Origin of the sequence: Streptomyces sp. KL109B (assembly GCF_030766935.1) — a bacterium.
Classification (GTDB): Bacteria; Actinomycetota; Actinomycetes; order Streptomycetales; family Streptomycetaceae; genus Streptomyces.
In genome coordinates, this window is record NZ_JASERL010000017.1 from 166872 (window position 1) to 222628 (window position 55757).

The window sequence follows — 55757 nt, forward strand, 5'->3', positions numbered from 1 at the left end:
TCAGGCCTGAACCACCCACCAAGGAGCACCGCCATGACAGTCAAGATCGTGATCGGACACCGGCTCGGCAAGGGGCAGGCCGTCGCCGACGGCGTACGCGCCGCGGGCGGCGAGCCCGTCCTCATCGCGGGGCCCGGCGCCGACATGAAGGTAGGCGACGTGATGGCCGCGGAGGGCGCCGCGCTCGGCATCTCCTTCTGCGGCAGCGGCGGCGCGGGCGCGGTCACCGCCAAGGCCAAGTACGGCCACGAGATCGAGTTCGGCATGCGCTCGGCGCAGGCCGGGGTGACCGCCGTCGAACAGGGCCGCACCGTCCTCGGCTTCGGCTTCCTCGACAGCGAGGAACTGGGCTTCAAGGTCACCGAGGCCCTCCTCAAGAAGCTGGGGGAGGCCGCCTCGTGAAGCAGACCCGGCACACCCTGCGGCTCACCGGCTCCGGGCCCACCAGGGACAAGGCGCTCGCCACCGCCATCGGACAGGTGCAGGCCACCGTCGACAAGCTGACCGACGGCGTGTGCTTCCGCGTCGAACCCCTCGAACTCGAGGTGGTCTCCGCCGTGGAGCACCGCTGGACGGAACGCTTCCTCGGGCTCCTCTTCCCGCGCACCCGCAAGCGCTTCGAACTCGCCCTGCGCGTCGAGGTCCAGGTGGCCTCCCTCGACCTGGAATCCGTCGACTTCACGGTGCGCGAGGAGCGGCTGACGCCGCTCCAGCACGCCCTCCACATGAGGTGACCCGATGAACGAGACCCTCACCGTCCTCCTGGAGTCCCTCGTCATCGGCGGGCTCATCGGATTCGGCGCGAGCGCGGGCGTGGCCCGCATGTTCCACGCGCCGAAGGTCCAGGGCATGGGCGCCTTCCGTACGCTCGGAGAGCTGAACGCCTGTCAGAACGACCCGGTCGCCCACTTCTCGTTCGGCCTCGGCTTCCTCTTCAACGCCTGGTCGAGCGCGGTCGGCACCGGCGCGCTCACCTCCGACGTGGACCACCGCATCGTGCCGCACTGGACGGCATCGGTCGCGATGATCAAGAACCGTCGGCTCGCCGAGACCCTGCACAACCCCCGCCGGATGGCCATCACCGGCACCGCCGTCGGCATGGTCCTGGTCACCCTCCTCAACACCACCGCCGCGTCCATCCCGCACTCCCTCCAGGAGGTCGCGGCGCAGGTGCTCGGCCCGGCGTCGGAGTGGCTGATCAACCCCGTGATGCCGATCATCTTCTGGATGGCGGCCGTCGACGCGGGCAAGCGAACGGGCGCCTGGGGCACGGTACTCGGCGGCCTCGGCCACCTCGTCATGGGCAACGCCGTGCCCGGCATCGTGCTCGGCATCGTCATCGGCAAGGGCGTCGACGACCTGGGCTGGACGAAGGTCACCAAGTCCCTCGCGGGCGTGGTCCTCGCGCTGTTCGCGGCCAGCACCGTGCTGCGCGGCGCCGACATCACGCTGCTTGAGCAGATGAAGGTGCACATCCCGGACTGGCTCACGCAGTTCCACGACGCGACCGGCACCAAGCCCGAGGCCCAGTGAGGCAGGCAGTGACATGACCGACACATCAGCGTCCGCCACGGGCGGCATACCCGCACAGAGCTCGAACTCCGGCTCGGACGAGCGGCCCGCCAAGGGCGGCTTCCTCAGCAAGGTCCCCGGCGAGGGCAGCTTCTGGCTCTCCGAGTGGGCGTTCCCCGTCTTCGTCGCCTGCCTCGCGGCGGGCATCTTCACCGGTACGCACCTCTATTACGCCTACCAGACCGGCGTCTTCAGTGACGTGGCGGTCGCCTCCATGCTCAAGGCCGGTATGGAGAACGGGAGTTACGGCGCCGCGGCCGCCTTCGGCGCGGGCTTCCTCTTCGCCCGTGTCATCGAGGGACCCATGGTCGGCATCCTCGACATCGGCGGCTCCCTCCAGACCGGCGTCGGCATCGGCATCCCCGCCATGCTGCTCGGCGCCGGATTCACCGCCCCCCTCGAACACTTCTGGCTCGCCATCCCGGTGGGCGCCCTCCTCGGCGCGCTGATCGGCGTCGCCATCCTCGCCATCCGCCGCGCCACCGTGAACTCCACGGGAGGCACCTCCACCTTCGGCGCCGACGTGATGATGGGCGCGGGCAACTCCGCCGGACGGTACCTCGGCCCGCTCGTCATCATCTCCGCCGCCACCGCGTCCCTGCCCGTCGGCATCGGTTCGACGATCGGCGCCGCCCTCTTCTACAAGTGGCAGAAGCCGCTGACCGGCGGGGCCATCATCGGCGCGATGCTCGCGGGCCTCGCGTTCCCGATCCCCGGCAAGTGATCCACCCTTCTTGCCTCCAGTGACCCACCGTTCTTGGCTCTTGGGAGTAGCGTGCAATCCCTCCACCACGACCTCGGCGTGCCGCCCGCCATCAACGCCAGCGGAAAGATGACCGCACTCGGCGGCAGCGTCCTCAGCGACGGTGTCGTCACCGCGATGAGCGAGGCCGCCCGCCACCACGTCGTCATGGACGACCTGATGGCAGCCGTCGGCCGCGAGATCGGCCGCTCCACCGGCACCGAGGACGGCTGCCCCACCACCGGCGCCGCCTCCGGCATCGCCATCGCGATCGCCGCCGTCGTCGCCGGCACCGACCTGTCCCGCATCGAAGCCCTCCCCGACCCGGGCGACGCCCCGTGCGAGGTGATCCTGCCGCGCGGCCACTCCGTCCACTTCGGCGCGCCCGTACGGCAGATGGTCGCGCTCGGCGGCGGCCGACCTGTCGAGGTCGGCTCCGCGAACAAGGTGACCGCCGACCACCTGGCGGGCGCGATCACACCACGCACCGCGGCCCTGCTCTACGTACAGTCCCACCACGCAGTACAGAAGGGCATGGTGTCCCTCGCGCAGACCGTCGAGGTGGCCCACGCGCACGACCTCCCGGTCATCGTCGACGCCGCCGCCGAGGAGGACCTGCGGCACTGGCCCGGCACCGGCGCCGACCTCGTGATCTACAGCGGAGGCAAGGCCGTCGGCGGACCCACCTCCGGGCTGATCTGCGGAAGCGCCGCGCACATGGCGGCGTGCCGGGCCCAGTACGGCGGCATCGCACGGCCCATGAAGGTCGGCAAGGAGACCCTGTTCGGCCTCGTGCAGGCGCTACGTGAATACGGCAGCGCCCAGGGCGGCGGCCACCGGCCCCGCATGGAGAAGCTCGCCGCACGCCTCGCGGGCCTGCCGGGCCTCACCACCCGCGTCGTGAGCGACGAGGCGGGCCGAGACATCCACCGCACCGAACTCACCGTCGACGCGCAGGCGGCGGGCCGGGACGCGGCCACCCTCGCCACCGAACTCGCCGCGCTGGGCGTCCACTTGAGGGCCCATCACACCGCCACCGGCCGCCTCGCGATCGACCCACGCCCCATGAACCCCGACGAGGAGGACCAGCTGGTGCACCGGCTGACCGCACTCCTCGACGGGGAGAACAAGAACAAGAACAAGAACAAGGACGGAGACACCCACCGATGACCGTCGTCGAACGCCGCCTGGTGGTCACCGAGGAGGCGGGCCTGCACGCCCGCCCCGCCGCCGCCTTCGCCCAGACCGCCGCCCGCGCCACCGCCGACGTGACGGTCGCGCGCGAGGACGGCCACGAGGTCCCCGCCCGCAGCGTCCTGTCCCTCATGACGCTCAACATCCGCTGCGGCGACGCCATCGTGCTGCGCGCCCGTGGCGCCGACGCCGAGTCGACGCTCGACGCCCTCGCCGAGATCGCGGCCCCGGCATGACCACCGCTCGTACCCGACCGGAGCCCACCTTGAAGAACGACATGCACGCCGATGTCATCGACGCCCTGCGCGCCGCCCGCGTCACCCCGACCGTGCGCGAAGCGGACGCCGAGACCGCCGACGCGGTCGCCCGCACCCTCGTCGAAGGCGGCCTCACCGCCTTCGAGTTCACCGCCACCACGCCCGGCTGGGAAGACCTGGTGGCGGCCTGGGCGAAGGAGTTCCCCGAGGTGACACTCGGCCTCGGCACCGTCACCTCGCCCGAGACCGCCGAACGCGCCCTGGCGGCCGGCGCGCGCTTCCTCGTCAGCCCGTTCCAGGTGCCCGAGGTACGTCCCGTCGCCGACGCCGCGGGCCGGCTCCTGGTCGAGGGCGGCCTCACACCGAGTGAGCTGCGGGTGGCCGCCGACCGGGGCGTGGCGAAGCTCTTCCCCGCCCACGTCGGCGGCATCGCCTACCTGAAGTCGGTGCTCTCCGTGCTCCCCGGAGCCCGCGTCATGGCGACCGGTGGTGTGAGCGTGGACGACGCCGACACATGGCTCGCCGCGGGCGCCTTCACCGTGAGCATCGGCAGCGACCTCACGCGGGGCGATGTGGCCGCCAACGTGGCTCGGCTGAAGGAACGCGTCGGTTCCGGAAGTTGACGACAGGTCACGGAATCAGACGTCACGTCACGTCACGGGCGTTGAAGGCACGTAACGGAGCGATCTCGGCGCTGGAAACCGTGCGAGTACATCGGTTCTAGTGGCTCCATGACATCCGAGCCGGCCGCACCCGAACCCGCGCACGGCGGCCCGCGGTGGCGGCGACGAGGCATGGCCCTCCTCGCCACCGCGCTGCTCCTGGGCACCGCCACGGGCGCCCGCCACGACGAGGGCTATCCGCCGGTCCAGGACAGCGCCTGCGCGGCGTCGACCGCAACCGCGAAGGCCTCCGGCACACCCGCCCCCGACCTCGACGGCGACGGCCACCCCGACCTGGCACTCGGCGTGCCCGCCAGCAACGGGGACGTCTTCCAGACCGGTCGCATCGCCCTGCTGCACGGCTCCTCGCACGGCCCACGGTCCGAGGACCGCACCGTATTCACCCCCACGGACTTCGGCCTGCCCGAACACGACCGCATGAACTACTGGTTGAGGGGCCCGGTCGTCGCCGACCTGGACGGCGACGGCCACCTCGATCTCGTGGCGGGCGGCAGCGCCCACGTGCAGTGGGGCGGCGTGCACGGCCCGGCCCCCGCCCACCGGGCCGCACGCATCCCGCTGCCGCACATGGGCAAGGGCCAGCCGGTGCGGATCAGCAAGGACAGCGACGTCTACCGGGATCCGCCGGTGGCCGGGGACTTCGACGGCGACGGCCACACCGACCTCGCCACCTACCGCACCGGCATGCACGAGCGTCATCTCATGGTGCTGAACGGCCCGTTCACCCGCACCGGAAAGCCCGCCCGGATCACCGAACGCACCGACGCCTACCAGGACGACCACGACGCCGTCACCGGCATGCGGCTGCAAGCGGTCGAGATGACCGGCGACCGGGCCACGGATCTGCTGGCGTACAAGGACGGCGAGCCGACGACGCCCCTTCTGCTGACCGGGGGAGCGGACACCGCGAGCGGCCTCGCCACAAAGCCCGTACGCCTGCCGAAGGGCGAGAGCGCCGCCGTGGGGGACTTCGACGGCGACGGACGTCCCGACGTCGCCCTCGGCGACAGCGGCGTCCCCATGAGCGACGAGTTCGAACCACTCGACCGCAAGGGCAAGGTGACGATCCGTTACGGCAAGGCGCCCGACGCCCCGGTCGTCATCGACGGCGGCGTACGCAAGGGCGGCTTCGGCATCGACCTGATGACGGCGGACGTCAACGGCGACGGCTGCGACGACCTCGTGGTCCGCAGTGACAGCGACCGCGTGCGCGGGCACGACCGGGTCGACATCCTGCGCGGCGGCTCCTCGCCCGGCCTCGGTTCGGAGCCGTGGCGCGGTCCGTGGTCGGGCGCCCTGGTGCGGGCGACGGATGTCGACGGAGACGGGAGCGACGAACTCGTCCTGGCCACGGGCGACACCTGGCGAGTGCTCGACGGCACCGGGAAGGCGCTGGAGACGTTCGACGTCAGGAAGGCGGCACGGCCCTCGGCGGAGCCGTCCCGGTGACCACGGGCGGAGCCGTCACGAGAACCCTAGGCGGCCGGAGTGCACCCGTGCCGCTGCGGACGCGCGCCCGTCCTCGCGCTCCACTCCCGCCGCGTCGGATACAGGCTGTACGCCGCCAGCGGCCGCACCTCCACCGAACACACCACGTCCGCGCCACCCGCGCCCACCCGCTCGACCAGCAGCGCCAGGATCCGCTGCGAGAGGCGGTTCATGGTCCGCTCGCTGCGCCCCGGCAGCAGCGCCACCTCGACGTGCACCACCGGCACGTCCTCGTGTTCGCCGCCCATCACGTACGTCTCCGTGGCGGCGCGGAAGAACGTCTTGCAGGTGCCGCGCGAGCCGGAGCCCTCCACGACGAGGGCGTGCAGCTCGGTGGCGAGGGCGGCCCGGTCCAGGGTGTCGCCGAGGCGGGGTGAGTAGTCGACGGTGATCTGGGGCAAGGCGTCTCCGCGGCGGGCAAGGTCAGTGGTCTTTACATCTATATGTACCGCCACTTTATCCCCCGCGTGAATCGCACATGACCGCGCCCCGCACGCGAGGTGCGGGGCGCGGTCATGCGTGGGGCGGTCGGCCGGGGTCGCGGCCGACCGCCCCGAAGAGGTCACGCCTCGCTGGCGTCGAGCATCTCCTCGCGCTCCACGATCTTGATGCGCTCACGGCCGTGCGGCTCGCCGAGCGCCCTCTCGGCGGCGTCGAGCTTGTACCAGCCCTCCCACGTCGTGAACCGGACGCCGCGCTCGCCGAGGAACTCGTCGACGGACTCCGGGGTGGGCGAGACCGGCGTCTGCAGGCGGCCCTCCGCGTGGTCGGCGAGCAGGTTCGAGATCGCCTCGTTGGCGTCGCCCTTGGTGTGGCCGATGAGGCCGACCGGGCCGCGCCGGATCCAGCCCGTCACGTACGTGGACTGGAGGTGCTCGCCGCTCTCCTGGATGACCCGGCCGCCCTCGTCCGGGACGGTGCCGGACTTGATGTCCCAGGGCAGCTTGGGCAGTTCGTCGGAGAGGTAGCCGACCGCGCGGTAGACGGCGCCGAGGTCCCAGTCGGTGAAGTCGCCGGTGCCCTTGACGTTGCCGGTGCCGTCCAGCTCGGTGCGCTCCGTGCGCAGGCCGACGACCTTGCCGTCCTCGCCGAGGATCTCGGTCGGCGACTCGAAGAAGTGCAGGAACAGCTTGTGCGGGCGGTCGCCCTCGTCGCGGATCGCCCAGTTCTCCAGCGTCTTGGCGACCATGTCGGTCTGCTTCTCGCTGCGGCGGGCGGCGATCGAACCCTCGTCGTAGTCGATGTCCTCGGGGTTGACGATGACCTCGATGTTGGGGGAGTGGTCCAGCTCGCGCAGCTCCATGGGGCTGAACTTCGCCTGGGCCGGGCCGCGGCGGCCGAAGACGTGGATCTCCTTGGCCTTGTTCGCCTTCAGGCCCTCGTGGACATTGGCCGGGATCTCGGTCGGCAGCAGCTCGTCCGCCGTCTTCGCGAGCACGCGCGCGACGTCGAGCGCGACATTGCCGACGCCGAGGACGGCGACCTTCTCCGCCTCCAGCGGCCAGGTCCGGGGGAAGTCGGGGTGGCCGTCGTACCAGGCGACGAACTCCGCGGCGCCGTGGGAGCCGTCGAGCTCGATGCCCGGGATGTCGAGGGCGCGGTCCGCCGTGGCGCCCGTGGAGAAGACGATCGCGTCGTAGAAGGCGCGCAGGTCGTCGAGGTCGATGTCGCGCGGGTAGTCGACGTTGCCGAACAGGCGGATCTGCGGCTTGTCGAGCACCTGGTGCAGGGCCTTCACGATGCCCTTGATGCGCGGGTGGTCGGGCGCGACGCCGTAGCGGATCAGGCCGAAGGGGGCCGGCATGCGCTCGAAGAGGTCGATGGACACCCCCGGCTCGGCGGCCGTTTCGGACTTGAGCAGGGCGTCGGCGGCGTAGATGCCGGCGGGGCCGGCTCCGACGATGGCGACCCTCAGGGGGCGAGACATGGTTCAGGTATCCCTTCGAGGTGGTTCCCGTGGACCGTAGGCGCTGGTCGGGCCACGAGTGCTTGAAGGGAAGCCTAAAGTAAGGCAAGCCTTAGCAGGTAGGCGGGTCCCGTCTATGGGCACATAAGGCTGCCTTATGGGGTGCGATAGCTTTGCTTTAGGGGTTCGGCTTAGGCTGGAAGATCCGTGGTCCGTAGGATTTCGCTCGTCGTGTCGGACGGCGCGGGCAGTTTTCAGGCAGTTCAGGCAGTTCAGGGAGTGGCGTATGTCGGAGACAACCGAGAAGGCAGTGCTGGCCGGTGGCTGCTTCTGGGGCATGCAGGACCTGATCCGCAAGCGGCCCGGCGTACTGTCGACGCGCGTGGGCTACTCCGGCGGTGACACGCCGAACGCCACGTACCGCAACCACGGCGACCACGCCGAGGCCATCGAGGTCGTCTATGACCCCTCGGTGATCACGTACCGGGACCTGCTGGAGTTCTTCTTCCAGGTCCACGACCCGACCACGAAGGACCGCCAGGGCAACGACCTGGGCCGTAGCTACCGCTCCGCGATCTACTACGCGGACGAGGCGCAGCGCGAGGTCGCCGTCGACACCATCGCCGACGTCGAGGCGAGCGGACTGTGGCCCGGGAAGGTCGTGACCGAGGTCGAGCCGGTCGGCGACTTCTGGGAGGCCGAGCCGGAGCACCAGGACTACCTGGAGCGCTACCCCGAGGGCTACACCTGCCACTTCCCGCGGCCGAACTGGAAGCTGCCGAAGCGCGCCGCCTGAGCGGTCGGGCGGAGGGGGTCGGGGCGTCGTCCGTGGAGGGCGGCGTCCCGTTTTTCGTGGCGAGTGGTTGACATGTCCCGGGCGGCCAGAGAAGTCTGGCCGACATCTTGTTTCCCCGTACACGTAAATGCATGATGGCTGCATGCATAAGCGGGTTATGGACCCTGGCGAGAGCCTGATCGCGTCCGTGGAACAGCTGGTCCGCCACGTGCGCAGGAGCGCCGTCACCGGCGGCCTGAGCACCGCGGCCTCCTCCGCCCTCGCCCGGCTGGGCCGCGAGGGGCCGCAGCGCCTCACCGACCTGGCCCGCGCCGAAGGCGTCTCGCAGCCGAACATGACGCAGCTCGTGACCCGCATGGAACGCGCGGGTCTCGTCCGGCGCACCGCCCACCACAGCGACGGCCGGGGCGTCCTCGTCGACGTCACCGACAGCGGCATGGAGATCTCCCGGCAGCGCAGGGCCGAACGGGACCAGGCCCTCGAAGACCTGGTCGCGGAGCTGACGGAGGCCGAACAGGCCGCCGTGCGCCTCGCCCTGCCCGCCCTCGCGCGCGTGATCCAGGAACGGCACCTGCGCGGCTGACGCCGGCGGAGCCGACACCCGCACCCCTCCGTACCGACCTCGTCCATACGTCGCGAAAGAGAAGCACACACATGAGTGCACCCACCGCGAAGTCCGCGAGCCCCTTCAAGCAGCCCAAGGCGGTCTGGGCCGTCGCGTTCGCCTGCGTCATCTCCTTCATGGGCATCGGCCTCGTCGACCCGATCCTGCCCGCGCTCGCCGACAGCCTGCACGCCACACCCAGCCAGGTGTCGCTGCTGTTCAGCAGCTATCTGATCGTGACGGCCGTCGCGATGCTCGTCGTCGGCTGGTTCTCCAGCCGCTTCGGCGCCAAACGCACCCTCGTCATAGGCCTGTCCGTCATCGTCGTGTTCTCGGCGCTCGCCGGAGCCACCGACTCCATCAACGGCATCGTCGGCTTCCGGGCCGGCTGGGGGCTCGGCAACGCCCTGTTCATCGCCACCTCCCTCGCCGTCATCGTCGCCTCGGCGAGCGGCGGATTCGGCGGCGCGATCATCCTCTACGAGACCGCCCTCGGCCTCGGTATCGCCGTCGGGCCGCTCCTGGGCGGCGAGTTGGGGGCGATCAGCTGGCGCGGACCCTTCTTCGGCGTCGCCGTCCTCATGGCCATCGCGCTCGTCGCCACCATCGCCTTCGTCCCCGACCTGCCCAGGCCCAAGAGGATCACGTCACCGATCGCCCCGCTCAAGGCGCTGCGCCACCGCGGGCTGCTGACCATGGGCATCATGGCGCTGCTCTACAACTGGGGCTTCTTCACGATGCTCGGGTACGCGCCGTACCCCATGGAGCTGGACGCGCATCAGCTCGGCCTCGTCTTCACCGGCTGGGGTCTGCTCGTCGCCCTGTTCAGCGTGTACTTCGCGCCGCGCCTCCAGGCCCGCTACGGCACCGCCGCCGTCCTCTACGCGAATCTGTTCTGCCTGGGCGTCGTGATGGCGGTCATCGCCGCCGGGGTCACGACGCCGACCGTCGTGATTGTCGCCGTCATCGTCAGCGGCGCCTTCATCGGCATCAACAACACGCTCACCACGCAGGCCGTCATGCTGGTCTCCCCGGTGGAACGCCCCGTCGCCTCGTCCGCGTACGGGTTCCTGCGGTTCATCGGCGGCGGCCTCGCGCCGTACGTCGCCGGCAAGCTGGCCGACGCCATGGACCTCAGCGTCCCCTTCTACCTCGCCGCCCTCACCTTCCTCCTCGCCATCCCGGTCCTCGCCAGCGGGCACCGGCTGCTGCGGCAGGCGGAGGCGGACACGGGGGACGGCGAGCCGGTGCGGCCCGCGCTGACGCCCGTCGGCGCCCCGGCCAGGAGCACACAGCCGCGCGTCGTCGTCGCCGTCGGGGACCACGACCGGGCGCCCGCCATCGTCGACGCCGCCGCGCGCCTCGCCCAAGGCACCGGCAGCCCCCTGGAGGTCGTGCACGTGCAGCAGACCGCCGTGGTCGACGACCAGGCCGCCGACACCGAGGACCTGGCGCAGGCCCGCGCCGCCGTCACCGCCCACCTCGACCGGCTCGCCGGACAGGGCGTGGCCGCCACCGGGCAGGTGCTGGGCAGCGTCGGGGACCACGCCGCCGCGGGGCGGGCGCTCGCCCGGCACGCGGCCGACGTCGGTGCCCGCGTCGTGGCCGTCGGACACTCGCCGCGCGGCCCGCTCGCCCAGTTCGCCGACGGCAGCTTCACCACCGCGCTCACCCACGCCTGCGCCTGCACGGTCGTCCTCGTCGACCCGGCCGCGGACGCCGCGCCCCGCCCCCTGACCGCCGCGGCCCTCGCCGAACTGCGCGGCGCCGGGGCCTGAACGCACGTTTGGCGCGCCCTGATCCGGTTAGGAGGGGAAGATCAGTCGAAACGGGGAGGCACGCGAAATGTTTGCACCGAGCGGACAGTGGGTGCGCACACGCACCGAAGCCGACACGAAGGCGTTCCTCAAGGAGAAGGAAATGGAGCGCGAGCGCTCCATGGAGCCGGGGAAGGGCACCGCGATCGTGACCGGGATCGTGGTGCTGTTCCTCCTCGGCTGGGCCGTGTACGCCCTCGTACGCTGACCTGAACCTCAGCGGCGGACGGCGCGTACGCCGTCGACGAGGGCGCCGACCCCGCGCTCGACCTTCGAGCGCGGGCACCCCACGTTCAGCCGTAGATGCCCGGCCGCGCCGTACGCCGTGCCCGGCATGATCGCCACCCGCTGCCGTTCGACGAGTTCGCGCTGGAGCGCGTCCTCGTCCACGCCGAGCGGGCGCAGATCGATCCAGGCGAGATAACCGGCCTGCGGCGGCGCCCAGTCGAGCTCGGGGAACGCCTCCGACAGGCGCTGAGCCACGTACGAGAGATTGCCGCGCAGGTAGTCGCCGAGCGCGTCCAGCCAGGGGCCGCCCTCCCGGTACGCCGCGATGTGGCCGACCAGCGAGAGCACGGCGGGTGACGACAGGCCGTCGGCCTCCTTGAGGCCGCGCAGATAGGCGTCGCGGGAGTCCGGGTCGCCGACGATGCCGTAACTCCCGGTCAGGGCAGGGATGTTGAAGGACTTCGAGGCAGACGTGACGACCGCCCAGCGCGTGCCGTGGGCCGCGTGCAGTGGCCAGGGGCGGTGCGTGGCCGGCGGGTGGGCGAGGTCCGAGTGGATCTCGTCGCTGATGACCGCCACGCCGTGCCGCGCGCACAGCCCGGCCATGCGGTCCAGTTCCGCCGCCGTCCACACATGGCCGGTGGGATTGTGCGGCGAGCACAGCAGCAGCACCGACGTGTCCGGCAGCGCAAGCAGCCGCTCCAGCTCGTCCCAGTCGCCCAACGGGCAGGTCAGCAGCCGCCGTTCGTGCGCGGCGACCGACTTCGGGAACGCGTCGTACGTCGGGGTGTGCGTCACGACGCCGTCGCCGGGGTGCGACCACAGCCGCAGCAGCTGGCCGACCTGGTAGATGACGGACGGGCCGTAGACGATCGACTCCGGATCCACGGGGGTGGCGTGCCGCGTCGCGTACCAGTCGACGATCGCGGACAGGAAGTCGTCGTGGCGCCAGCGGGAGTAGCCGAGGACGCCGTGGTCGAGCCGGGCGCGCAGCGCCGCGAGTACCTCGGGGGCCGTCTCGAAGTCCATGTCGGAGATCGTGAACGGCAGCAGGTCCGGCACACCGAAACGGTCCTCGACGTAGTCCCATTGGGTGCACCACGTGCCGTGCCGGTCGACGACCGTGTCGAAGTCGTAGGCGCGGTTGTCGGCGGGGGAGGGGTGTCGCACGGCTCAGCCCGCCGGGACCATGGTGGCGATGGCGTCCTTCACGGACTGCACCTGCGGACCTATGACCACCTGCACGGTGTGCGCGTCGAGCTTCACCACACCGACGGCGCCCAGCTTCTTCAGGCGCTGCTCGTCCACCCGTTCCGCGTCCTCGACGGTCAGGCGGAGGCGAGTGATGCAGTTGTCGAGCGACGTGATGTTGTCCGCGCCGCCGATCGCGTCGAGGATCGCCACGGCGTCGTACTTCCCGGCGATCAGCTCACGGGGAGCGTCGTCCTCACCGGCCGGTTCCTCGGCGGACTCGTCCTCGGCCGCCGCCTCCTCGCGCCCCGGCGTCTTCAGGTCGAAGCGCCTGATGGCCCAGCGGAACAGGAAGTAGTAGACGGCGAACCACACCGCCGCGATGACCGGCACCAGGTACCACTTCGTGGTGGTGCCTTGCAGGACGCCGAAGACGAGCCAGTCGATGACATTGCCGTCCGTGTTGCCGATGAACACCCCGAGCACGGCGGCGGCGAGGAAGCCGAGCCCGACGAGGACCGCGTGGAGGACGTACAGCCACGGCGCGATGAACAGGAACAGGAACTCCAGCGGCTCCGTGATGCCGCCGACGACACACGCCACGACACCGGAGACGAGCAGCGCCTTGATCTCGGGGCGCATGCTCTTGCGGGCGCAGTGGTACATGGCGAGCGCGGCGCCCGGCAGGCCGCCGAGGTAGGCCGCCATCTTGCCCTGCGAGAGGAAGTGGGTGGCGTCGGTGACGGCGGTCGTGGGCGGCTTCGAGCAGTTGAGCTGCGCGTAGAACATGTTCAGGGCGCCGGAGACCTGGTCCCCGCAGACGGCGCCCGAACCGCCGACGTCGGTGAAGCGGAACATGGCGACCAGGATGTGGTGCAGGCCCACCGGGCGCAGCAGCACCTCGCCCATACCGAAGAAGAACGGGCCGAACACACCCGCGTGGCCGATCGCGCGGCCCAGGTCGGTGATCCAGCCGTTGAACGTCGGCCACACCAGCGGGATCAGCAGACCGAGCACGCTGAGCGTGAGCGCGGAGACGATCGGGACGAACCGCAGGCCCCCGAAGAAGGCCAGCGCGTCCGGCATCCGCTGGGTACGGAACCGCTGGTGAAGGAAGCTGACAACGATGCCAACGGCGACCGCGCCGAGGAGTCCCGTATCGATGGACTGGATGCCGATGACATCGGCGATGCCGTAGTGGGCGATCGCCTTCGCGTCGTCGAAGTCGACGCCCTTGGCGGTGAGATAGAAGTTCACCGCGAGGTTCATCGCGGCGAAACCGACGAAGCCGGAGAAGGCCGCGACCCCCTTGTCCTCGCGGGCGAGGCCGAGGGGGATGGCTATCGCGAACATCACGGGGAGGAACTGGAAGGCCACCTGGCCGGTGTTCGCCATCCACGTGAAGACCAGGTGGAAACCCTGGCCCTGAAGGAACGTCAGATTGTTGGTGACGGCGTCGCTGGAGAGCGAGGAGCCGATGCCGAGCATGATGCCGCAGAACGCGAGCAGTGCCACGGGCAGCATGAATGTCTTGCCGAGGCTCTGGAGGAACTCCCAGAGCGCGGCCTTTGTCTTCTGCATGAGGGGTCAGTCGTCTTTCGGGCCAAAGCGAGCAGCGTGGGGGTGTCCGATCCGCCGGAACGGATGACATCACAGCACGTCGAGCCGTGTCTACGGAGATCGTGCACCGATACCGCATGTGCGCGCCGGGCCTCGGGTAGGCGCACTGGCGCCGCACCGTATGGATCTGTCACCGAGTCGGACTCGTCGTGGGGGAGAGCGCGCATGCCGGACATCGGGATCGTGGGAACCGGAGTGGCGGGCCTGCACCTGGGGCTGCTGCTGCGCGAACAGGACATCGACGCCACCATCTACACGGACCGGGCCCCCGAGGCCGCCGCGAACGGCCGGCTGCCGGCCACCGTCGCCCACCACGCGCCGACCCTGATGCGGGAGGCCGCGCTCGGCGTGCAGCGCTGGCCCGGTGACACGTACGGCTACGGCTGCCACCACCACTACGTGGGCGGGCCCACGCCGCTGATCTTCCGGGGCGACTTCCGCGCGCCCTCGCGGGCCGTCGACCACCGGCTCTATCTGCCCGCGCTCGCCGGGGACTTCCAGGAGCGCGGCGGCGATGTGGTGGTGCGGCAGGTGGCTCCCGCGGACCTGGAACACGTCGCGGCCCGGCACGACCTGCTCGTCGTGGCGTCGGGGCGCGGCCCCCTCGCGGGTCTGTTCCCGACGGTCGCCGACTCCGCCACCGTCGAGGCGCCCCGCCGTCTGCTGTGCGCGGGGCTCTACCACGGCGTCGCGCCGACGGCCCCGAAGGGCGTGACCCTGTCCATCGCGCCGGGCCGGGGCGAAGTCATCGAGATACCGCTGTACTCGGGCGCGGGCCATGTCACCGCGCTGCTCTTCGAGTGCGTGCCCGGCGGCGGGGCCGACGCACTGTGCGCGGCGGACGCGGGGGAGGACCAACAGCGCTTCCTGCGCGCGCTGCTCGACGAACTCGCGCACCACCACCCGACCGTCTTCGAACGCGTCGCCCCCGCCGACTTCGGGCCGACGGGCCCCCTCGACGTGGTGCGGACCGCGATCACACCGACCGTGCGCGCCGACCACACACCCCTGCCAGGTGGGCGCCACGCACTCGCCCTCGGTGACGCGCACACCACCCTCGACCCGATCGTCGGTCAGGGCGCCAACTCCGCCTCGTATTCCGCCCAGATCGTCGCCGACGCGATCGCCGAGGACCTCGCCTTCGACGAGCTGTTCTGCCGGCGCGTAGCCCGCCGCCGCGCCGAATTCGTCCTCGGCGCCGCCCGCTGGTCCGAACTCATGACCCGGCCGCCCGCCGAGCACATCCTGCGGCTGCTCGGCGCGATGAGCGCGCACCAGAGCGCGGCCGACGAGTTCACCGACAACTTCGCCCACCCGGACCGGCAGTGGCGCATCGTGGCGACGGCGCAGCGCACCCAGGAGTTCCTGCGGCGGCACGGCGCCGCGTAACCCGCCAGAAGCGAATCAGCAGTTTTCCATCACTGATTGAAACACTGATTGAAAAGTGTGCGGCGCCGTGCTGTCCTGGTGCGCATGCCCACCGACACCACACGGGCGGCACTGCTCGACGCCGCCGAGCGGCTCTTCCTCGCGAAGGGGTACGAGCAGGTCTCCGTACGCGCGGTCAACGCGGCGGCGGGCATGAACCCGGCCGCCGTCCACTACCACTTCGGCACCAAGGAAGACCTCGTCGCCGCCCTGTTGCAGAGCCGCCTCGGACCGCTGTGGGCGGGGCCGCTCGCGGACGTGGAGCGGCGGCTCGGCGAGGGGAGCGCCCCGCGCGTCGAGGAGTTCGTCGACGTGCTGGTGCGGCCGCTCGACGAGCTGACGGGGACGCCGCACGGCCGCATGCTGCTGCACCTGCTGGCCCGCGTCGTACTGCGCCGCCGTGAACTCCCCTTCGACGCGCGGTGGTTCGGGCACGCCTCGTGGCGCGACCTGCTGTGCGCCGCACACCCCGACCTCTCACGGACCGAGGCCGCGCACCGCCTGCGCATGACGTTCGACCTGCTGCTCCAGCTCTACGGTGAGCCCCAGTCGGCCACCGCCGAGCTCGGCGGCACCCCGCGTCCGCCCGTGGACACGGTCATCGCCTTCGTCACGGCGGGCCTCAACGCCCGCCCCTGAACCCATCGTTGTCCCCCACCAGAGGAGTTGCACCGCCATGAGCACAGCCGACTCCACCCGCACCACCACCCCCGACGTCCCCGACCTGCTCGCCCCGGCCAAGCTCGGCCCCCTCACCCTGCGCAACCGCGTCATCAAGGCGGCCACCTTCGAAGGTGTCACGCCCGGCGCCCTGGTCAGCGACGAACTCATCGAATACCACCGGCGCCCCGCGGCCGGCGGCGTCGGCATGACGACCGTCGCGTACTGCGCCGTCGCCCCCGAGGGACGTACCGAACGCGACCAGATCCACATGCGCCCCGAAGCGGTGCCAGGACTGCGCCGCCTCACCGAGGCCGTGCACGCGGAGGGCGCCGCGATCTCCGCGCAGATCGGGCACGCGGGACCCGTCGCCGACCCGGTCTCCAACGGTCTGCCCGCGCTCGCGCCCAGCCGCTTCCTCAACCTCCAGGCCCTCCGCTTCGCCCGCCCCGCCACCCGCGAGGACATCGCCCGCGTCACCCGCGCCCACGCCCGCGCGGCCCGCATCGCCGTCGAGGCCGGGTTCGACGCGGTGGAGATCCACCTCGGGCACAACTACTTCGCCAGCTCGTTCCTCAGCCCGAAACTCAACAAGCGCAAGGACGAGTACGGTGGCACGCTCGCGGGCCGCGCCAAGGTGGCCCGGGGCGTGGCACGGGCGGTGCGCGACGAGGTCGGCGACGAGATCGCAGTCACCGCCAAACTCAACATGGACGACGGGGTGTCCGGCGGCATCTGGCTCGACGAGAGCCTGCGCACGGCCGCCTGGCTGGAGGAGGACGGCAGCGTCGACGCCCTCGAACTCACCGCAGGAAGCTCCCTGTTGAACCCCATGTACCTGTTCCGCGGCGGCGCGCCCGTGCGGCAGTTCGCGGCGACGTTCCCGCAGCCCCAGCGGTTCGGCATCGAGCGCGTCGGCAAGAAGTTCATCCGCGCCTACCCCTACGAGGAGGCGTTCCTGCTGCCCTCGGCACGTCAGTTCCGCGCCGCCCTCAAGCTGCCGCTGATCCTGCTCGGCGGCGTCGCCGACCGGGAGACCGCCGAACAGGCCATGACCGAGGGCTTCGAGTTCGTGGCGATGGCCCGCGCGCTGCTGCGCGAACCCGACCTCGTCAACCGCTTCGCCGAGGACCGCGCGGCCGGCCGCCCCAGCCACTCGCTGTGCATCCACTGCAACCGCTGCATGCCCACCATCTACACCGGGACACGCTGCGTCCTGATCGAACCGGAACCCTTCCACGCGCGCGGCCACTGAGCCCGGGTACGTGACTCGGCGGGCGCGCGGCGCGGCTACTTCCGCCGGAACAGGTGGTGCCGCACGCCCGCCGTGCGGCTCGGCGCCACGTCGAGGCGGAAGCGGTCGAGGAGCTCGTCCGGGGAGCCCCGGAGCCGGGAGCCCACGCCGAGTGTCACGCCGTCTCCGCGGCCTTGGCCTTCGGCTCCGCCGGCTTGCTCTCGGCCGCCTTGTCCTGGCCCGCCTTGGTGTCCGTGGCGGCGGGGGAGGCGACGTAGAAGACCGAGCGCTTCTGACGGGTGCGCTCGGCGCGCGCCTTGGCGACCAGGGCCTCCAGCGTGTTGCGGACGACCTTGATGTTGAACTCCCGCTTGGGGTGCGCCTTTTGCAGCGTCGTGGTGATCTCGGCGGCGGACCGCGGGGAGGTCTCGGCGCCCAGCTGGGACACGATGAGGTCGACCAGCGTGCCACTCTGCTGCCCGGACTTCTTGACGGTCGGGGTGACGGTCTTGGCGGGGGCGGCGGACTTGGTGGCCTTGGCCGCGGCGGCCGGCGTCTCGCGGGCCTTCTTCGACTGCGGGGCCTTCGAGGCCTTCGGGGACTTGGGGGCGACCGCCTTCTCGCGGGTCTGCTGGCGCGGCACCTTGCCCGCCGCCCGGCCGACGGCCTTCGCGGCGGTGGGTGCGGGGGTGGGCGGGAGTTCGCCGCTGCTCAGGGACTTCAACATGCTTTCCAGGAGGGCGCGATTCTCCTCGAGCGTCCCCAACTCGGCCTGCAGAGCGGCGATTTCCTCGCTGATCCGCTTCAACTCGTTCTCGTTGTGCGCCAGATCGTCCGCGATCCGGTCCGCGTAGCGGGACTTGAGCTCGGCCTGGGGTGTGGTGTCCGACATGGTGGCTCGCTTTCGTGGCAAGGAGTGATCTGTCGGTGTACGTGCGTGTGCGTGCGTGTGTGTGCACGTGTGCTGTAGGGCCGGATGGTACTCACCCGGGTACCCATCATGTGGCCCGTCAGCACAGATCGGTCTCCTTTTACGGTAGGGGAGTTGACGTGTTGACGCGCCCTACGCCTTGCGTCCGATGCCACCGAAACTGCTGACCGGGTCCGGGAGTTCACCGTCGTCACCCTCGGCGCGCCACTGGGACACCGAGGTCAGACCGGGTTCCACCAGGTCGAATCCGTCGAAGAAGCGGCCGATCTCCTCCGGTGTGCGGTTGGTCCGCGGGTTGTCACTCGTGCTGTTCCACTGCTCCACCATCGCGCGAGTGGCCTCGGGGTGGTACACCTCCGTGCTGTCGCACAGCACCAGGTGACTGCCGGCGGGCAGCGCGCTCTTCAGCTCCTCGACGAGTCCGTAGGCCCGCTCGTCGGTGACATGGGCGACCACGCCGAGCAGCATCAGGGCGACCGGACGGCCGAAGTCCAGCGTCCGCCCGGCCTGCCGGAGGATGTCGGCGGGGTTCCGCAGATCGGCCTCGATGTAGTCGGTGGCCCCCTGCGGAGTGCTGGTCAGCAGGGCCTCCGCGTGCCGCAGCACGACCGGGTCGTGGTCCACGTACACGATGCGCGCCGTCGGATCGTGCCGCTGCGCCACGTCGTGCGTGTTGTCGATGGTGGGAAGGCCGGTGCCGATGTCGAGGAACTGCCCGATGCCCGCCTCCCGCACGAGGTACGAGACGGTGCGCGCGAGGAAGTCGCGCTGGGCCCGCGCCACGTGCACGATCTCCGCGTTGACCTGCTGAATCGCGTCACCGACCTGGCGGTCGATCTCGTAGCAGTCCTTGCCGCCGAGCCAGTAGTTCCAGATACGGGCCGAATGCGGTGCGTCACTGTCGATCAGCGGACGGTCCTGGGGCACGAGTCGCTCCGATGCGTCGGTGGGTGGGCGTGGGGTGGCTGTGCGAGTGGGTGTGTCAACCAGGGTAATTCATGGGGGAGTTGGAGCGGGCGCGGGAGGGGGCGCCGGGGGTTCGGTGGTGTGGCGGCGCGGGCGGAGCGCGGTGGCGGTGGGCCGTGCCGTGACCGGCGTTGCCGCCGATGGTGTGCACTCCGCCGCAGGTCAGACGTTTATGCAGGTCGGACGGGGTGGCGTAACACCCGCGAAACATAAGAAGGCGTACGGTCTGCCGTCACACGAAGCGCGGAGGCGGAGAAGGGACTGGCATGGAGCACGGTGACGGGACGCGGGCCGATCGGGCACGCCGCGTCGCCGACGTACTGCGGCAGCGGATCGTCGACGGCGCGTACGAGGGCGTACTGCCCGACGAGCGCGACCTGGGCCGCTCCCTCGGAGCCACCCGGAACGCCGTGCGCGAGGCCCTGAACCTGCTGCGGGACGAAGGGGTCGTCACCCGGCGGCGCGGCATCGGCACCCTCGTCACAGGACACAAGGCCGGGCACGGACTCGACCGGCTCGTGGGCCTCGCCGAGGAGTTGACCGCGTACGGCACCGTCACCAACGAGGTGCGCGAGGCACGTGTCGTGCCGCACGCGCCACCCGCGATCACCCAGCGCCTCGACCTGCCGGAGCGCTCCGAGGCGGTCTACATCGAGCGCCTGAGATGCCTCGACGGCACCCCGCTCTCCCTCGACTCGACCTGGCTCGCCCCCGACATCGGCCGCCCGCTGCTCGACCGCCACCTCGCCGGACGCGATCTGTTCGCGCTCATCGAGGAGACCAGCGGCACCCGGCTCGGCAGCGCCGAGGTCACCGTGCACGCCGTCACCGCCGACCCGGACACCGCGCGCCTGCTGCACATCGCGGAGGGCGCCGCCCTCTTCACCATCGACCGGCTGACCCGGCTCGCGGACGGCCGCCCCGTCGACGCCGAGTCACTGCGAGTGCGCGCCGACCGGTTCGCCCTGCGGGCCGTCCTGCCGAGGGACTAGCGACACAGGGACAGAGGAACAGAAGGACTGAGGAAGCACACATGACCCTGGACACGACACACCTCGCACTCCTGGCGGTGGCCGGGCTGCTCGGCGGCATCGGGATCACCGCGCTCGGGCCCGGCGGCGTGCTGCCCACCATCGGCCTGTTCCTGTTCTCCGGCCTGACGCCCTCGGGCGTCGCGGGCACCGCGATCGTCACGCACGTCGCGACGGGCCTGCTCGGCACGGCCGCGTACGCGCGCTCGGGGCAGCTCCGGGAACCCGGCACCCGCCGCGTCGCCGCGACGCTCGCAGGCGCCGCGCTGGTGGGTGCGCCGCTGGGCGTGCTGTGCAACACCCTTGTCGCGGGGCGTGGCTTCGGGATCCTGCTGGCCTGCGCGGTCGTCGTCACCGGCGTCCTGGTGTGGGTGCGCGACCGCCGTGCCCCGCGGGAGTCCGAACGCGCGAGCATCCCCCTCGGCCGCACGGCCCTGATCGGCGGCGTCGTCGCGGTCGTGGCGGGCCTCTTCGGGCTCGGCGGGCCCATGCTGAGCGTGCCCCTGCTCGTCGTCGCCGGCCTGCCAGTCCTGTCGTCCCTGGCCGCCGCGCAGGCCCAGTCGATCGTCATCGCGAGCGTGGGCACGGTCGCGTACGTGCTCCACGGCGACGTCGACTGGGCGCTCGCGGCCCTGGTGGGCGTGCCGGAACTGGCCGGCGTCCTCATCGGCTGGCGCATCGCCCACGCCATCCCGGCCCGGCGCCTGAAGTACGCGATGGTCGCGTTCCTGCTGGCGTCGGCGCCGTTCCTGGCGTTGCACTAGGGAATGGGAGAGTGACGGGGCGTCAGAGTTCCTTCACGGTCACCGTCGCCTCCGCGCGCCCCTCCTCGACCGACACCGCCACCGCGCGCGACGAGCCGTCCCGCACCACCCGGTACGTCGCGGCCACGTCGCCGTGCGGATCGGGCACCGACACCGTCACGTCCGCCGCGTCCGGAGTGACCAGCAGCGTCAGTGCGTCGAGCCAGTCGCCGTCCGGGCGGGAGTCGTCCGCGCCCATCGGGACGACCGCGCCGGGACGCACGTACAGGGGGAGGCTGTCGAAGCCGTGGGATTCGCGGCGCCAGGCCGGGCCCTCGACCCGTTCGCCGGTGAGGAGATGCGTCCACGTGCCCTCGGGAACGTAGAACTCCACGTCCCCGTCGGCGGAGAACACCGGTGCCACCAACAGGTCGGGGCCGAGCATGTACTGGCGGTCGAGGGTGCGGGCCGTGGGGTCGGCGGGGAAGTCGAGCAGCATCGGGCGCATTAGTGGCACGCCCGTCGTGTGGGCCTCGACCGCGGCCCCGTACAGGTACGGCATGAGGCGGTGCTTGAGGCGCGTGAAGCGTCGTGTCACGTCGACCGCCTCCTCGCCGAACTCCCATGGCACGCGGTACGAGGACGAGCCGTGCAGGCGGCTGTGGGAGGAGAGGAGGCCGAAGGCGAGCCAGCGTTTGAAGACGGCCGGGTCGGGGGTGCCCTCGAAGCCGCCGATGTCGTGCGACCAGAAGCCGAAGCCGGAGAGCGACAGGGACAGCCCGCCGCGCAGCGACTCGGCCATCGCGCCGAACGACGACCAGCAGTCGCCGCCCCAGTGCACCGGGAACTGCTGGCCGCCCGCGGTGGCCGAGCGGGCGAACAGGACGGACTCGCCGCGGCCCCGCTCCTTCTCCAGGAGATCGAAGACGACCTCGTTGTAGAGGTGCGTGTAGTAGTTGTGCATGCGCTCCGGGTCGGAGCCGTCGTGCCAGACGACGTCGGTGGGGATGCGCTCGCCGAAGTCCGTCTTGAAGCAGTCGACCCCCTGGTCGAGCAGCACCTTGAGCTTCGCGCGGAACCACTCGCGGGCGTCCGGGTTCGTGAAGTCGACGAGCGCCATGCCCGCCTGCCACAGGTCCCACTGCCAGATGTCACCGCGCGGGGTCTTCACCAAGTAGCCGTGCGCCGCGGCCTCGTCGAACAGGGCCGACTTCTGCGCGATGTACGGGTTGATCCACACGGAGACGCGCAGTCCGCGCTCCTTGAGGCGGGCCAGCATGCCCACCGGGTCGGGGAAGACCGCCGGGTCCCACTCGAAGTCCGACCACTGGTATTCGCGCATCCAGAAGCAGTCGAAGTGGAAGACGCTCAGCGGGATGTCGCGTTCCGCCATGCCGTCCACGAACCGCGTGACCGTCTCCTCGTCGTACGACGTGGTGAACGACGTCGTCAGCCACAGGCCGAACGACCAGGCGGGCGGCAGCGCCGGGCGGCCGGTGAGCGCGGTGTAGCGGCGCAGCACGTCCTTGGGGGTGGGGCCCGCGACCACGTAGTACTCGATGGACTGGTCCTCGACGCTGAACTGCATCTGGCCGACCGACTCCGAGCCGATCTCGTAGGAGACCCTGCCCGGGTGGTTCACGAACACGCCGTATGCGCCCGAGGGGGAGACGTGCAGGCTGAACGGGACGTTCTTGTAGGCCTGTTCGCTGCTCGTGCCGCCGTCGGCCTGCCACATGTCGACGACCTGGCCGTTCCGCACGAACGGCGTGAAGCGCTCGCCGAGGCCGTAGACCTGCTCGCCGACGCCGAGTGACAGCTGCGCCGCCATGTGGTGCGCGCCGTCGCCCGTACGGAAGAACGCGGCGCCCTTGCGGCCCGATGAGGCGACCTCGCGGCCTTCCGCGTCGCGGAACGACAGCTGCCAGGGCGCGGCCTCGTCGAGGTGCACGGAGAGCGGTCCGTTCGACAGCTCGACGCGCGTGCCCTCGCGGCGCACGGTCCCGGTGCCGCAGTCCGCGCCGGAGTCCTCGCCCGGGAGCCGGAAGTCGGGTCCGGGGTGCCGCTTGCCCGCGTGATGGGTGACGCGGACGCCGATGACGCCCTCGGCGGGGGTGAAGCAATCGACGGTCAGCAAGGGGGAGTTGAGGGTGTCGCCGCGCCGCTCGATCCGCTTGACGGCGGCGAACGCGGTGAAACGGTCGGCGTCGACGCGCAGGTCACGGACCTCGGTGGCGTACGAGGCCTGGACCCCGTCGCGCATCAGCCAGAAGCCGTCGGTGAACTTCATCATCTTCCTCGCGGTAGGTGCCTGTAGACCGCATTTGAGCTGACGGACTTCCAAAGATCAAGAGGTCGGAGCGAAGAATTGTCGAAGCGCTTCGACATGGCAATCACGGCATGTATCAGGTCGTGTACGAGTCATGAAGTGTTGCCGTGGGTCTGGTGTCGAAGCGCTTGATGACGTATTAGTCATGGCGGAAAACAAACGCGCTCAGCGCGGCCACCTCCAAGGCTTGGGCATCCACCGTGACACCAGCACTTCCACCGGACGGAACGCGCCCCCGGCGCCGCCGCCGCGGCCGAAGCACCGCCGTGGCACTCTCCGCCTGCTCCGCACTCGTCGCCGGCGCGGCGCTCACCGGCTGCGGGCAGCAACGCGACCCGGCCGTGTTCACCGTCCTCAACTCCTCGACCGACGCCTCGTACCACGGCTGGGACGCCGCCACGCTGAAGCGCTGTGGAAAGCGGCTCGGCCTCACCATCGAGCAGCAGAGCGTCCCCGCCGCGCAGGTCATGCAGAAGTCGCTGCGCATGGCGTCGTCGAAGTCCCTCCCGGACGTCATCCAGTTCGACGCCTCCGAGATGCCGACCTTCGCCGAGGCCGGCGGCCTGGTCGATTTGCGCACCCTGGGGCTGAGCACGAAGGGCGTCCCGAAGGGCATCGTCGACTTCGGCTCGTACAAGGGGACGTACTACGGAGCCGCGCGCACGGTGAACACCCTCGCCCTCTTCTACAACAAGGACATCCTGAAGAAGGCCGGGGCCGAAGTCCCCACCACCTGGGGCGAGATGAGGGACACCGCGAAGAAGCTGACGCGGGGCGGCCAGTACGGCATCGCGCTCAGCGCGGGCGGCGCGGAGGACGGCGTCTTCCAGTTCGCGCCCTTCATGTGGTCCAACGGCGGCGACGAGACGAACCTCGCCGGGCCGAAGGTCGTGGGCGCCCTCGACTACTGGAAGGGCCTCATCAAGGACGGCTCCCTGTCCAAGTCGACCGTCAACTGGACGCAGGCCGACGTCAACGACCAGTTCATGGCCGGCAACGCCGCCATGATGATCAACGGCCCGTGGCAGGTCGAGACCCTCGACACCAAGAAGAACCTGCACTGGGAGATCGCCCGGATCCCGGTCCCGAGCAGCGGTGACAAGTCGGTCGCACCGCTCGGCGGCGCCGTCCTCACCGTCCCGAAGACCGAGGACACCGGGCGCCAGAAGACCGCCGCGAAAATCATCCGCTGTATGTCGTCCGAGCGCGAGCAGATCACCTACGCCCGCAACAGCTGGATGGTCCCCGCCAACGCGAAGGCCGCCGAGACCTGGCGCGCGGAAGTGCCCGAACTCGACGCACTCGCCGACCAGGTGGCCACCGCCCGCTCCCGCACGGCCAAGGTCGGCGCCCGCTGGTCGTCCGTGTCGCTCGCCCTGCAGAGCGCCTTCCAGTCGGCGCTGACCGGCCAGTCGAGCGCGGCGGCGCTGAAGAAGGCGCAGTCCCGCGCCACGAGCGGGAACTGAGGGGGAGTCACCAGCATGTCGTCCACCAGCGCCTCCAGCGGCGCCTCCACCAGCGTCACCACCACGAACGCCACCACCGGCACCGCGGACACCACACCCGCCGTACAGCGCACGGCAGTTGGGGCGAGGACCGACCCGGCCCGCGCGCGCCGCCGCCGCAGGCTGAGCCAGTGGGGCTTCATCGCCCCCGCCGTCGTCTTCATGCTGCTCTTCTTCGGCTACCCGCTCGTCCGCAACATCGTGATGAGCTTCCAGGACTTCTCGCCGTCCACGTTCTTCGACGGAAAGTCCCCCTTCAACGGCACCGACAACTGGAGCAAGGTCTTCGAGGACGACCTCTTCGGCAAGGCGCTGTGGCACACCCTCGTCTTCACCGTCGGCTCGCTCGCCGGACAGTTCTGCATCGGGCTCGCGCTCGCCGTCTTCTTCACCAAGCGGTTCCCGCTGAACGGCTTCCTGCGCTCGCTGATCCTGCTGCCCTGGCTCGTCCCGATGGTCGTGTCCGGCATCGTGTGGCGCCGCATCCTCGACCAGGACACCGGCGTCCTCAACTCCTTCGCGCAGCTCATCGGCCTCGACGGGCACACACCCTGGCTGACCAGCCCCGGCATGGCCCTGTTCTCCGTGGTCATGGTGAACATCTGGATCGGCATCCCGTTCAACATGGTGATCCTCTACGGCGGACTCCAGGAAATCCCCAAGGAGTTGAACGAGGCCGCGTCCCTCGACGGCGCCTCCGCCTGGCGCACCTTCCGGTCCGTCACACTCCCGCTCCTGAAGCCCGTCGTCACCGTCGTCCTCGTCCTGGGCTTCATGTCCACGGTGAAGATCCTCGACCTGATCCTCGCGCTCACCGACGGCGGCCCCGCCGACTCCACGCAGACGCTCGGCACCCTCACGTACCAGAACTCCTTCGTCGAGCTCGACTTCGGCGCGGGCGCCGTCGTCGGCAACGTCCTCATCCTCGTCTCCGCCGTCTTCGCGGTGATCTACCTGCGGGCCAACCGCTCAGAGGGGAAGTGACCCACGTGGCGACGACCGTCACTCACACGTCCCGGCGCCGCTGGGGCGCCACCGTCGCCGGTGTGCTCGTTCTCGGCGTGATGCTGTTCCCGCTGTACTGGATGGTCAACACGGCGCTGCAGCCCGAGTCGGGACTACTCGAAGTCTCGCCGCTGCCGAGCTCGTTGGACCTGTCCGGCTTCACCTCCGCGATCCGCGAACAGGGCGGCCACCTGCTCACCTCGCTCGGCGTCGCGCTCGGCGCCGTCGCGATCTGTCTCGCCATCGCCGCGCCCGCCGCGTACGGGCTCGCCCGGTTCCGGCTGCCCGGCACCCAGAGCATCGTCTTCGGCACCCTCATCACGCAGATGGTGCCGGGCATCGTCATCGCCAACGCCCTCTACAGCGCGTACGTCGATCTGGGCCTGGTCAACTCCTACTTCGGCCTGATGCTCGCCGACGCATCCCTCGGCATCCCCTTCGCCATCGTCCTCATGCGCTCCTTCATGGTGGCGATCCCGCAGGAGGTCATCGAGGCGGCCGAGGCCGACGGCGCGGGCAGGGTGCGCACCTTCCTCCAGGTCGTGCTGCCGATGAGCCGCAACTCCCTCATCACGGCGGGCCTGTTCTCCTTCCTGTACGCGTGGAGCGACTTCATGTTCGCGCTCACGCTGAACACCACCGACGACGTCAAGCCCGTCACGCTCGGCATCTACCAGTACATCGGCGCACATGTCGGCGACTGGGGCTCGGTCATGGCCGCGTCCGTGCTGTCCGCGATCCCGGCTGCCGTGCTGCTCGTCCTCGCCCAGAAGTACATCGCCGCCGGAATCACCGGCGGATCCATCAAGTGAGGCCCCACATGCGAGAGTTGACCCCGCTCCCCGTGTTCCCCGACGGCTTCGTCTTCGGCGCGGCCACCGCCTCGTACCAGATCGAGGGAGCCGCCACCGAGGACGGCCGCGGCGCCTCCATCTGGGACACCTACAGCCACACCCCCGGCCGCACCCACGAAGGCGACACCGGCGACATCGCCTGCGACCACTACCACCGCTACCGCGAGGACGTGGCACTGCTGCGCGACCTCGGCGTCGACTCGTACCGCTTCTCGATCGCCTGGCCGCGCATCCAGCCCACGGGGGAGGGGCCCGCGAACGCGAAGGGCCTCGACTTCTACTCCCGCCTCGTGGACGAGCTGTTGGAGGCGGGCATCGAACCGGCCGCCACCCTCTACCACTGGGACCTGCCCCAGGCACTGGAGGACCGCGGCGGCTGGCGGGTGCGCGAGACCGCGGAACGGTTCGGGGAGTACGCGGCCGTCGTCGCGGAACACCTCGCCGACCGCGTCCCCCGCTGGATCACCCTCAACGAGCCGTGGTGCAGCGCCTTCCTCGGCTACTCGGTGGGCCGCCACGCGCCCGGCGCGCAGGAGGGCACAGGCGCGCTCGCGGCCGCACACCACCTGCTCGTCGGCCACGGACTCGCGATGAAGGCACTCAGGGCGGCAGGAGTACGGGAAGCGGGCATCACCCTGAACCTCGACCGGAACGTGCCCGCCACCGACACCCCCGCCGACCGGGCCGCCGTCACCCGCGCCGACACCCAGCACAACCTCGTCTGGACCGAACCGATCCTCGCCGGCCGCTACCCGGCGAGCGACGAGGACACCTGGGGCGAACTCATCACCGCACAGGACTTCCGCCGCGAGGGCGACCTCGAACTCATCGGCCAGCGACTCGACTTCCTCGGTGTGAACTACTACCGGCCGATCGTCGTCGCCGACGCCCCGCACCGCGAGCCGGACCCGGCCCGCCGCGTCGCCACCGACAACCGGTACGAGGAACGGCCCTACCCCGATGTGCGGCGCACGGCGATGGGCTGGCCCGTCGTCCCCGAGTCCTTCACCGACCTGCTGACCGCGCTCAAGGCCCGCTACGGCGACGCCCTCCCGCCGGTCCACATCACCGAGAACGGCACCGCCGAACACGACGGACCCGCCGCCGACGGCGCCGTCCACGACCCCGACCGCGTCGACTACCTGCACAGCCACCTCACCGCACTGCGCGCGGCGATGGACGCGGGCGTCGACGTGCGCGGCTACTACGTGTGGTCGCTGCTCGACAACTTCGAGTGGGCCCTCGGGTACGCGAAGCGGTTCGGGATCGTCCGCGTCGACTACGACACCCAGCGGCGCACACCGAAGGACAGCTACCACTGGTACCGCGCCCTGATCGCGGCGCACCGGGACCCCCGTCCTTAGGCGCTGATGTCCTCCAGGCTCCGGTCCCGCGTCGATGTCCCGAACACGGCGACCGCCACCACCGCGATCACGATCACGGCGCACAGCAGCAGGAACACGCCGACGAACGTGAGCCCGGTGTAGGCGGCGCCGAGGATCACCGGGGCGAGGGCCGCGCCGACCCGGCCGAACACGGCGGACGCGCCGACGCCCGTGCCGCGGATCCACGTCGGATACACCTCCGGCGTGTACGTGTAGAGGGGCGCGTAGGCGCCGTTGAGGAAGAACGCCAGCGCCACGCTGCACACGATGACCACCGCGTCGCTGTCGGTCGTCGCGGCACCGAGCGCCGCCACGGCACCGAGGAGCAGGAACACGACGATGCTCCACTTGCGGTCGAGCCGCTCGGACAGCACGGCCGCCGGGTAGTAGCCGACGACCTGGGCCACCTCGATGACGATGGAGTACCCGAAGCTCTCGCTGATCGAGAAGCCGCGGTCGACCAGGAGCGTCGGCAGGAACACCAGGAAGCCGTAGTACGCGAAGCTGAAGCAGAACCAGAGCACCCACACGAGCCCGGTCTGGCGCAGCAGCGGCGGCCGCCACAGCGCCATGAAGCGGGCGAGACCGGTGGGCCGGTCGTTGGCCGGGGCCGCGACGGCGGCGCCCTCGGGGGAGGGCGCGGGCTCCGGCAGTGGCTTGCCGGTGGCCTCGCGGACCTTGTCCTCCAGGCGCTCCACCTCCGCGTACGCCTCGTCCACCCGCCCGCGCGAGACGAGATAGCGCGGCGACTCGGGCAGGCTGCGCCGCCAGAACACGGCCAGGATGATCGGGAGCCCGACGACGATCTGCGCGATGCGCCAGCCGCCGTCGAAGGCCTGGATGATGAAGTAGCCGATCAGCGCGGCCAGTACGTAGCCGAACGCGAAGAACCCGGCGAGCGAGCCGACGAAGTGACCTCGCTTGGACGGCGGCGAGAACTCCGCCAAGTACGGCATCACGATATTGGCGTTGATGCCGATGGCGACGCCGCCGACGATCCGGGTGGCGATGAGCACGAACGCGTCGGGGGAGAACGCGCCGAGGATCATCGCGGCGCTGTAGCAGGTCATCGACCAGACGAGCAGATTGCGGCGGCCCGTGCGGTCGCCGATGAAGCCGACGAGCAGCGCGCCGATCACGGCGCCGATCAGGGAGGAACTGCCGAGCACGCCCTGTTCGAGGCCGGAGAGCGCGAAGACACCGGCCACGATCGGCAGGAGGAACGACACGATCCCGTTGTCCATGCCGTCGAACGTGGTGCTCAGGCCGCCCTTGAGGAGGATGCCGCGCTGTACGCGGGTGACCGGCAGCCGGTCCAGGCGGGCCGCCACCTCGTGGGCGGCGCCGGTGAGTCGGTGGGGTGCGGTGCTGGAGGTCTGTGGGGTCACGGGGACCGCCCTTCGGGGAACGTGGAGCGGTTGGGGGGAGAGGGGGCTCCTTGCGGTGGTGCGGGGTGGTGCGGGTGACGCGGGGTGGTGCGGGCGCCGGGGCATGGCGGACCGTGCCCCGGCGGTGTGGGGCGAAGGGGGATGTCGGTGGTGAGGGGGGCTTAGGCCGGGGTGAGGACCTGGCGGTAGAAGCGCAGCCAGTTGCCGCCCATGATCTTGGCGACCTCGGCTTCGTCGAACCCGGCGTGCTCGGACAGGCACCGGGCCAGGGCCGGGAAGTCGGCGGTGGATTCCATCCAGGTGATCGCGGGCGCCTTGCCGGGCGTGCCGGAGAGGGCGGCGCCGCGCTGCTCGGTGCGGGTCCAGCGGCCCTTGCGCATCCACTGGAGCTCCGGCTCGCCGCTCTTGCGGCTGAGGTCGGTGCCGATGCCGACGTGATCGATGCCGATCAGGTCGACGGTGCGGCGCACCATGTCGCACCACTCCTCCCGGCTGTCCGCCCACGGGCCGCTGATGTTGCGGTAGGTGGCGAGGCCGAGCATGCCGCCGCCCGCCGCGAGGGCCTTGAGGAGTTCGTCGCCCTTGTTGCGCGGATGGTCGTACAGGGAGCGCGGGTTGGCGTGCGTGACGGCGACCGGCCGCTCGGAGGCGTGGATGGCGTCGAGGCCGGTGCGCTCGCCGACGTGCGAGAGGTCGACGACCATGCCGAGCCGGTTCATCTCCTGGACGACCTCGCGGCCGAACCGGGAAAGGCCGCTGTCCTCCGGCTCGTAGCAGGAACCGCCAATGGCGTTCTGGTTGTTGTACGTGAGCTGCACGACCCGCAGACCCATGTCGTGGAACAGCTCCAGGAACCGGACGCGGTCCTCGATGGGGGAGGAGTTCTGGGTGCCGAGGAGGATCGCGGTGCGGCCCTCGCGGTGGGCCCGCTCGATGTCGTCGGCGGTGCGGGCGATCAGGATCAGGTCGGCGTTCTCGCGCTCCAGGTCGCGCCAGCGCCCGATCTCGTCCATCGTCTCCGTCGCGTTCTCCCAGAACGCCAACGTGGGTGTCACACAGGCGAGTTGACCCGCCCGCAACTCCTGGAAGACCTCACGGTCGTAGCGGCTGCATTCGAGGCCGTCGATGAAGAGCACGCCGTCACCTTCCGTCGCTGAGTATGGGTGCCGCGGCGGGGTCCGCGGGTTCTGAGGGCCGCGAGGGCTCCGAGGGCTGGTCGGCCCAGTCCTCGCCGACCTCGCCGACGATCCGCCCGCTCTCGTCGAACACCGAACGCCCGGTGTGCTGCCGGGACAGCGCCGAGTCCGGGGTGAGCGCCTCGTTGCCGAGGCGGAAGAGGTTCCACCACAGATCGGCGGATACGTCGAGGCCGTGACGGAGTACGTGGTCCAAGGGGTCGGCGGGGGCGGCTTCGCGCAGCGGGGCGCACTCCAGGACCCGCCGGCCGCCGTCCTCGGAGACCGTGACCGCCACGCCGAACTCGGCCGCCCGCACCGGGAGTACGTCGAGCAGCTCGGGGCGTACGACATCCAACACGGCGACCCGCGCCCGTACATGACGGTGGGTCAGTGCCACCGCCAGGTCCAGCAGATCGGGCGCGGCGACGAGCGCGTGCCGGCCGCGCGCGTCGACGGTCGTGTCGGGTCCTTCGGTACGGCGGTGGTTGTGCGCGGCGGCCGTCCTCCGGACGGTTTCCGCGTCGTCGTGCAGCAGGCGCAGCGCGTCGAGGCCGAGCGCATCGGCGACGACGGTGGTGTCACGCGCGGCGTTGACCGCGCCGCGCGGCACACCGAGCGCCCGCAGCACACGCCCCACGACGAGCCGGCTTTCGCGCAGCGACACATTGACGGTCGAAGGGGCCTTATCGGCCAGGGCAGTTGAGGGCAAGGTCAGTCACGCTCCTCGGGGCGGCGGGGGTAGATCCAGTCGAAGGCGCGCCCTTCCGCCAGGTCGGCGCGGGTCGGCGCGCCGTGGAAGAGGAGGCCGAGCACGCTGCGGCCGAACGCGTCCACGGTCTTGTCCAGGCCGTGGAACGCGGCGTTCATCAACCGCACGACATGCACCGGGACGAAGTCCTTGGCCAGCATGTTCATGTGCGGCGAGTGCAGGAGGCGGCCCGCGAGCCCCTGCGCCCGGGTCACCGTCCAGCGCTCCTCGGGGTGTTCGGCGAGGAACTCCCCGACGAGGGTGTCGGTCGGGACGGTGTCGAGAAGGGCGGCGAGCCGCTGGATGTCACCGGGCAGATCCAGCGCCCACTCGAAGCCGCCGGGCACCTCGTCGACGGGCCCGCGGCGCGGCTCCTCCGCGTCCCGTGACTTGTACCAGCGGAAGTGCCGCTGGTCCGGGTCGGTCAGATCGACGGCGAGCGCCCACGCGTACTCGCGGGAGAGCAGGTCTCGCAGCTGCGCGACGGTGTCCGTGGGCCGGTGCCGCAGTGTCTCGTCGGCGGGCTGGTGGCGCAGCAGCGCGTCGGTGTGCTCGGGCCGCAGCTCAAGGAGGACGGCGTCGAACACCTCGACGGCCTCCTGACACACCTCGTCGTCGGGAAGCCCCGCCAGCAGATCACCGAAGACGGCGTCGGGAGCGGCCGCCTTCAGCCGCTCGACGAGGACGCGCAGCCCGTCCGCCACGACCGCCGGGGCCGTGAAGTCGTGGTACGTGAGCGGGTCCTCGTCGTGGAAGTCGACGGCGCGCGCCAGGAGTTCGGCCGCCCGGTCCACCTGCGCCGAGCCCGGCACGACAGGAATGCGGCGGGCCTCGGCGACCGCGGTGCGGCGCAGGGTGAGCCAGCGGTCGAGGAGCACCGGATGGGTGTTGGCGAAGAAGACGAGGCCGAGCGCGGAGCCGTTGCCGAGGCCCAAGAAGCGCCGCAGCTCCGGGGCGAGCCGCGCGGCCTCCGGGTTGCGGCAGCGGGCGAGGTGTTCCACCAGGTCCACGGAGAACTCGCGCATCAGATACGCGGCGAGCATCTGCGCGTGGTACGGCAGGCGCAGCGGGTGGTCCTCCTCGAGCGCCCCGTACGAGCGGGTGCCGAAGGTGCCGTTGCCGTCGAGGCCGGTGTTGCGCATCAGATAGCCGACCGGCCACAACTCGGCGACGCGCGGCTGCCGTCCGGCCGCCAGATGCTCGATGACGTGGTCGAACAGGCGCAGGCTGCGATTGGACCTGCACCACACGAGGCTGCCGGGCGTGGCACGGCCCGCGTACAGCTTCGGCAGCTCCTCGCGGGTGACCCGCAGGTCCTCGTCGGTGGCCTCACCCTCGACGAGCGCGCCCATCATGTCCCAGTCGGTGCCGATGATGCGGCCGGTGCGGCCCTCCAGCTTCGGCTCGAAGGAGAACACCATGAAGTCGAAGACGGCGGTGGGCGTGCGGACGCGGTACACCGCCTCGCCCCTGGCACGGGCGTCGATGTCGAAGCGGACGAGGTCGACCGTCCAGCGTTCGCGTGTCATCAGGTGCATGAGCGAGCGGCTGGCGCTGAGCCTGCTCGGCGCGAGGGTGGCGAGCCGTTCGGGCCGCATGAGGTCGGCGGCGGCTTCGGGGCCGTCGCCGTGGGGGCGGAGTTCGCTCCGGGTGGTCATGTGTCTCCCTTCGGAAGGGGATACGTGGGGGTGGTGACGGGTGGCCGGAGGGGTACGTGTGTGGTGGTCGCGGGGGTGCGTGACGTGGTGGTCGCGGGGGTGCGTGACGTGGTGGTCGCGGGGATGCGCGACGTGGTGGCTCACGCCGTCCAGGACGTGTGTCCCTCACCGACACTCGACGTCAGCCGGGCCAGGTCCGCGGCCGCGTCGGCGAGCACGTCCCGCGCCGACAGCGGGTCGAAGCGGGTCTCGGGGCCGACCGCGCACAGCGTCACGGTCGGCCGGCCGGTGCGGCCGACGAGCGGGAAGGCGATGGCGGCGAGGCCCTCGTCGGCGTACTCGGGGATGAGGGCGTAGCCCTTCTCCCGTATCTCGACGAGTTCGTCGTCGTCGGGGAGCGGCACGCCGCGCTCGCGCAGCGCCTCGACCGTGGCGTCGTCGGCGTGCGCGATGAGGGCCCGCCCCGTCGCGCCGCCGCGCAGCGACATCCGGCGGCCGAGCGCCAGCGTGACATGGGCGGCGGTGCCGGGCTCCGCGCGCTTGACGACGCGGGTCGCGTCGTCGTCGAGGACCGCGAGACACACCGACTGGCCGATGCGCTCCGCGAGTTCGGCGAGAACCTTGGAGACACGCTCGCCGAACCCGGCGTGCTGGAGCGCCGCGTTTCCCAAGTGGGCGGCCTTGACGGTGAGTTGATAGGCGCCGTCGGGCAGCTGCTCCATCCAGCCCGCGGCCACCAGTGTCACCAGCTGCCGGTGCACCTCTGAGCGGCCGGCGCCGACGGCCCGCGCCAGCTCCGCGACCCGTACGGGGTCGGTGGTCTCGCCCACCGCGTCCAGCAGCCGCAGCAGCTTGAGCGCGGAACTCATGGGCTTGGTCGTGCTGTTCGTCTCGTGCTTCGTCTCGTGCTTCGCGTCGTGCGTCATAAAATGTAGGACACCATCCCGTATTTCGTGACGCCAATTATGAAGAACACGGCGCGAGTTGAGTCAAGGGGTCGACAACGATCAGGTCGGGAGGGATGGTTGTGGGCGCCGGAGGGTTGGTCAGCGCACGTGGCCCAGGAACGCCTTCATGAACGCGTCCCCGGACTGGCTCACCCCACTGCACGTCGCCGCGGCCGGTCCGCCCGAGCCGTCGGGGCACGCCTTGTCGCGGGTCGCCGACCACAGCGACACCCACGCCATGCCCTTGGCCTTGGCGAACGCGCCGAGTTCGGCGGCGTCGGACAGCGTGAACACCTCGCCGTCGACATCGTTGACGCCGATCATCGGGGTGACGGCGACCCGCTTCCAGACCGCGCTGTCCGAACCGCCGATGACGCCCTTGAGCTGGGCGTGCGTGGCCTCGGCCGCGTCGATCGCGTACCGGCCCATGCGGCCGCGCGGGTGCGGGGCGGGGGAGGAGCCGAAGTTCATCGCCATGGCGTTGACGGAACCGATGTCGACGCCGTGCCCCTTCGCGTTGCGCAGCAGGGCCAGGCCGTCCGCGGTGAGGCCGCGGGGCAGCGCGGGCAGCGTGAACGACACGTCCAGACCCGGGTGCTTCTTCTGGAGCGCGGCGACGACCCGATTGCGGCGGTCGACGCTCGCCCGGTCGGTCAGCGCGTCGCCCTCGATGTCGAAGTCGACCTTGGTCAGCTTGTAGTGGTCGATGACCTGCTCGTACGCCGATGTGAGCCGCGACGTCGACGTGCAGGTGCGGGCGAGTTCGTTGCCGCTCTGGCCGCCGAAGGAGACGCGCGCGTCACCGCCCGCGGCACGCAGTGCGCCGATCTTCGCGGCGACCGGGTTGCCGTCGAGCGTCGAACCGCCCCACTGCGGGGCGCAGTCGCCCTTGGGCTTCACGAACGCGAGGGTGAAGTTCCGCACGCCCGTGGCGCGGGCGGTGCCGGTCAGGTCGAAGGCGGGGGAGAGGGACGTGTCGACGTACGGGGCGAAGGACACCGGCTTGGGCGGGGCCGTGGAACGGGACGGATCCGGCCTCGACGTGGGTTTCGGTTTCGGCTTCGGGGAGTGCTTCTTCGGCGTCGAGCGCGAGGGCTTCGGCGACGGGGACGTGCTCTTGCTGGGGGCGGGTATCGCGCCGATCGCGCACGGTGTGCCGTCGACCGAGCAGTCCGTGGGGCGGGCCCCGGACGTCGAGCGGGCCCCGGACGTCGAGCGGGCCTTGAGGGCGAGCGCGACGGACTCCCCGGCGTCCAACGGACCGTCACCCTGGCGGGCCCGCGCCGTCACCTGCCGGCCGTGCACCGCGTAGTGCGCGTGCGAAAGCGAGGACACGGACGCGCCCTTCGGCAGCGTGAACGACAACGTCCAGTCGGACGCCGCGGACCCGCCACCGTTGTGGATCACATACCGCCCCGTGAACCCGCTCTGCGAGGTCGCCGTGCCCTGATAGCGCGCCGTCAGCGCCGCCGGGTCGTCGCCCCCTGTGGCCAGCAGGGTGCCACCGGCCACCGCCGCGACGAGCACGGCGCCACCCGCGACGAGCGAGCCGGTGCGGCGGCGGGCCAGGGCGGCCCGGGTGCGTGTCACGCCCGCCGACGCACGCGCGGCGAGCGGCGCGAACGGCGAGGGGCGCGGCTTGCGCCGCTTTCCTGCGGGGCGTCGGGACGGGGGCGCCATGCGGGTCCTTCACAATCGGGTGCGGGGCACGGCGGGACATCGTAGGCCCTGTGATCGACCGGTGTCCGGTCGGTGTGGGCGCGGGCACAACTCGCCCCGGATTACTGGGAGTTACCCAGGCGACATAGCGGGTGCAGCAGGCCGCTCGCCGCGCAGGGCACCAACTGCGGGCGAGGCGGGCATGTCATACAAAGAGAGGGGCATGTCCTGGAAAGGGGCAGGCATATCCCGAAAATCGGATGCGGTGCGTGGCCTGTCGTGCTGGGATCGATCACCATGCACACCCATGTTCTCGATGGCCCCGACGAAGCGGGCCCGGAAGCGGCCTTGCTGGACAGGATGGAGCGGAACCTGGCGGAGCACGCCTGCCACCTGCACCGAGGGACGACGGGCGCGAGCGTCACGGAGACCGACGACCTCCTGATCGCCGACAGCGGCCTGGACGACGACACCTTCAACATCGTCGCCATGGCTCGCTTCACCGCCGCCACCGCGCCCGCCCGGATCACCGAGACCACCGGGGCACTGTCCGGCACCGGCCGCCCCTTCTCCTGGTGGGTCGGCCCCACCTCGACACCCCCCGACCTCGCCACCCGCCTCGCGTCGGCCGGCCTGCCGGCGTCCGCCGACGGCGAACCCGTCTACCGCCGCCTGGGCTTTCACGCCTGCGGCCGGTTCACCGAGCACGCGGTCAACGGCTGAGCCCGGGGTCGCCGCCCCGGTAGACGGTCGGCGGCACACCGAAGCGTTCCCGGAACGCGCGGCTGAAGTGGAACGGGCTCGCGAACCCCGAGGCCCGCGCGATCTGCCCCACGTCGAGATCGGTGGCGTCGAGGAGCTGCTGGGCGTGCCCGAGCCGCGCGGCACGCACGGCCCGCATCGGCGTACGACCGGTCTCCTGCGCGTACAGATGGGCGAACCGGGAAGGCGACAGGGCGACTTGGCGCGCCAGGGAGCGGACCGTGTGCGGGCCGCCGGGGTCCGCCGCGACGATCGCGTCGGCCCGCGCGACCCGAGGGTCCCGCAGCTCCGACGCGGCGCGCCCCGCGGCCGCCGTGGAGCCGGTGGCCAGGAGCAGCACCTCCTCGATCGCGCCGAGCGCCAGCTCACGCCCGGGGCCCGCGGCGGCGACCGCGATGCCCGCCGGGTCCTGCTCGGGCGGAGCCTCGCCGCCCGACCACCGCGCGTCGGCGTGCAACCGCCGGAACGCCGCGTCGACCCGGCCGCGCGCCGCGTCCGGCACCCCGGCCACACAGTGCGCCCCACCGCCCCGGCCGTGCTCGCGCAACCACGCGGGCCACGCCGCCCGCGGCTGGAAGTGCACCCACCAACCACCCCACGTACCCACGGACGGATCGGTGCGGTAGGCGTGCCGGTGGTGCGACGACAGCACCGCGAGGTCGCCAGGGCGCTGCGGTATCCAGGCCCCGCTGCCCCGTACCTGGCCGCGCCCCTCGGCGGTCCACAGCAGCAGCCAGTTGTCGGCGCCCGCGGCCCGGCCCACCTGATAGTCGGCGCCCTCCGCGAACCGCGCCGCGATGAGCAACTGGGCAGGAGGGGAAGGGGTGTCGGCAGCAGTTTCAGGCAGGTGCGCGCTCGTGCTCGTCATTCGGTGTCCGCCGCCTCCGGCCATAGTTTCGGATCAGTCCGCTTCCGCGCGGACCCCGAGTCCACAGCAGTCCAGCACACCCTCCAACCCACGGTCCACGCTCAGAAAAAAAGAGGAACCCCCGGTGCACACCGACGCGTTCGACACCCAGACGTTCCAAGAGCAGTTCCGCACCCGCGGCTACGGCATCGCCCGCGCCCTCCTCGACCCCGCCGAAACACGCGAACTCACCGACGAGTTCATGCGGTTGCAGGCCGCGGGCCCCGTGCCCGGCCACTTCGAACCCAAGCCGCAACCGCCCGAAGGCCCCGCCGACCCGCTGCTCGCGTACCCCCGCGTCATGCAGCCGCACCGCTTCAACGAGCTGGCGCTGCGCCGCCTCCTCGACCCCCGCGTCGGGGACATCCTGGCGGGGCTCTTCGGCGAGGAGCCGCTGGCCGCGCAGAGCATGTTCTACTTCAAGCCGCCCGGCGCCCGTGGCCAGGCCCTCCACCAGGACAACTTCTATCTGCGCGTCGAACCGGGCACCTGTATCGCGGCCTGGGCCGCCCTCGACCACATCGACCGGGACAACGGCGGCCTCGAAGTCGTCCCTGGCACCCACCTGATGGACCTGTTCTGCCCGGAGGAGGCCGACTCCAGCCTCTCCTTCGCCCGCGAGTACGTGCCGCCGCCCGAGGGCCTCGTCCCCGAGCCCGTCGACATGGCGCCCGGCGACGTACTGTTCTTCAACGGCACCCTCGTCCACGGCTCGGGACCGAACCGCACGACGGACCGCTTCCGCCGCTCGTTCATCTGCCACTACGTCGGCCGCTCCACCGAGCGCATCGCCGGCTACTACGGCCTGCGGACGATGGACGGGCGGACGGTGGAGGCGGCGGAGAGCACCGGCGGCGGCCCGTGCGGAAACGAGTTCGCCCCGGCCATGCACTGACACCCGTACCAGAACACGGAACAGGGAACACGGAACGCGAGAGCGGGGCGGCAGAAGTGTTCTTCTGCCGCCCCGCTCGGGCTCGCTGCCGTCAGCCTGTATTCAGGACTGCGGACGGCTGCCGTGGTTGGCGCCGTTCTTGCGGCGGGCCTTCTTCTTGCGGCGTCGCTTCGAGGACATCGATACCTCCCAGGGTGTGTGTTTCTTGTGGTTCTCCCTGGAACGGTCCAGGCGAGCGTGCGGGCGCTTACCCGCGATCATGCAAGTCTATGGCGTGCCCCGCGCCCCACGCGAATCCGGCCCCACGGCCGTGCCGTGGCCCTCCGGCGGCTCGAACGGACGCGCCTCCACGTGCTCCCGCACGAGCCGCGCGAAGGCCGCTGCCGCCGTGCTCCGGTAGCCGTCGGCCCGGCTGAGGAGCGCGGCCGTGCGCGTGGGCAAGGGAGGGTCGACGGGCAGCGGGGTCAGGCGCGGGTGGCCGTGTGTGACCGGATCCGGGAGGACCGTGGTGAGGCCGGTCCGCTGGACGATGTCGATGAGGGTCTGGAGGGAGTTGGCCTCCAGCGCGATGCGGGGCCGCACCTGGTGCTCGGCGAAGTAGTCGTCGATCCGGCCGCGCGTCGCGAAATCCTGGCTGAGCAGGGCGAGTTGGAGTCGCCCCAGATCCTTCGCCGCCCACGGGCGAACCGTCCCGTCCGCGGCCTCGGAGCCGGGTTCCGCGTCGCCCGTTACCAGGCTCAGGCTCTCCGTGAACAGCGGCTCCACCGCGATGCCGGGCAGCTGCCCGCCCTGGAACGCGATGCCCAAGTCGCAGTCGTCCGCGAGAAGTTCGGCCTCTAGGCGGTCCTGCGTCAGCTCCCGCACGGCGACCGTGATGCCCGGGTGACTCGCGCGCAGCGCCGCCACCAGCGGCCCGACCAGATAGGCGGTGAACGTCGGTGTCACCCCGAGCCGCAGATGCCCGCGCGACAGATCCCGTACGTCGTGGATCGCACGCTCCCCGGCGGCCAGGTCCCGCAGGGCGCGCCGCGCGTGCTCCAGATAGGCGCGCCCCGCGTCGGTCGGCCGCACGATGCGCCCACCGCGATCGAGGAGCTGGGTGCCCAGGCTCCGTTCCAGCTGCCGCACCTGCTGCGACAGGGTCGGCTGGGAGATCCGCAGCGCCTCGGCGGCGCGCGTGAACCCGGCATGCTCGACGACGGCCATGAAATAGCGCACCTGACGCAGCTCGACGGACATACCCCCAGCGTAGGACCACCTATAGAGAACACCAATGGGACCTAGGTCCATCAAGTCTTTGACGCTATAGATCCAGCTGATGCACGGTGAATCCATCGGACAGCCGCCCAGCGAGAAACAGCCACCCAACGAGAAACAGCCACCCAGCAAGAAGCAGCCGCACAGCAAGAAGAGGAGTTCGTCATGGACTTCGCCCAGCGCACCATCGACATCGCCCGCACCAACGTCGAGGAGGGCGGTCGGCCCTTCGCCACCGTCATCGTCCGAAACGGCGAGATCGTCGCGGAGAGCCCCAACCAGGTCGCCCAGACCAACGACCCCACCGCGCACGCCGAGATCCTCGCCATCCGCGAGGCCTGCACCAAGCTCGGCACCGAGCACCTCACCGACGCCACGATCTACGTCCTCGCCCACCCCTGCCCGATGTGCCTGGCCGCGCTCTACTACTGCAGCCCCGCCGAGGTCGTTTTCGTCACCACCCGCGAGGACTACGCCCCGCACTACGTCGACGACCGCAAGTACTTCGAACTCGACACGTTCTACGGCGAGTTCGCCAAGAAGTGGGAGGAGCGCCGGCTGCCGATGGTCTACGAGCCGCACGCCGACGCCGTCGACGTCTACCGCGAGTGGCAGCGGCGCAACGGCGGCGAGCGCCGCGTCCCCGGCGCCCCCACCGACGCCTGACCCCCGCCACCCGACCCCGACCCGCAAAGGCCCGACATTGAACCGGCGCATACCCCTCGCCCTGGCGGCGACGGCAGCCGCGGCCCTCCTCATCCAGGGCTGCGCCAACGGCGACGACCACACGTCGAAGGACGCGCACGCGGCGCGCGAATCCAAGGGGACGGACGCGCGCGAATCCAAGGGCACAGACGCGCAGGAACCCAAGGGCACAGACGCGCAGGACGCCCCCTCCGACACCGTCACCGCCGCCCACGAGGACTCCCACCGCAGCGTCTACACCCTCTCCGCCGACCAGGTCGAGGCGCTCACCGGACACCGCCCCGGCGGCTCCGGCGACGCCGCGATCGCCCGCGCGCTGCAACAGCGCGGCCTGTGGGAACACCAGAAGGCCACCTCCCGCCACGCCGACAGGATCACGGCCGCCGCCGCCCGCGAACAGGTCAGCCTCCGCGACGCCCTCAAGGCCACCGGCGAGGACGACGACGCCGTCGTGCGCGTCTACGTAGCCCACGACCAGCACGCGAACATCGCGCACATCGGCACCGAGCACCACGGATAACCGCCGCCGATGACACAGGACTGCGCGCCGGACACCGCCTCCGCCGCACCCCCGCACGCCGAGGCCCCACCCCGCCGATGGTGGGGCCTCGGCGTCCTCGGGCTCGCCCAGCTGATGATCCTGCTCGACGGCACCATCGTGAACGTCGCGCTGCCGTCCATGCAGCGCGACCTCGGCATGAGCGATGCCGCCCGGCCGTGGGCCATCACCTCGTACACCCTCGCCTTCGGCGGCCTGCTCCTGCTGGCGGGCCGGATCGCCGACATCGTGGGCCGCAAACGCGTCTTCCTCACCGGCCTCGCCGGCTTCGCGGTCGCCTCCGCGGCGGGCGGCACGGCCCCGGGGCCCGGCGCGCTGTTCGCCTCGCGCGCCCTCCAGGGCGTGTTCGCCGCGCTGCTCGCCGCCAGCGCCCTCGCCCTGATCACGACGACCTTCCCCGACCTGCGTGAACGCCGCCGCGCCATCGCGATCTTCGGCGCCCTCGGCGGCGCGGGCGGCGCGCTCGGCGTCACCCTCGGCGGCCTGCTGACCGAGACGGCGGGCTGGCGCTGGTGTCTCTACGTCAATGTGCTCTTCGCCGGGGCGGCCCTCGCGGGCAGCGTGCTCATGCCCGCCGACACGGCTCCGCGCACCCGAGGCCGCCTCGACGTGCCCGGCGCGCTCCTCGCCTGCGGCGGACTGACCCTGCTGGTCTACGGGTTCAGCGCGGCGGAACACAGCGGCTGGACGGGCCGCCCCGTGGTGACGACGCTGACGGCCGGCCTGGTGCTGCTCGCCCTCTTTGCTGTGTGGCTGCGCACGGCCCGCGACCCGCTGCTGCCGCCGCGCCTGCTGCGCGACCCGGCGCGGGTCGCGGCCCTCGTCGCCGGGGCCTGCCTGATGGCGGCGCAGCTGTCCCTCTCGCTCTTCCTCACCTTCCACCTGCAGACCGTCCTCGGCTGGTCGGCGGCCCGCACCGGCCTCGGCTTCCTGCCGCTGAGCCTCATCACCACGCTGACCGCGACCCAGCTCGGCACCCGCCTGCTGCCCCGGCTCGGCGCACGCGTGATGATGGCGAGCGGCCTGTGCGTCGCCGCCTGCGGACTGTGGTGGCTCGGCCGCCTCACCGTGCACGCCGACTACGCGAGCGGCATCCTGCCCGGCATCGCCCTCTTCGGCATCGGCATGGGCGGCACGTTCCTCGCCCTGATGACAACGGCGACCGCCCAGCTCCCGCCCGAGGACTCCGGCATCGCCTCCGCCGCCCTCAACTCGGCGCAGCAGGTCGGCGGCTCCATCGGCTCCGCCGTCTTCAACACGGTCGCCGCCGGAGCCGCCGCCGCTGTCGCCGCCCCACCCCGCACCGCACTCCTGCACGGCTTCACCACGGCTGTGCACTGGCCACTCGTCGGCCTGCTCGGCGCGGCCCTCGGCACGGCGGTGCTCGCCCGGCCGCGCGGGCGCTGACGTGCGACCGCCACGGACCCCGGGCACAGTGGACAGGACCTCTCCCGGAACGACCCTCCTGGAACTGTCTCCGCCGGCACTGGAACGGGGCGAACGATGTTCCGCAACGAGTCCGCCGAGGACGGGCAGGAGCTGCTGACCAAGCTCGGCGCGCTGACCGCCCGCGCGCGGGAACTCGCGCAGATGCAGCGCTCACGCGTCGAACTCGCGGTGGCGCTGCAACGCGGCATGCTGCCCCGGGACCTGCCGCACCCCGACGGCGTCCGCCTCGCCGTCGGCTACATGCCCGCCAACCACGGGCTCAACGTCGGCGGCGACTGGTACGACGCCTTCACCATGGCCGACGGCCGCATCGGCCTGTCCATCGGCGACGTACAGGGACACAACATCCAGGCCGCCGCGTTCATGGGCCAGGTACGCGTCGTGCTGCGCGCCCTCGCCTCCGTCACCGGGGACCCCGGGGAACTGCTGGCCCGCACCAACGACCTCCTGGTCTCCCTGGACACGGACCTCTTCGCGACCTGCACCTTCCTGCGGCTCGACCCCGCCAGCGGCACCCTGGAGTGCGCGCGGGCCGGACACATCCCGCACATCTGGGCCACCGCAGACGGCCGCTCCGGCGTCGACGAGGAGGAGGGCGGGCCGCCGCTCGGTGTGCTGGCCGGCGCCACGTTCCCCGTCGCCTGCCACCGGCTGAGCACGGGTGGTGTCTTCGTACTGCCGACCGACGGCGTCGTCGAAGGCCCCTCCCTCGACCTCGACGACGGGCTGAGCCAGGTGCGGCGGCTCGCCGAGATCACCGCAGGGGCGGGCCTCGGCGTCGACACCCTCGCGGACGGCGTGATGAAGCTCGCGGACCGGGTGGGTCACGAGGACGACGCCGCGGTCCTCGTCGTCGGCCACGACGTCGGCCCCACCGGGCGGCGCCCGCGACGGCACGGCTGAGCGGGGCCGGACCTTCTCGGCCGTGCGAGGACACCGGCGGGGGTCCTCGCATGGCCGAGAAGGTCCGGCCGGTGTCTGATGGCTGCTGTGGTGGTTTCCCGGCGGTTCCGGCCGGCCATGGCGATGGCCCTGAAGGCGCTCGCCGTGGCCGTCTGCTACTACGTGGCAGGGCGCTTCGGGCTGCTCGGCCAGGTCGGCGTCGAAGGAGTCGTCGTCACCCCCATCTGGCCACCGACCGGCGTCGCCGTCGCCTCCCTGCTGGTGTTCGGTGTGTGGGTGTGGCCCGGAATCGCCCTCGGCTCCTTCCTCGTCATCGCCTCCCTCACCACACCCACGATCACCGCGGCGGTCACCGTGACCGGCAACACGGTGGCGCCGCTGTGCGCGTGCCTGCTGCTGCGCTGGGCCGGATTCCGGCGCGACGTCTCCCGGCTGCGCGACGGCACCAGCCTGGTCTTCCTCGGCGGACTCGGCGCCATGCTGATCAGCGCGACGGCCGGCATCGCGCCCCAGCTGTGGACCGGCGACCTCGCCCCGGACGACTTCTGGCCGGTGTGGCTTGCCTGGTGGGTCGGCGACGCCATGGGCGTCCTGCTCGTCACCCCGCTGCTGCTCGTCCTCTTCCGCGGTGTGCGCGCGCTGCGCCGGGGGGCGGCGGGCCGGATCCCCGCCGGGCGCTGGGTGGAGGCGGTGTGCCTGGGGATCGCGGCCCTGCTGCTCGTGCCGTTCGCCGTGTTCAGCACGCCGAGCATGCTCTTCCTGATCTTCCCGCTGCTGATCTGGGCGGCGCTGCGGTTCGAACTGGCAGGCAGCATGCTGTGCGCGCTCTTCGCGTCCGTGCTCTCCACCTACGCGGCGCACGAGGAACAGGGCTCGTTCCTCGACCTGTCGAACATCGAGGGCATGGTCAAACTCCAGGCGTTCAACGGCGCCGCCGCGCTCACCGCGCTGCTGCTGTCCGCGCTCGTCACCGAGCAGCGCACCACGCGCCGCTCGGTGCGGCAGGCCTGCAACGAACTCGCCGAACTCCTCGAACACCTCGCGGCGGGCGAGAACCCGCCCGACCCGCCGCCCGACAGACGCTGACCCGGCGGCTCAGGCGCGCCGCGCCGTGAGCAGTTCGAAGGGCGGATTCGCCGCGTAGTCGTCCCAGAACCCCTCCGGGAACGCCGCGCGCCCCTCCTCCGACACGGCGAGCGGCGACCAGGCCACGTCGGTGAAACCGGCGCGCGTCAGGGCCTCGGCGTACACCTCGCGGCGCGGCAGGCTCGCCACGAAGGACACGGGATCGGGCTCGAGGAACGCGGTGACCCGCACCCGCGGACCGACCTCGACCCGGCTGCCCTCCCACGCGCAGTGGAAGCCGTACGGGCGCGGGCTGGGGCCGTCGCAGTCGTAATCGGGGCTCTGGTTGAGGGCGTAGAACGTCCCTCCGGGCGCGAGGGCCGCGTGGATGGAGCGGCACATCGCCGTCATCGCGTCGACCGTCTCGGAGTAGTTCAGCAGGTTCACGGCGGTCGCGATGTCGTAGCGGCCCTCGCCCAGCGCGCCGCCGGTGGCCACGTCGCCGACGGCGTAGCGCACGCCCAACGGGTCGGCGCTCTCGATCCGGCGGGCGACGTCGACCATCTCCCCGGACACGTCGACGCCGAACACGTCGACGGCGCCGCGCCGCTTGAACAGGCGACTGTAGAAACCGGTGCCGCACGCCAGGTCCAGGACCGACCGGCCGGACACATCGCCCACCAGGGCGAGAAAGCTGGGCACCTCCACATAGCGGGCCAGGGGCAGGGCCTTGAAGCCCTCGAACGCCTCCCCGATCCGGTCGTACTGCTGCTCCGCGCTCGTGCTCACGCTGCCTCCCCGTAAGGGCTCGGTGATGTCTGCGAGCAGTCTTGTACCGGAGCACCGCGCGGGCCGACTGGCAGGAGCCACAAAGATCGCGGCGCCGCATCGGGCGCGCACACAAGCCCCGCGTGCCGGGCCCGGTGGGTCAGTCGGGCCGTTCCGGGCCCGCGGCACGGCAGTCCGCGCACCGGCCCCACCAGGTGACCTCCGCCTCGTCGACGACGAAGCCCCGGTCCTCGATCGGGTCGAGGCAGGGCGCGGCGCCGACCGCGCAGTCCACGTCCTCGATCCGGCCGCACACGCGGCACACCAGGTGATGGTGGTTGTCGCCGACGCGGAGCTCGAAGCGCGCGGGGGACCCGGCCGGTTCGACGGAGCGCACGAGGCCGACCCGCGTGAAGTCTTCAAGGACGTTGTAGAGCCCCTGCCGCGACAGCAATCCGGAGGACTCCCCGGACCCGGCAGCCGACCCGGCAGCCGACCCGGCAGCCGACCCGACGGCCGATCTGGCGGCCGACTTGGCGGACCGCACGATCCGCTCCTCCAGGTCGGCCGCCGACACATGCGGCCGACCCTGGAGCGCCGCGAGCACGGCACGCCGCTGCGCCGTGCTGCGCAGCCCCTTGCGCCGGAGCAGCTCGCCCGCGTCCTCAGCCATCGTTACGCGGCCTCGGCGGCGAGACACGTACGGCACACGACGCGCCGTCCGGCGACCCTGCTGGTCGTGCGGCTCATGCCGTTGGCCCGCTGCACGTGGGTGGCGACCACGCGCGCGTGGTCGTCGCAGGTGGCCAGTCCGCATCGGGTGCAGATGCCGATGCCGGTGGAGTCGGAACGGTTTTCCTGGATGCAGTCGTAACAAGCCATGTGGGGGCCTCCGTAGGAATTGTCACCTGAGGTGGCAGGCGTCACTGGCTGCGCTGATATGTACCTCGGTCTCCCTTACGGTACGTCCCAGTTTGGATCGAGTCCAATCTAGGTCCGCTTCACGTACAGGCGGTTTCCCTCCGGCCCGGTCCACTCCAGGCGCACGACACCCGGCACCGCGGCATCGCCCGACCGGGACGGATCGGCCCAGTAGCCGAAGGCGGGGTTGCGGAAGAACGTGGCCCACAGGCCGCCGTGGTGGTCCGTGAAGAAGTTGTTGTGCCCGGCGCCGACCCCCGCCGTCCAGCGCTTCGAGTACGGGCCCTCGAAGCGGTCGGCGACCGCGACCACCGCGTCGTACTGGTACTGCGTGCGGCCCGTGCCCGGCGGGTCGTACGCGTGCCGGGTGCTGCCGTCGGCATTGGCGGAGGTCCGGTCCCAGGCGGCGTGCACCAGGAAGTACTTGCCGCCGTGCTTGAAGACGTACGCGCCCTCCAGGTACGGCTCCGGCGCGTACGGGGTCTGCCGGAACGCCGGGAGGTCCGTCGTCACGGCGATGTCCTCCATGTCGTCGCGGAACTTCGCGTACACGTTGTTGTGCAGGACGAGCCACGCGTCGTCGCCCTCGGTGAAGAGGCCGCCGTCGATGTGGTGGTACGCGCCGGGCTCGATGAAGGCGGGGCCGCCGGGCACCACGTCACCGAACGGCTTGTCGAGATTGCCTTCGACGAGCCGGTAGGGTCCCTCGACCCCGCCCTCGCTCACCAGCATGAACGAGCCGACCAGCTTCGAGTGGTCGCCCATGCACGCGACGATGTACCACTTGCCGCGGAAGCGGTGCAGCTCGGGCGCCCAGGCGTTGGCCCGCTTCCCGAACCGGTCGTCGTACCAGTACTCCTGCCACGGCGCGACGACCGTGCGCCCCGGCCGGTTCTCGGCCACGAACTCCGGCGACCACACCTTGCCGCGCTCCGCGCCGGGCCGGATCCCGGTGGTGTCGGCGAGCCGCCACGGCCCGCGCAGCGACGGGGCGGTCCACACGAAGATGCCGTCGTTCCACGGACCGGCCGCCGACAGGCCGGGCACGCGAGTGGTGCCGGTGGCGACGTACAGCGGACGCCCGTCGACGACGAAGCAGTTGACGTACGTGTCCCGCATCCACACCCGGCCCAACTCCTCGTCCCGGGGCCGCAGTTCGAGCGGCAGGACGAAGGAGTTGTCCTCGCGGGGCCACAGGTCCTTACGGGTGTCCGCGAGTCCGTACGGTTCGAGGGCGGGCCAGTTGGGCGGATACGCCCGCCGTGCCTCGGCCCCCTGGGGCAGTGCGCTCGCGGGCGCCGCGGGGAGCGCGGCCGCGCCCACGGCTCCGGCGATGCCGGTCAACACGCCACGGCGGCCCACGTGCCGTCGGGGCCCGTCGTTCTCGAAGCTGGTCATCAGGTGTGACTCCTCGGCTCGTCCGGCTCCCTGTGTGTCAGCGCATGCTTCAGCGCGCCCACGAATTAAGTCAAGAGGGCCTACATAAATGTGAGTTGCTCGCCGGTGGCCCCAAATGTTGCGGGCGTATGGCGATTTCCGAACGCCGCGCTGATTTCCGTCCGACTCATTGACGAAAATGGTCGGCGCTCACATGCTGTCCGGCATGCGCGAACACGACGGCCCGCTGACGCGGCTCCGGCGCGGCCACGAGCAGTCCGTACTCGAACTGCTCCGCAAACAAGGTCCGCTGAGCCGCGCCGAGTTGGGCACCCGCAGCGGACTTTCCCGCACCACGCTCCACGACATCGTCGGCGGCCTCCTCGGCAGCGGGGTCGTGGTCGCCACCACCCCGCAGGTCGAGTCCCGCAAGCGGGGCCGCCCGGTGGAGAAGCTCAGCCTCGACCCGGCCGCCGGTGAGGCCGTCGGCATCGACTTCGCGCGCCGCGCCGTCCACGTGGCCGCCGTCAACTTCGCCCACGAGGTGGTCGGTTCGGCGAGCGAGCCGCACGCCCCCGACCTCTCCTGGCCCGCACGCGTCGACATCGCGGAACACCTCCTCGCCGACCTCGCCACCGGCGACCGGGACCGCTCCCGCCTCGGCCACCTCGACGCACTCACCGGGATCGGCGTCGGCGTCGTCGGACCCATCGCCGACCCCGGCAGCGAACACGCCCACGCCCAGGGCATCGACGACCTGCCCGACCTGCTGCGCAAGCGGTTCGGCGCACCGGTCCTGCTCGACAACAACACCCGGCTCGCCGCCCTCGCCGAAGCCGTCTGGGGCGCGGCCGCCGACAGCGGCGACGTGCTCTACCTGCGCCTGTCGCACGGCGTCGGCGGCGGACTCGTCGTCGGCGGCGCCCTGCACCGCGGCCGGTACGGGCTGTCCGGCGAGTTCGGACACATCACCGTCGACCCGCACGGCCGCACCTGCGACTGCGGCAAGACCGGCTGCCTGGAGACCCGCGCCTGTCTCGACGCCGTCCTGTGCCGCTACCGCGAGACCGGGGGAGAGGCGACCGGCCTCGGCGGATTCCTCGACGCGGTCACCGCCGCCGAACCCGCCGCCCTCGACGTACTGGAGCACGTCGGCGCCGACGTCGGGGGAGTGCTCGCCGCGGTCTGTCACGTCGTCGGCGCGGGAGTCATCGTCGTCGGCGGCGAACTCGCCGAGGCGGGCCCCGCCCTCCTCGACCCCGTCGAACGCGCCCTGCGCCACCACCTGATGCCGCTCGCCCACCACCACGTGGAACTGCGCCGCGCGACGCTCGGCGAAACGGGCAGCGCGCTCGGCGGCATCGCCCTCGTGCTCCACGAATCCCCCCTGCTCACCCACTATCCGCGGCCCGCATCCGAGGACTCCGAGGACAACGCGTGAAGCCATCAGCGAGGCACCCATGGCTGTGATCACCCCCGCAGAGAAGACCGCCGCCGAGACCCGGCAGCGCAGACCCCCGCGCCGCGGCCGCGGCCGACCCCTGATCCTGAACGTCGTCTCCGTGCTGGCCGGCATCGGTGTGTGGGCCGTCGTCGCCGCACTGGGCTGGGTCGAGAACCTGCCCACACCGGTCGCCGTCGCCGAGAAGGCGGCGGACATGGTCTCCGACGGCACCCTGGCCTCCGACACCCTCGCGAGCCTGCGCCGCGTCCTGTTCGGCTACGCCCTCGGGGTCGTCGTAGCGGTACCCATCGGCTTCCTCATGGGCTGGTACCCGACCGCACGAGCCCTCGTCGAGCCGTACATCCAGTTCTTCCGCACCATCCCGCCGCTCGCCATGATCCCGCTCGCCGTGGTCCTCCTCGGCATCGGCGAGGTGCCGAAGATCGCCGTCATCTTCCTGGCGTCCTTCATGGCCTGCGTCGTCTCCGCCTTCCAAGGAGTCGTCGACGTCGACAGGACCCTCATCAACGCGGCCCGGGTGCTCGGCGCATCGGACCGCACCATCTTCGCCAAGGTGGTCGTCCCCGCCTCCACCCCCTTCATCCTCGTCGGCATGCGGATCGGCCTCGGCGCGTCCTGGGCGACCGTCGTCGCCGCCGAACTCATCGGCGCGCAGGAGGGCTTGGGGTACCGGATGCAGAAGGCGTCCACCTGGTTCGAAATGGACACGGTCTTCGTGTCCCTGATCACCATCGGTGTGCTCGGGCTCGTCATGGACCGGCTTCTGCTGCTGGCCGAGCGCCGCCTCACCGGCTGGCAGGAGCGTCGATGAACAGCGAGCCGACAGAGAACCCGATGAACGGCGACTCGATCAACAGCAGGATCAGTTTCCGGGACGTGGTGAAGACCTTCCCGCTCAAGACAGCCACCTTCACCGCCCTGGACGGCATCAGCCTCGACATCGCCGACCAGGAGTTCGTCACCGTCGTCGGCCCCTCCGGCTGCGGCAAGTCCACGCTGATGAGCATGGCCGCGGGCCTCCAGGAACCCGACTCGGGCGCCGTCCTCGTCGACGGCACACCGGTGTCAGGACCGGGCCCCGAACGCGGCGTGATCTTCCAACAGTACGCACTCTTCCCCTGGTTGACGGTCCGTCAAAACGTCGAGTTCGGGCTGAAACTGGCCTCCGTACCCACCGCGGAGCGCCGCCGCCGCGCCGCCGCGGCCATCGCCCTCGTCGGCCTCGACGAATTCGCCGACGCCCTGCCCAAGACCCTCTCCGGCGGCATGAAACAGCGCTGCGCCATCGCCCGCGCCTACGCCGTCGACCCCCAAGTCCTCCTGATGGACGAGCCGTTCGGCGCCCTCGACGCCCTGACCCGGGTCCAGCTCCAGGACCAGCTCCTCGAAACGTGGAGCCAGGAAAAACGCACCGTCCTCTTCATCACCCACGACGTGGACGAGGCCGTCTACCTCGCCAGCCGCGTCGTCGTCATGGCCGCCAGGCCCGGCCGGATCCACCGCGTCATCGACGTCGACCTGCCCTACCCCCGTACCGAAGAGATCAGGCTGTCGCCCGAGTTCCGGCGCATCCGCAACGACGTGTGGACCTCGGTCTACCACCAGGACACACCACCAAGGGCCGCCTGACCCACCCGCCCCACCCCACTTCACACACCCACGCAGACATCACGCAGCACCGAGAGGACATGCAGCATGCCCAGAAACAGGATCAGGCGCACCACCCGCACGGCGCTGCCCGCCGCCCTGCTGCTCGCGCTCTCCGTCACCGCCACCGCCTGCTCCAGCGGCGCGTCCGGGGACGACAACAAGGTGCGCTTCGGCTACATCGCCGACTACAACGGCGCCAGCCTCCTCGCCATCGCCGAGAAGCAGGGACTGTGGAAGAAGGCGGACCTGTCCGCCACCGTGAAGTCCTTCAACAACGGCCCCGTACAGATCCAGGCCCTCAGCGCAGGCAGCCTCGACTACGGCTACATCGGCCCCGGCGCCATGTGGCTGCCCGCGTCCGGCAAGTCGAAGGTCATCGCCATCGACACCCTCACCTACGCGGACCGTGTCATCGGCCAGCCCGGCACGAAGTCCATGAAGGACCTCAAGGGCAAGCGGGTCGGCGTCCCCGAGGGCACATCCGGAGACATGATCCTCAACATCGCGCTGGCCGAGGCCGGGATGACCACCAAGGACATCACCAAGGTCAACATGGACCCGTCCACCATCGTCTCCGCGTTCTCCTCCGGGAAGATCGACGGCGCCGGCTTCTTCTACCCAGCCATCGACACCATCAGGAAGAAGGTCCCCGGACTGCACGAGATAGCCAGCACCAAGGACACCAAGGACTCCTTCCCCACCGCGTTCGTCGCCGGAAACAAGGTGCCCGAGGCCAAGAACAAGAAAGTCATCGAGGTGCTCCAGCAGGCCAACGACTGGCGCCAGGAACACCCCGAGGAAACCATCGCCCTCACCGCCAAGATGCTCCAGGTCACCGAGGCCCAGGCCAAGGCCGACGCCTCGCACGTCGAGACACTCTCCACCAAGGACCTCGTCGCCAGGACCAAGAGCGGCGAGGTCGACACCTGGCTCAAGAAGCTCGGCGACTTCTTCGTCCGCAACAAGCAACTGGACGAGAACACCGACCCCGGCAAGTATTACGTGGGCGATCTGTACTCGAAGGCGTACGACAACTGAGGCGTACGCCAACCAGGGCGTACGACAACCAGGGGAGCACCGGCCCATGACACCCTCATCCACACCCCGAGTCACCTCACTCACGACCACCGCGGTCAAGGGACTCGGCATCGTGCGACGCGACGAGGTCGAACTGACGCGGACCGGGGTGGTCGGCGACCGGGCGTTCTTCATGGTGGACGCCGACGGCAAGCTGATATCCATGACCCGCACCGGCGCCTGGGCCGGACACACCGCCCACTACGACGCGGAATCCGCCGCGTTGACGGTCCACTGCCCGGACGGCACCGCCGTCACCGGCGAAGTACGGCTCACGGACACCCTGGAGGTCGACTTCTTCGGCCACCACAAGGTGCCCTGCCACGTCGTCGAAGGACCGTGGGCCGAACTCTTCTCGGAGCGCGCGGGACAACCGGTGCGACTCGTCCACCCCGACGCCGAGAACGGCGGCGTGGACCTGCGCCCCGTCACCCTCCTCGGCGACGCCTCCGTCGCCGAACTCGCCCGCAACTCCGGCCTCGACACGGTCGACGAACGCCGCTTCCGCATGACCCTCGGCTTCTCCGGCACCGAACCCCACGCCGAGGACACCTGGGAAGGCCGGACCCTGCGCGTCGGCGAGGCGGTGCTGCGCGTCGAGGGCCCGGTGAAACGCTGCGGCGCGGTGAACCGCGACCCGGTCGACGGCTCCGGAGGCGTCCGGGCCCTGTCCCTGATCAAGGGCTACCGGGGCCTCGGGCAGGCCGCCTTGGGCCGCGGCGTCCTGTTCGGGGTGTACGCGGACGTGCTGACACCGGGGCGGATCAGGGTCGGTGACACGCTGGAGCCGGTCGCGGCACCGTCGTGACACCACGCGCGCCGTCGGAGGCTCAAGGCATGCTCAAGGCACGCACCACCCCGCGTCACCCACCCCGCGTCACCCACCCCTCGGCGCCCCCGTCGACGCCCGCAGCACCGGCGCCGCGGGCACCCGTGACGTCACCGTCCGCCGCTGCCCGCCGACCAGTTCGTGGAGGCGGGTGACGGCCAGCGTGCCCACCTCCCGCAAGGGCACGTCGAGCGCGGTCACCGGCGGCGTCGTCGCCCCGAGCGTGCTCAGGTCGTCCGCCGCCGCCAGGCTGATGTCCTCGGGAACCCGCCGCCCGTCCGCCCCGAGCCCGTGCAACAGGCCGAGCGCCAGATAGCTGTTGTACGCGAGGACGGCCGTCGCCGCGCCGGGCAGCGCCCGCGAGGCGTCGATACCGGCGTCGAACGTCGGCGGCAACGGGCCCAGCACATGCACCCGGGCGCCCGCCTCCGACGCCTGCGCCGTGAGCGCCCCGCGCCGCTGCTCGTCCGCCCAGGAACCCGCGGGCCCGGACACGTACGCGATCTCGCGGTGCCCCAGGGCAAGGAGGTGACCGAGGAGTTCGGCGAGGCCCGCCGCGGTGTCCGCCACGACCGCCGGCAGCCGCCCCACCTGACGGTCGACCAGCACCAACGGCCGCCGCTTGAACCGCTCGCGCAGCGCCGCGTCCGTACCCACCGGAGTCACCATGATCAGCCCGTCCGCCTGCTCGGACAGCCGGTCGGCGAGGGCGGCCTCGCGCTCCGCGTCGTACTCGGACACGGCGATCAGCAGATGACTCTCGGTGTCCTCGGCCGCCTGCTGCGCGCCGATCACCAGGGGAGCGAAGAAGGGGTTGGACAGCGTCGGCACGATCAGGCCGACGAGCCCGGTGCGGCCGGTCGTCAGGGCGCGGGCCGCCGCGTTCGGCTGGAAGCCGAGCCGGTCCGCCGCCTCCCGCACCCGAAGCCGGGTGCCCTCCGCGACCATGTCCGGGCGCTGCAACGCCCGCGAAGCGGTGGCCTTCGACACCCCCGCCGCCCGCGCCACGTCCATGAGCGTCGCCACCGCTACCCCCTGTTCACATTCGCCTTATGCCGTGTCATGATACCTGCAACCGGTCTCTGCAACCGGTTGCAGGAATCGGTTGCAGAGACCGTACCCAGTCGGGCGCCCGCACGCCCCGCACACCCCGCGCCCCCTCCGCGCCGACGTCGCCGCGGGCCGCCCCGCCCACCCCTCATCCCGCCGAGGTCCCCATGTCCACCACCGCTCCGCCGTCCGGCGAGCAGACCGACGCCGACCCCGCACCGACGTCGCTCGTCGAGCGGCTCTTCCGCGTCCGCGGCCGCGGCAGCAGCCACCGCACCGAACTCGTCGCGGGCGCCTCGATGTTCATGGCCGCCGCCTACGCCGTCGTCGTGGTCCCCGGCCAACTGGCGGGCGCGGGAGTGCCGCACGGCGCCGCGACCACCGCCGTCATCATCGCCATCGCCCTCGCGACCCTCGCCATGGGCGTCATCGCCAACCTGCCGTTCGTCGTCGCACCCGGCCTCGGCGGCGTGGCACTCGTCGCGTTCACCATCGTCGGCCAGGACCACGTCCCCTGGGACACGGCCCTCGGCATGGTGTTCTGGTCCGGCGTCGCCTTCCTCGTACTGACCCTCCTCGGCATCCGTGACCTCGTCACCCGCCTCATGCCGATGAACCTCAAGTACGCCATCAGCGGCGGCCTCGGCCTCTACATCGCCCTCATCGGCTTCCGCGACGCCGACCTCGTCGTGGGCAACGCCGACAAGGCGGCCCTCGCCGTCGGCGACCTGTCGAAGCCCGCGGGGCTGCTCGCCCTCGCCGGCCTGCTGCTGCTCACGGCGCTTGCCGCGCGCAAGGTGCCCGGCGCGTTCCTCATCACCATCGCCGCGGTCACCGTCGTCGGCATCCCGCTCGGTGTCACCGAGGTGCCCGACAGCCTCTTCGCCGCGCCCGCCTCGCCAGGGCCGCTGTTCTTCCACATCGACATCCTCGGCGCGCTCAAGCCCGAGTACTTCCCGTACATCTTCGCCTTCTTCGTCTCCGAGTTCTTCTCCATGACCGGCACCCTCCTCGCCGTCTCCGGGCGCGCCGGGCTGCTCGACAAGGACGGCAACATCCCCGGCTCCCGCCGCCCCTTCCTCGTCGACTCGGTGTCGGTGATGGGTGGTTCGGCCGTCGGGGCGCCGTCGATGACGGCCTACCTGGAGTCCTCGGCCGGAGCCGACGCGGGCGGCAGGACGGGACTGTCGTCGGTGTGGGCCGCCTGCGGATTCGCGCTGCTGCTGCTCGTCACACCCTTCGCGCCGCTGATTCCCTCCGCGGCCACCGCGCCGGTCCTCATGTACATCGGCCTGAACATGCTCGGCGCCCTCAAGAACGTCGACTTCAAGGACCCGACCAACGCGGTCCCCGCGGCGCTCACGGTCGCCACCACCCTCTTCTTCGGCAACTTCGGTACGGGCATCGCCGTCGGCCTCGCCGCCCACGTCCTCGTCAAGACCGTGAGCGGCCGGGTCCGCGAGGTGCCCTGGCCGCTGTGGATCGTCATGGTCCCGCTGGGCTACTACTTCTACACACTCGTCCCGTGACGGACTTACGCACCCGGCCCGTGGCGGCCACGACACACCATCACGCGTGACGACACCCCTTTTTGAAGGAGCACGACCCCATGAGTGAGCAGCACGACCTCCGGATCCGCGGCGGGCGCGTGGTGTCCACCTTCACCGGCGAGGAGTTCGCCGCGGACGTCCTCGTACGAGGCGGGACGATCGGCGCCGTACTGCCCCCGGGCACCCCGGCCGACGCCCGCGGGGAGATCGACGCGAGCGGCATGCTGGTCGTCCCCGGGTTCGTCGACGCCCACATGCACATCGAGAGCGCGTTCCTGACGCCGCAGGAGTTCGCCGCCGTCACCCTCGCGCGCGGCACCACGACCGTCCTCGCAGACCCGCACGAGATCGTCAACGTCGCCGGGCGCGACGCCATGCGCTGGATGATCGACGCAGGCCGCGAGACCGCCCAGACCCAACTGTGGGGCGTGCCCTCCTGCGTGCCCGCCCTGGAGGGCCTTGAGCACGCGGGCGCCGCGCTGTCCGCCGACGACATCGCGGAGATGCTGCGCTGGCCCGGGGTGATCGCGCTCGGCGAGGTCATGGACTACCGGGCCGTGGTCGCGGGGGACCGGCGCATGCACGAGATCACCGCCGCGGCCCGCGCCCAGGACGTCGTCCTCGACGGCCACTGCCCGAACCTCACCGGCGCCGAACTCAGCGCCTACCTGGCCACCGGCGTCGACTCCGACCACACCAAGAACCGCACCGAGGTGGTCCTGGAGAAGGCCCGCCTCGGCATGACGATGATGCTCCAGGAGAAGTGCCTGAACGAGGAGGTGGCGCGGGCCCTCCTCGCCCTTCCGCAGCTCCCGCCGCTC

General features: G+C 71.2%; 56 protein-coding genes and 2 pseudogenes (2 of these 58 cut by a window edge). 36 read left to right on the top strand and 22 right to left on the bottom strand.

Annotated elements, in window-relative coordinates:
• The 9 genes from RBJ65_RS39270 to RBJ65_RS39310 form a co-directional block, all read left to right on the top strand.
• Nucleotides 1-10, top strand: the 3' end of a protein-coding gene (locus tag RBJ65_RS39270; protein ID WP_306321980.1) for a hypothetical protein. 398 nt of this gene lie to the left of the window's left edge; the window shows 10 of its 408 coding nt (coding positions 399-408); the start codon falls outside the window, past its left edge; the stop codon is at nt 8-10.
• Nucleotides 11-33: 23 nt separating this feature from the next.
• Nucleotides 34-402 (top strand): SFCGS family glycine-rich protein, encoded by a 369-nt coding sequence (locus RBJ65_RS39275; protein WP_306321979.1) that lies wholly within the window; start codon nt 34-36, stop codon nt 400-402.
• The gene (locus RBJ65_RS39280) at nt 399-734 is read left to right on the top strand and encodes a DUF4312 family protein (protein WP_306321978.1); all 336 of its coding nucleotides are present in this window, start codon (nt 399-401) and stop codon (nt 732-734) included. The genes RBJ65_RS39275 and RBJ65_RS39280 overlap by 4 nt, the downstream gene beginning before the upstream one ends.
• Nucleotides 735-738: 4 nt before the next feature.
• Entirely contained in the window at nt 739-1533 is a 795-nt protein-coding gene (locus RBJ65_RS39285) for a DUF4311 domain-containing protein (RefSeq protein ID WP_306321977.1), read from the top strand.
• A 13-nt stretch (nt 1534-1546) separates the two neighbouring features.
• Nucleotides 1547-2296 (top strand): DUF4310 family protein, encoded by a 750-nt coding sequence (locus RBJ65_RS39290; protein WP_306321976.1) that lies wholly within the window; start codon nt 1547-1549, stop codon nt 2294-2296.
• Between the two features lie 51 nt (nt 2297-2347).
• Nucleotides 2348-3484 (top strand): DgaE family pyridoxal phosphate-dependent ammonia lyase, encoded by a 1137-nt coding sequence (locus RBJ65_RS39295; protein ID WP_306321975.1) that lies wholly within the window; start codon nt 2348-2350, stop codon nt 3482-3484.
• Nucleotides 3481-3744, top strand: a complete 264-nt coding sequence (locus RBJ65_RS39300) for an HPr family phosphocarrier protein (RefSeq protein ID WP_306321974.1) — start codon at nt 3481-3483, stop codon at nt 3742-3744. Before RBJ65_RS39295 ends, RBJ65_RS39300 begins: the two co-directional genes overlap by 4 nt.
• On the top strand, nt 3741-4388 hold the full coding sequence (locus RBJ65_RS39305) for a bifunctional 4-hydroxy-2-oxoglutarate aldolase/2-dehydro-3-deoxy-phosphogluconate aldolase (RefSeq protein ID WP_306321973.1): 648 nt from the start codon (nt 3741-3743) through the stop codon (nt 4386-4388). Before RBJ65_RS39300 ends, RBJ65_RS39305 begins: the two co-directional genes overlap by 4 nt.
• Before the next feature lie 108 nt (nt 4389-4496).
• The gene (locus tag RBJ65_RS39310; protein WP_306321972.1) at nt 4497-5897 is read left to right on the top strand and encodes an FG-GAP and VCBS repeat-containing protein; all 1401 of its coding nucleotides are present in this window, start codon (nt 4497-4499) and stop codon (nt 5895-5897) included.
• A gap of 26 nt (nt 5898-5923) precedes the next feature.
• Here RBJ65_RS39310 and RBJ65_RS39315 read toward each other — a convergent pair whose 3' ends face one another.
• Both RBJ65_RS39315 and RBJ65_RS39320 read right to left on the bottom strand, forming a co-directional pair.
• Nucleotides 5924-6337, bottom strand: coding sequence for a 5-carboxymethyl-2-hydroxymuconate Delta-isomerase (locus RBJ65_RS39315; protein WP_306321971.1), 414 nt, complete (start codon nt 6335-6337; stop codon nt 5924-5926).
• A 161-nt stretch (nt 6338-6498) separates the two neighbouring features.
• Nucleotides 6499-7863: an FAD-dependent oxidoreductase gene (locus tag RBJ65_RS39320; RefSeq protein ID WP_306321970.1), complete on the bottom strand. Its 1365-nt coding sequence runs from the start codon at nt 7861-7863 to the stop codon at nt 6499-6501.
• Nucleotides 7864-8128: 265 nt separating this feature from the next.
• Here RBJ65_RS39320 and msrA point away from each other — a divergent pair, with 265 nt between their 5' ends.
• The 4 genes from msrA to RBJ65_RS39340 all read left to right on the top strand — a co-directional run bounded on the left by msrA (nt 8129) and on the right by RBJ65_RS39340 (nt 11267).
• Complete coding sequence (msrA, locus tag RBJ65_RS39325; protein ID WP_306321969.1) at nt 8129-8638, top strand: peptide-methionine (S)-S-oxide reductase MsrA; 510 nt, start codon at nt 8129-8131, stop codon at nt 8636-8638.
• Between the two features lie 142 nt (nt 8639-8780).
• Nucleotides 8781-9221, top strand: coding sequence for a MarR family transcriptional regulator (locus RBJ65_RS39330; RefSeq protein WP_306321968.1), 441 nt, complete (start codon nt 8781-8783; stop codon nt 9219-9221).
• A 71-nt stretch (nt 9222-9292) separates the two neighbouring features.
• Nucleotides 9293-11020, top strand: a complete 1728-nt coding sequence (locus RBJ65_RS39335) for an MFS transporter (RefSeq protein ID WP_306321967.1) — start codon at nt 9293-9295, stop codon at nt 11018-11020.
• Between the two features lie 67 nt (nt 11021-11087).
• Nucleotides 11088-11267 (top strand): hypothetical protein, encoded by a 180-nt coding sequence (locus tag RBJ65_RS39340; RefSeq protein WP_306321966.1) that lies wholly within the window; start codon nt 11088-11090, stop codon nt 11265-11267.
• Nucleotides 11268-11275: 8 nt separating this feature from the next.
• Here RBJ65_RS39340 and RBJ65_RS39345 read toward each other — a convergent pair whose 3' ends face one another.
• A complete protein-coding gene (locus RBJ65_RS39345) occupies nt 11276-12457 on the bottom strand; it encodes a MalY/PatB family protein (protein WP_306321965.1) in 1182 nt (393 codons plus the stop codon).
• 3 nt (nt 12458-12460) lie between these two features.
• Complete coding sequence (malX, locus tag RBJ65_RS39350) at nt 12461-14059, bottom strand: maltose/glucose-specific PTS transporter subunit IIBC (RefSeq protein ID WP_306321964.1); 1599 nt, start codon at nt 14057-14059, stop codon at nt 12461-12463.
• Between the two features lie 204 nt (nt 14060-14263).
• Here malX and RBJ65_RS39355 point away from each other — a divergent pair, with 204 nt between their 5' ends.
• From RBJ65_RS39355 to RBJ65_RS39365, 3 genes are all read left to right on the top strand, one after another.
• Nucleotides 14264-15487, top strand: a complete 1224-nt coding sequence (locus RBJ65_RS39355; protein ID WP_306321963.1) for a styrene monooxygenase/indole monooxygenase family protein — start codon at nt 14264-14266, stop codon at nt 15485-15487.
• 84 nt (nt 15488-15571) lie between these two features.
• Nucleotides 15572-16165: a TetR/AcrR family transcriptional regulator gene (locus RBJ65_RS39360; RefSeq protein WP_306321962.1), complete on the top strand. Its 594-nt coding sequence runs from the start codon at nt 15572-15574 to the stop codon at nt 16163-16165.
• Between the two features lie 37 nt (nt 16166-16202).
• Entirely contained in the window at nt 16203-17441 is a 1239-nt protein-coding gene (locus RBJ65_RS39365) for an NADH:flavin oxidoreductase (protein ID WP_306321961.1), read from the top strand.
• A 35-nt stretch (nt 17442-17476) separates the two neighbouring features.
• Here the strand turns inward: RBJ65_RS39365 and RBJ65_RS39370 are convergent.
• The 3 genes and pseudogenes from RBJ65_RS39370 to RBJ65_RS39380 form a co-directional block, all read right to left on the bottom strand.
• Nucleotides 17477-17599 (bottom strand): annotated as a pseudogene (locus tag RBJ65_RS39370) (deaminase); the annotation flags it as partial.
• Nucleotides 17596-18312 carry a hypothetical protein gene (locus tag RBJ65_RS39375; protein ID WP_306321960.1) on the bottom strand — a complete coding sequence of 239 codons (717 nt, stop codon included), beginning with the start codon at nt 18310-18312 and terminating at the stop codon, nt 17596-17598. The pseudogene RBJ65_RS39370 and the gene RBJ65_RS39375, both read right to left, overlap by 4 nt.
• A 171-nt stretch (nt 18313-18483) precedes the next feature.
• Nucleotides 18484-19278, bottom strand: coding sequence for an SAM-dependent methyltransferase (locus tag RBJ65_RS39380; RefSeq protein ID WP_306321959.1), 795 nt, complete (start codon nt 19276-19278; stop codon nt 18484-18486).
• Between the two features lie 305 nt (nt 19279-19583).
• On the opposite strand from RBJ65_RS39380, the gene RBJ65_RS39385 reads away from it, so the two are divergent.
• A complete protein-coding gene (locus tag RBJ65_RS39385) occupies nt 19584-20309 on the top strand; it encodes a GntR family transcriptional regulator (protein WP_306321958.1) in 726 nt (241 codons plus the stop codon).
• Between the two features lie 41 nt (nt 20310-20350).
• Nucleotides 20351-21112: a sulfite exporter TauE/SafE family protein gene (locus RBJ65_RS39390; RefSeq protein WP_306321957.1), complete on the top strand. Its 762-nt coding sequence runs from the start codon at nt 20351-20353 to the stop codon at nt 21110-21112.
• Nucleotides 21113-21134: 22 nt separating this feature from the next.
• Here RBJ65_RS39390 and yicI read toward each other — a convergent pair whose 3' ends face one another.
• Nucleotides 21135-23381, bottom strand: a complete 2247-nt coding sequence (gene yicI, locus RBJ65_RS39395) for an alpha-xylosidase (RefSeq protein ID WP_306322048.1) — start codon at nt 23379-23381, stop codon at nt 21135-21137.
• Between the two features lie 305 nt (nt 23382-23686).
• On the opposite strand from yicI, the gene RBJ65_RS39400 reads away from it, so the two are divergent.
• The 4 genes from RBJ65_RS39400 to RBJ65_RS39415 all read left to right on the top strand — a co-directional run bounded on the left by RBJ65_RS39400 (nt 23687) and on the right by RBJ65_RS39415 (nt 28148).
• Nucleotides 23687-24886: a sugar ABC transporter substrate-binding protein gene (locus RBJ65_RS39400; RefSeq protein WP_306321956.1), complete on the top strand. Its 1200-nt coding sequence runs from the start codon at nt 23687-23689 to the stop codon at nt 24884-24886.
• 15 nt (nt 24887-24901) lie between these two features.
• On the top strand, nt 24902-25909 hold the full coding sequence (locus tag RBJ65_RS39405) for a carbohydrate ABC transporter permease (RefSeq protein ID WP_306321955.1): 1008 nt from the start codon (nt 24902-24904) through the stop codon (nt 25907-25909).
• An 80-nt stretch (nt 25910-25989) separates the two neighbouring features.
• Nucleotides 25990-26742 (top strand): carbohydrate ABC transporter permease, encoded by a 753-nt coding sequence (locus RBJ65_RS39410; RefSeq protein WP_306322047.1) that lies wholly within the window; start codon nt 25990-25992, stop codon nt 26740-26742.
• Between the two features lie 8 nt (nt 26743-26750).
• A complete protein-coding gene (locus RBJ65_RS39415) occupies nt 26751-28148 on the top strand; it encodes a GH1 family beta-glucosidase (RefSeq protein WP_372341390.1) in 1398 nt (465 codons plus the stop codon).
• On the opposite strand, the gene RBJ65_RS39420 is transcribed toward RBJ65_RS39415, so the two are convergent.
• The 6 genes from RBJ65_RS39420 to RBJ65_RS39445 form a co-directional block, all read right to left on the bottom strand.
• Entirely contained in the window at nt 28145-29557 is a 1413-nt protein-coding gene (locus RBJ65_RS39420; RefSeq protein WP_306321954.1) for an MFS transporter, read from the bottom strand. The two genes, RBJ65_RS39415 and RBJ65_RS39420, sit on opposite strands and share 4 nt — an antisense overlap.
• 161 nt (nt 29558-29718) lie before the next feature.
• Complete coding sequence (locus RBJ65_RS39425; protein ID WP_306321953.1) at nt 29719-30693, bottom strand: dipeptidase; 975 nt, start codon at nt 30691-30693, stop codon at nt 29719-29721.
• A 4-nt stretch (nt 30694-30697) separates the two neighbouring features.
• Nucleotides 30698-31444 carry a hypothetical protein gene (locus RBJ65_RS39430; protein WP_306321952.1) on the bottom strand — a complete coding sequence of 249 codons (747 nt, stop codon included), beginning with the start codon at nt 31442-31444 and terminating at the stop codon, nt 30698-30700.
• Nucleotides 31445-31446: 2 nt separating this feature from the next.
• Nucleotides 31447-33141: a hypothetical protein gene (locus tag RBJ65_RS39435; RefSeq protein ID WP_306321951.1), complete on the bottom strand. Its 1695-nt coding sequence runs from the start codon at nt 33139-33141 to the stop codon at nt 31447-31449.
• Nucleotides 33142-33281: 140 nt separating this feature from the next.
• Complete coding sequence (locus RBJ65_RS39440; RefSeq protein ID WP_306321950.1) at nt 33282-34067, bottom strand: IclR family transcriptional regulator; 786 nt, start codon at nt 34065-34067, stop codon at nt 33282-33284.
• Nucleotides 34068-34187: 120 nt separating this feature from the next.
• Nucleotides 34188-35768 carry a cellulose binding domain-containing protein gene (locus tag RBJ65_RS39445; protein WP_306321949.1) on the bottom strand — a complete coding sequence of 527 codons (1581 nt, stop codon included), beginning with the start codon at nt 35766-35768 and terminating at the stop codon, nt 34188-34190.
• Between the two features lie 339 nt (nt 35769-36107).
• Here RBJ65_RS39445 and RBJ65_RS39450 point away from each other — a divergent pair.
• Nucleotides 36108-36392 (top strand): annotated as a pseudogene (locus tag RBJ65_RS39450) (GNAT family N-acetyltransferase); the annotation flags it as partial.
• A gap of 67 nt (nt 36393-36459) precedes the next feature.
• Here the strand turns inward: RBJ65_RS39450 and RBJ65_RS39455 are convergent.
• Nucleotides 36460-37377 carry a helix-turn-helix domain-containing protein gene (locus RBJ65_RS39455; protein WP_306321948.1) on the bottom strand — a complete coding sequence of 306 codons (918 nt, stop codon included), beginning with the start codon at nt 37375-37377 and terminating at the stop codon, nt 36460-36462.
• A 124-nt stretch (nt 37378-37501) separates the two neighbouring features.
• On the opposite strand from RBJ65_RS39455, the gene RBJ65_RS39460 reads away from it, so the two are divergent.
• Nucleotides 37502-38311, top strand: a complete 810-nt coding sequence (locus tag RBJ65_RS39460) for a phytanoyl-CoA dioxygenase family protein (RefSeq protein ID WP_306321947.1) — start codon at nt 37502-37504, stop codon at nt 38309-38311.
• A 102-nt stretch (nt 38312-38413) separates the two neighbouring features.
• On the opposite strand, the gene RBJ65_RS42205 is transcribed toward RBJ65_RS39460, so the two are convergent.
• Nucleotides 38414-38491 (bottom strand): 50S ribosomal protein bL37, encoded by a 78-nt coding sequence (locus tag RBJ65_RS42205; protein ID WP_370443954.1) that lies wholly within the window; start codon nt 38489-38491, stop codon nt 38414-38416.
• Between the two features lie 87 nt (nt 38492-38578).
• On the bottom strand, nt 38579-39550 hold the full coding sequence (cynR, locus tag RBJ65_RS39465; protein ID WP_306321946.1) for a transcriptional regulator CynR: 972 nt from the start codon (nt 39548-39550) through the stop codon (nt 38579-38581).
• A gap of 183 nt (nt 39551-39733) precedes the next feature.
• Between cynR and RBJ65_RS39470 the strand changes: the two genes are divergently transcribed.
• The 5 genes from RBJ65_RS39470 (at nt 39734) to RBJ65_RS39490 (ending at nt 44270) form a co-directional block, all read left to right on the top strand.
• Nucleotides 39734-40234 carry a nucleoside deaminase gene (locus RBJ65_RS39470; protein ID WP_306321945.1) on the top strand — a complete coding sequence of 167 codons (501 nt, stop codon included), beginning with the start codon at nt 39734-39736 and terminating at the stop codon, nt 40232-40234.
• A 37-nt stretch (nt 40235-40271) separates the two neighbouring features.
• Nucleotides 40272-40793, top strand: a complete 522-nt coding sequence (locus RBJ65_RS39475) for a hypothetical protein (protein WP_306321944.1) — start codon at nt 40272-40274, stop codon at nt 40791-40793.
• Nucleotides 40794-40802: 9 nt separating this feature from the next.
• Nucleotides 40803-42239, top strand: coding sequence for an MFS transporter (locus tag RBJ65_RS39480; RefSeq protein ID WP_306321943.1), 1437 nt, complete (start codon nt 40803-40805; stop codon nt 42237-42239).
• 96 nt (nt 42240-42335) lie between these two features.
• A complete protein-coding gene (locus RBJ65_RS39485; protein WP_306321942.1) occupies nt 42336-43184 on the top strand; it encodes a PP2C family protein-serine/threonine phosphatase in 849 nt (282 codons plus the stop codon).
• Between the two features lie 78 nt (nt 43185-43262).
• On the top strand, nt 43263-44270 hold the full coding sequence (locus RBJ65_RS39490) for an MASE1 domain-containing protein (RefSeq protein WP_306321941.1): 1008 nt from the start codon (nt 43263-43265) through the stop codon (nt 44268-44270).
• Between the two features lie 9 nt (nt 44271-44279).
• Here RBJ65_RS39490 and RBJ65_RS39495 read toward each other — a convergent pair whose 3' ends face one another.
• The 4 genes from RBJ65_RS39495 to RBJ65_RS39510 form a co-directional block, all read right to left on the bottom strand.
• Complete coding sequence (locus tag RBJ65_RS39495) at nt 44280-45038, bottom strand: bifunctional 2-polyprenyl-6-hydroxyphenol methylase/3-demethylubiquinol 3-O-methyltransferase UbiG (protein ID WP_306321940.1); 759 nt, start codon at nt 45036-45038, stop codon at nt 44280-44282.
• Nucleotides 45039-45177: 139 nt separating this feature from the next.
• Nucleotides 45178-45690, bottom strand: coding sequence for a Fur family transcriptional regulator (locus RBJ65_RS39500; protein ID WP_306321939.1), 513 nt, complete (start codon nt 45688-45690; stop codon nt 45178-45180).
• Nucleotides 45691-45692: 2 nt separating this feature from the next.
• Nucleotides 45693-45899, bottom strand: a complete 207-nt coding sequence (locus RBJ65_RS39505) for a DUF2180 family protein (protein WP_306321938.1) — start codon at nt 45897-45899, stop codon at nt 45693-45695.
• A 108-nt stretch (nt 45900-46007) separates the two neighbouring features.
• Nucleotides 46008-47336, bottom strand: a complete 1329-nt coding sequence (locus tag RBJ65_RS39510) for a family 43 glycosylhydrolase (protein WP_306321937.1) — start codon at nt 47334-47336, stop codon at nt 46008-46010.
• Nucleotides 47337-47529: 193 nt separating this feature from the next.
• Here RBJ65_RS39510 and RBJ65_RS39515 point away from each other — a divergent pair, with 193 nt between their 5' ends.
• From RBJ65_RS39515 to RBJ65_RS39535, 5 genes are all read left to right on the top strand, one after another.
• Nucleotides 47530-48756: an ROK family transcriptional regulator gene (locus RBJ65_RS39515; protein WP_306322044.1), complete on the top strand. Its 1227-nt coding sequence runs from the start codon at nt 47530-47532 to the stop codon at nt 48754-48756.
• 19 nt (nt 48757-48775) lie between these two features.
• The gene (locus RBJ65_RS39520) at nt 48776-49591 is read left to right on the top strand and encodes an ABC transporter permease (protein WP_306321936.1); all 816 of its coding nucleotides are present in this window, start codon (nt 48776-48778) and stop codon (nt 49589-49591) included.
• Nucleotides 49588-50409: an ABC transporter ATP-binding protein gene (locus tag RBJ65_RS39525; RefSeq protein ID WP_306321935.1), complete on the top strand. Its 822-nt coding sequence runs from the start codon at nt 49588-49590 to the stop codon at nt 50407-50409. The genes RBJ65_RS39520 and RBJ65_RS39525 overlap by 4 nt, the downstream gene beginning before the upstream one ends.
• 66 nt (nt 50410-50475) lie before the next feature.
• The gene (locus RBJ65_RS39530) at nt 50476-51468 is read left to right on the top strand and encodes an aliphatic sulfonate ABC transporter substrate-binding protein (protein ID WP_306321934.1); all 993 of its coding nucleotides are present in this window, start codon (nt 50476-50478) and stop codon (nt 51466-51468) included.
• 46 nt (nt 51469-51514) lie between these two features.
• Nucleotides 51515-52315, top strand: a complete 801-nt coding sequence (locus tag RBJ65_RS39535; RefSeq protein WP_306321933.1) for an MOSC domain-containing protein — start codon at nt 51515-51517, stop codon at nt 52313-52315.
• Between the two features lie 69 nt (nt 52316-52384).
• Here the strand turns inward: RBJ65_RS39535 and RBJ65_RS39540 are convergent, their stop codons facing one another.
• Nucleotides 52385-53362 (bottom strand): LacI family DNA-binding transcriptional regulator, encoded by a 978-nt coding sequence (locus tag RBJ65_RS39540; RefSeq protein ID WP_306321932.1) that lies wholly within the window; start codon nt 53360-53362, stop codon nt 52385-52387.
• Nucleotides 53363-53553: 191 nt separating this feature from the next.
• Here RBJ65_RS39540 and RBJ65_RS39545 point away from each other — a divergent pair, with 191 nt between their 5' ends.
• A complete protein-coding gene (locus RBJ65_RS39545; protein WP_306321931.1) occupies nt 53554-54915 on the top strand; it encodes an NCS2 family permease in 1362 nt (453 codons plus the stop codon).
• Nucleotides 54916-54995: 80 nt separating this feature from the next.
• A protein-coding gene (locus RBJ65_RS39550) for an adenine deaminase C-terminal domain-containing protein (protein ID WP_306321930.1) crosses the window boundary here: on the top strand, nt 54996-55757 show its 5' end (the start). The gene runs 1017 nt beyond the window's last position; only the first 762 of its 1779 coding nucleotides appear in the window; it begins with the start codon at nt 54996-54998; its stop codon lies beyond the right edge, outside the window.

Coding starts and splice junctions, on each gene's coding strand:
- RBJ65_RS39275 (WP_306321979.1), top strand. CDS start 34: ATGACAGTCAAGATCGTGATCGGACACCGGCTCGGCAAGGGGCAGGCC.
- RBJ65_RS39285 (WP_306321977.1), top strand. CDS start 739: ATGAACGAGACCCTCACCGTCCTCCTGGAGTCCCTCGTCATCGGCGGG.
- RBJ65_RS39290 (WP_306321976.1), top strand. CDS start 1,547: ATGACCGACACATCAGCGTCCGCCACGGGCGGCATACCCGCACAGAGC.
- RBJ65_RS39300 (WP_306321974.1), top strand. CDS start 3,481: ATGACCGTCGTCGAACGCCGCCTGGTGGTCACCGAGGAGGCGGGCCTG.
- RBJ65_RS39305 (WP_306321973.1), top strand. CDS start 3,741: ATGACCACCGCTCGTACCCGACCGGAGCCCACCTTGAAGAACGACATG.
- RBJ65_RS39310 (WP_306321972.1), top strand. CDS start 4,497: ATGACATCCGAGCCGGCCGCACCCGAACCCGCGCACGGCGGCCCGCGG.
- RBJ65_RS39320 (WP_306321970.1), bottom strand. CDS start 7,863: ATGTCTCGCCCCCTGAGGGTCGCCATCGTCGGAGCCGGCCCCGCCGGC.
- msrA (WP_306321969.1), top strand. CDS start 8,129: ATGTCGGAGACAACCGAGAAGGCAGTGCTGGCCGGTGGCTGCTTCTGG.
- RBJ65_RS39330 (WP_306321968.1), top strand. CDS start 8,781: ATGCATAAGCGGGTTATGGACCCTGGCGAGAGCCTGATCGCGTCCGTG.
- RBJ65_RS39335 (WP_306321967.1), top strand. CDS start 9,293: ATGAGTGCACCCACCGCGAAGTCCGCGAGCCCCTTCAAGCAGCCCAAG.
- RBJ65_RS39340 (WP_306321966.1), top strand. CDS start 11,088: ATGTTTGCACCGAGCGGACAGTGGGTGCGCACACGCACCGAAGCCGAC.
- malX (WP_306321964.1), bottom strand. CDS start 14,059: ATGCAGAAGACAAAGGCCGCGCTCTGGGAGTTCCTCCAGAGCCTCGGC.
- RBJ65_RS39355 (WP_306321963.1), top strand. CDS start 14,264: ATGCCGGACATCGGGATCGTGGGAACCGGAGTGGCGGGCCTGCACCTG.
- RBJ65_RS39360 (WP_306321962.1), top strand. CDS start 15,572: ATGCCCACCGACACCACACGGGCGGCACTGCTCGACGCCGCCGAGCGG.
- RBJ65_RS39365 (WP_306321961.1), top strand. CDS start 16,203: ATGAGCACAGCCGACTCCACCCGCACCACCACCCCCGACGTCCCCGAC.
- RBJ65_RS39375 (WP_306321960.1), bottom strand. CDS start 18,312: ATGTCGGACACCACACCCCAGGCCGAGCTCAAGTCCCGCTACGCGGAC.
- RBJ65_RS39385 (WP_306321958.1), top strand. CDS start 19,584: ATGGAGCACGGTGACGGGACGCGGGCCGATCGGGCACGCCGCGTCGCC.
- RBJ65_RS39390 (WP_306321957.1), top strand. CDS start 20,351: ATGACCCTGGACACGACACACCTCGCACTCCTGGCGGTGGCCGGGCTG.
- yicI (WP_306322048.1), bottom strand. CDS start 23,381: ATGAAGTTCACCGACGGCTTCTGGCTGATGCGCGACGGGGTCCAGGCC.
- RBJ65_RS39405 (WP_306321955.1), top strand. CDS start 24,902: ATGTCGTCCACCAGCGCCTCCAGCGGCGCCTCCACCAGCGTCACCACC.
- RBJ65_RS39410 (WP_306322047.1), top strand. CDS start 25,990: ATGCTGTTCCCGCTGTACTGGATGGTCAACACGGCGCTGCAGCCCGAG.
- RBJ65_RS39415 (WP_372341390.1), top strand. CDS start 26,751: ATGCGAGAGTTGACCCCGCTCCCCGTGTTCCCCGACGGCTTCGTCTTC.
- RBJ65_RS39435 (WP_306321951.1), bottom strand. CDS start 33,141: ATGACCACCCGGAGCGAACTCCGCCCCCACGGCGACGGCCCCGAAGCC.
- RBJ65_RS39440 (WP_306321950.1), bottom strand. CDS start 34,067: ATGACGCACGACGCGAAGCACGAGACGAAGCACGAGACGAACAGCACG.
- RBJ65_RS39445 (WP_306321949.1), bottom strand. CDS start 35,768: ATGGCGCCCCCGTCCCGACGCCCCGCAGGAAAGCGGCGCAAGCCGCGC.
- RBJ65_RS39455 (WP_306321948.1), bottom strand. CDS start 37,377: ATGACGAGCACGAGCGCGCACCTGCCTGAAACTGCTGCCGACACCCCT.
- RBJ65_RS42205 (WP_370443954.1), bottom strand. CDS start 38,491: ATGTCCTCGAAGCGACGCCGCAAGAAGAAGGCCCGCCGCAAGAACGGC.
- cynR (WP_306321946.1), bottom strand. CDS start 39,550: ATGTCCGTCGAGCTGCGTCAGGTGCGCTATTTCATGGCCGTCGTCGAG.
- RBJ65_RS39470 (WP_306321945.1), top strand. CDS start 39,734: ATGGACTTCGCCCAGCGCACCATCGACATCGCCCGCACCAACGTCGAG.
- RBJ65_RS39480 (WP_306321943.1), top strand. CDS start 40,803: ATGACACAGGACTGCGCGCCGGACACCGCCTCCGCCGCACCCCCGCAC.
- RBJ65_RS39485 (WP_306321942.1), top strand. CDS start 42,336: ATGTTCCGCAACGAGTCCGCCGAGGACGGGCAGGAGCTGCTGACCAAG.
- RBJ65_RS39490 (WP_306321941.1), top strand. CDS start 43,263: ATGGCTGCTGTGGTGGTTTCCCGGCGGTTCCGGCCGGCCATGGCGATG.
- RBJ65_RS39500 (WP_306321939.1), bottom strand. CDS start 45,690: ATGGCTGAGGACGCGGGCGAGCTGCTCCGGCGCAAGGGGCTGCGCAGC.
- RBJ65_RS39505 (WP_306321938.1), bottom strand. CDS start 45,899: ATGGCTTGTTACGACTGCATCCAGGAAAACCGTTCCGACTCCACCGGC.
- RBJ65_RS39510 (WP_306321937.1), bottom strand. CDS start 47,336: ATGACCAGCTTCGAGAACGACGGGCCCCGACGGCACGTGGGCCGCCGT.
- RBJ65_RS39515 (WP_306322044.1), top strand. CDS start 47,530: ATGCTGTCCGGCATGCGCGAACACGACGGCCCGCTGACGCGGCTCCGG.
- RBJ65_RS39520 (WP_306321936.1), top strand. CDS start 48,776: ATGGCTGTGATCACCCCCGCAGAGAAGACCGCCGCCGAGACCCGGCAG.
- RBJ65_RS39525 (WP_306321935.1), top strand. CDS start 49,588: ATGAACAGCGAGCCGACAGAGAACCCGATGAACGGCGACTCGATCAAC.
- RBJ65_RS39530 (WP_306321934.1), top strand. CDS start 50,476: ATGCCCAGAAACAGGATCAGGCGCACCACCCGCACGGCGCTGCCCGCC.
- RBJ65_RS39535 (WP_306321933.1), top strand. CDS start 51,515: ATGACACCCTCATCCACACCCCGAGTCACCTCACTCACGACCACCGCG.
- RBJ65_RS39545 (WP_306321931.1), top strand. CDS start 53,554: ATGTCCACCACCGCTCCGCCGTCCGGCGAGCAGACCGACGCCGACCCC.